Raw genomic sequence first — 57671 nt, forward strand, 5'->3', positions numbered from 1 at the left:
GAACCATGAACACCTCAAACGTGGCGAATGGTGAAGGCGCCTGCAATAACGCGAAAGGCTACGCGAGAAACGGCGCGGAACGACGATGCAAAAGACGCGCAGGGATACTTCGCACAGTCACCCTCAGTGCATGAACGATGGTACACGCGCGGCAGCGCGACCGTCACGCCGCGCTGCACGCTTGCGCTCTGACAAACAGCTTGACGTGGCCATAGAATGAATCCGGCCTCGCGCGCGCGCATTTGACCTGGGTCAAATGGACCGCGCAGGTCCTATCCCATTCCAGAGGAGTCGACATGCATATCGATCTTTCCGGCAAGACCGCGGCAATCAGCGGGTCGACCGCGGGCATCGGCCTCGCGATCGCAACCGGCATTGCAGCGTCCGGCGCCGACACTGTCATCAACGGTCGCAATCAGCGTGCCGTGGATGAAGCCGTCGCAACGATCCGTGCTCGCGCGCCCGGCGCAAAAGTGCGCGGCATTGCCGCGGATCTCGGCACGCGCGCGGGCTGCGATGCATTCCTGAAGGACGTCCCAACCGCGGACATCGTGATCAACAATCTCGGCATGTATGGCCCGAGCGATATCTTCGCGACGAGCGACGACGAGTGGGAGCGCTACTTCCAGATCAACGTGATGTCCGGCGTACGGCTCACGCGCGCATACCTGAAGGGCATGATGGAGCGGCACTGGGGACGCGTCGTATTCGTTTCTTCCGAGTCGGGATTGAACATTCCTTCCGACATGCTCGCGTACGGCTTCACCAAGACAGCGCAACTGTCGATCGCGCGCGGCATCGCGAAGTTCGCCGCGGGCAGCGGCGTGACCGTCAACTCGGTGCTACCCGGTCCGACGATGACCGACGGCGTGCGCGACATGCTTAAAGACACAGCGCAGAAAGAGCACAAGTCGATCGAACAGGCAGCGGACGAGTTCGTCGTTTCGAGCCGCGGCACGTCGATCATTCGCCGCATCACGATGCCCGAGGAAGTAGCGAACATGGTCGTGTACATCTGTTCGCCGCAGGCATCCGCGACGACCGGCGCGGCATTGCGCGTCGATGGCGGCATCGTCGACACGATTGCCTGACGCGCTCGGCCGCACACGAACCGGACGCGGCGCGAAGCCCGCATGGGGTCGCGCGACGCAGGCTGCCGCTGAACCGTCTCACTGTGCGAGCGCTCTGCCGAACGCTGCCCTCCGACTGCACTTCGACGAAATTGACGAGCACGCCCGCGGGCCTCACTCGAAGGCCCGCGGCAAGGCCATCGCCGATCGGCCCGACCCGTACCCTCTGTCATCACGCGCATATCAGCCTTGCATAACTCCAAAAATAGACTAAGATGGAAGTCAAGTTCATTTGAGGACTCATCTCAGGATTCGGAGCTATGTCTTCAGCCGCTCATATTTCAGGCGCCGCGCGACCTTCGCGCCGCAACCAGACTGAACCGACGCTCGCCGGCATGTCGGCGGCGGGCTTGCGCGCGTTCTTCAATATCGCCCGCGACTGGGATCTGAGCACCGACGAGCAGATCGTGCTGCTGGGCTCGCCGGGCCGCTCGACGTTCTTCAAATGGAAGGCGGAGCCGCAAACCGCGCGGCTTGGGCGCGACACGCTCGAACGGCTGTCGCTTCTACTCGGCATCTACAAGTCGCTGCAAATCCTGTTGCCGCAGCCGGCCGCCGCGGACGCCTGGATCAAGCGTCCGAACAGCGCGCCGCCGTTCGGCGGCCGCCGCGCGCTCGACCGGCTGCTGGCCGGCAACATCAGCGATCTGGTCGCCGTGCGCCAGTATCTCGACGCAATGCGAGGCGGCTGGGCGTGACGCTATCGCAATGGCAGGAACGCTGGCCCGCGTCGCCGCTCGCGTGGTTGCCCGCCTGGCGCGTCGTGCCGACGCGATTTCCCGCGGTGAACCTGTTCGAGCGCGTCGCGTCGCCCGAAGACTTCGACGCGCTGTACGCGCTCGAAGCGATGACCAACGACCGTCTGCGCACCGAAGTCGGCGAGCTGGACCTCGTGCCGCGCGACGAGCGCCGCTTCGGTCCGGGCTGGGGACCGATCATGGCGGCGTTCACGCATCTGAATCCGCTCGGCAGCCGTTTCTCCGACGGCACGTACGGCGTGTTCTACTGCGCGGCGTCGCGCGCCACCGCAATCGCGGAAACGCGCTATCACTCGGCGCTCTTTCTGGCGGCAACCGGGCAGCCGCCGCTGCGTCAGCAGATGCGGCTGTACTCGGTACTGGCAGAGGGCGATGTCGTCGATTTGCGCGGCGACGCGAAGGGAGCGCGCCGTGCGGCCGGTCCGAGCGGCGCGAAACGGGCAACGCCAGCGGCCAGCGGAACGCGCACGGCCGATGTGCAAAACGCGTCGAATACGGACACGCCATTCGATGCGCCCGCCGTGCTATCGCCCACCGACTACACCGCCGGCCAGGCGCTCGGCCGCGCCGTGCGTTCCGCGGGCGCGCCCGGCATCGTCTATCCATCGGTGCGCGACGCGAGCGGCGAATGTCTCGCCGCCTTGCGCACCACGCTGCTGCGCGATTGCCATCATGCGGCGTACCTCGAATACAACTGGAACGGCCAGGAGATCGACGTGGTGTTCGAACTGAATCAGGTGGGATAAGCGCGGTCGCGCAAGCAACGCGCGCTCGCCAAACCGGCGTGCGCCGTGCGCCCGCGCCGCACATCGATCAAGGCAACGCGAACGCCGCCGCGCCTTCCGCGCGCGCGATCTCCACGCTGACCGACCAGCGCTGCAAGGTGGTGGCTTCGACAATCGACAGCTTGCCGCCCTGCCCGAACGCGCCCGTGTCGATAAACAGCTGCGCACCACATTGGACCACTTCGCGCACTGGCGTGTGCCCGCAGAAGGTGGGGGACAAACCGCGCACGCGCGCGGGATCGTAGTTGCCCAATGCAAGATCGCGTCCCCATAAAATCCGCTGACGCGTCGCATTGGAGAAGTCGCCGCGATCGAGCTCGGCATCGCTGCCGAAAAACTCGGCATGCAAAATATTGAAGCGTTCGCTGCCGCTGCCAATCACGCGCACGAGCGGCAGCAACCGCAGCCGCTGCGCGTAGTCGCGCAGCCTTTCGTCGGACAAGGATTCGCCCCACCGTCCGCCGATGTCGTACCACCACTTGCGCCGTAAGCGGCCTTCAGCGACGCCGCACAAGGTGTCTTCATGATTGCCGAGCACGGCGTAGAACCACGGCTTGTCGAGAAGGGCGAGCGCTGCTTCGGACTGCATCCCGCGATCGACGAGATCGCCGACCGAAAAAAGACGATCGCGCGCGGGATCGAACACGATCTCGCGCAGCAGATAGCGCAGCGCGTCGACGCAACCATGCAGGTCGCCGATAACGAAGTCGCGACCGACCCGATTCACAGGGTGATGTTGAACGGTAGTGACCAGAGTAGGCTCCATCTCTCGATGATAGTGCGATGAGCATCGCCTGTATGAGCGCTGTCGATCGTTCGAGGCTCTTTGACACTACAACGCAGTGGCGAGTTGCACGTTGACGCGCACCTTCGTCGCGACTGCGCCCGGGAATCGTGCCCGCGTTTCCTTAACGACTTCTTAAGGCGGTCACTGTGATTGACCGCGCGCTTGACCGCCCGACTGGCTGCGCAATCGGGCGACCTGCTTCGCCGTGATCGACGCGTGAGGATTTCCGAATTGCTTCGTCACGTAATCGCCAAGTTCGGCAATCTGATCGTCAGTCAACTGATCGCCAAATGACGGCATCAAGATATCCGCGTTTTGTGTCTTGCGGCTGACACCATGCAGAATCACCAGCACGAGATTCGTGGGATCGGCGGCACCGACCACGCTGTTATGCATCAGTGACGGATAAGCGCCTCGCGCATTCGCGCCGACGCCCGCGCCGGTCCATCGATGGCAGCTCGCGCAGTTCGCGATGAATAGCCGCGCGCCATTGACATGATTGACACCGTTGACGTCTTTGACGCCGCCGCCCGCGTCGCCGCGCAATGCGGTAACGTCCGCAGCGGGCGCGCCGAGCGTATCGCGCGCCTGCGCCTGGTTGTCGCGCACGCCGCCCATGCTGCTTATGCCGCCGCGCACGGGAGGCAGCGCGCGCAGATACACAGCGATCGAGCGCAGGTCTTCGCCGCTCAGATATTGCGTGCTGTCCTCGACGACCTGCGCCATCGGTCCCGCTGCATACGCGCGCCCTTGCGCGACGCCGGTCGCGAGGTAAGCAACGATTTCAGCGGCGCTCCAGTTGCCGATGCCGCCGAGCTTGTCCGGTGTGATGTTGAACGCATGCCAGCCGGCCTGCACGGCACCCGAGAAACGGTCGTCCGACTTCAGGCCTTGCATGAAGTTGCGCGGCGTATGGCACTCGCCGCAATGTGCGAGACCGTCGACGAGATAGGCGCCGCGATTCCATTCGGCGCTCTGTTTCGGATCGGGCACAAAGCGCCCTTCGTCGAAGTTGAACAGATTCCAGAACAGCATGAGCCAGCGTTGATTGAACGGAAAGGTCAACGTGTTGGCCGGCGGCGTGAAGCGAACCGGCGCGACCGTATTCAGATACGCGCGGATCGCCAGCACGTCGCGATCCGCCACCTTCGTGTACGACGGATACGGAAACGCCGGGTAGAGCCGCTCGCCGGCCTTGCCGATGCCTTCGTGCATCGCGCGCAAGAATTCCGCGTCGCTCCATCGGCCGATGCCGGTATCGGGGTCCGGCGTGATGTTCGGCGTGTAGATCGTGCCGAACGGCGTCGACATCGCGACGCCGCCCGCAAACGGCCGGCCTTTATCGGACGTGTGGCACGCCATGCAGTCGCCCGCGCGCGCGAGATACTCGCCGCGTTTCACGAGCTCCGTGCCATTCGCGCCGGCGGCTGCGTCGGGGCCACGCGCGGCCGCGGCGGCGAGCGGCGACTCGTCGCCGCGCGTAGTGGTCGTGCTGTGCACCTCGAGCCATACGACATACAGCGCGAACAATGAGAACGCCGCGGCGAGCGTCGCGATGCTCATGACGCGCTTGCGCCGATAAAGCCGCTGGAACCGCCGTTGCCGAAGCAGCCTTTGTTCGCGCAAAGAATCGCCCTCGCCGGCCGGCCGCGCGCGGGACGTCGGATTCGTCATCGTCGGAATCTCCCCGTCGGTATCGGTGTGAGCACGTTCAGATTTCGCGCTTGAGCATGCCGGCGAGTTTCAATGCCAGCGCGGCCACCGTCAGCGTGCAGTTGACGGAACCTGCGCTCGGCATCACGGCGCTGCCGGCGACAAACAGATTCGGATGATCGTGCGTGCGGCAATCCGCATCGACAACGGAGTCGGCAGCGTCGCTGCCCATGATCGTCGTGCCCATGATGTGATGGTTCGGTGCAAAGGTTTCGTCGAATGCGATCTCGGTGCCGCCGAAAAGCGCGGCGATGCGCGCGTACTGTTCGTGCGTGTGCGCCGCGCTTTTCCTCACGTAGTCGCCAATCGAATAGCGGATTTCAGGGTGCGCGATGCCGAGCGCGTCCCTGTGTTCGGCCGACGGCACGATCCGGTTTTGCGGATCGGGCAAAGGCTCGTGGAAGCTGTTGATCGTCACGAGCCGCGCCGCGCGGTTGCGAATCTGCCGGTCGATCTCCGCGCCCGTCAGGCCGCCGGCCAGCAGTGCCGACGTGACCGCGAGCGTCGGCGTGGCATTCGACACATGCAGCTTCTTCGCCGCAAAGTCGCTGCGAAACGGGCCATCGCGGAAGTCCACGACCGACGTCATTTCCATCGGCCCGCGCCCCGGCCACAGCGATTCGTTCGCAAGAAAACTGACGCCGGTGCCCGGGTGGTCCATCAGGTTGCGGCCGACCTGATCCGAGCGATTGCCGATGCCGCGCGCAAACGCATCGGACGTCGACATCAGCATCAGCTTCGGCGTTTCGATGCCGTTCGCCGCGAGCACGAACAGCTTGCCGGTGACGCGCGTGCTGTTGCCGTGCGGATTCTTGTAGTGGACCGCCGTGACGAGACCCCTGCTGTCGGCCTCGATACGATAGACGACCGCTTGCGCGCGCAGCACGGCGCCCGCCTGCTCCGCCTTCGCGACATGCACGATGCCGTTGTACATCGCGCCGATCGGACAGATCGGCATGCAGTTGTTGTTGCCGCAGCAGGTCGGCCGGCTGTCGTACGGACGGCTGTTGCGCGCCACGGGCTCGGTCACGACCCGAAAGCCGCTTGCGTTGAGCACGTCGGCGAAGCGCTGGTCCATATACGACAGCGGCAGCGCGCGCATCGGGTACGGCGTCGAGCGCGGCGAGCCGAGATCGATCGATGCGTCCGGGCCCGAAACGCCGAGCGCGGCTTCCGCCGCACCGTACCAGGGCTCGAGCGTTTCGTACGGATACGGCCAGTCGCGCCCGACGCCATAACGCGTCTTCAACTCGAAGTCCTGCGGCAACAGGCGCCATGCGGCGGCCGCCCAATGCCAGGTCGTGCCGCCGACCACGCGCAGGTACTGCGCGCGATACGGATACTCGCCCTTCTGCACGAGATAATCGTTCGCCGGCGAGTACTGCGGATGCGGCGCATACGGTGCGGCCGGATACGGCGATGCGTAGTCGGCTTTCGCGGGCGAGTTGCGGAAGTTCTCGACGATCTGCCAGCGCGGCAGGCGCGGCCCCGCCTCGAGCATCAGCACCGATGCGCCGGCTAGCGCTAGCTGATGCGCAACGAGGCTGCCCGCAACGCCCGACCCGACGACCACGATATCGGCCGACTCACGCATTCGTCGGTTTCTGCGACCAGTAAAACGGAACGTCGCGGCAATAGGACGGCACGGTTAGCACGTCGTTGATGGGGTCGAACATCAGTGCGCTTTCATAGGCGATGACCTGCACGTTCGGCATCTCGCCGACGAGGCCGAGATACCACGCTCGCACGATCGCCGCGACCGTATTCGCGAGCGCCGGCGAGTCTGTCTGGAGCGCCGCGATCACCGTATCGGACGGCACGCCGCCGTGCGCGTGCAGCCATGTGTTGAGCGTCGCGACATTCTGCATGAACTGGCTGTCCGCTTTCGACAATGCGTCGTATGCGCGCTTCGCGAGCACCGCGTTGAAGCTGCTATGGCCCGTCAGCTTCTGCGACAGCGCAAGAAAAGCGTCGAGACCGCCGCCGCTGGGCGGCTGCGTGCCAGCGTGCGGGCCGGCGATGCGGGCCGCGGCAGTCGATGCGGTGTCCGCGGCGCCGAGCGCAGCGCGCGGCGAACCGGCATTCGAAGCGCCAACCGAGGCGCCAACCGAAGCGCCAACCGAGGCGGCCGTTGCGGCGAAGCCGGCGGTCGATCCCGCGGCAAGCGCGGCGGCCGACGCGCATACGCGGGCAAGCCATGCGCGGCGGCTTTCGGAGCGCGCCGCACGCGTCTCTCGCGACGGCCGCGTGCGCGCGCGCCGCGTGTCTGCTTTTGTCATAGGGGCTCCAGATCGTGTTCGTATTCGGCCGCGTCGCGCGGCGCACAACCGCACGATTCGAGTCGGTTCAATTCGCGCACGATGGGCCGTCTGCCCCATTCGCCCAAGCGTGGTCTTCGGTGCCGCTCGAAGCGGTCGTCTCGTGTCGCCGTATCGCCGCGACTCCGGCAAGACGGCTTCCGCTGAAAGGCTCCCGCAAGCGGATTGCGTAAAACTGTGTCGCGAAATATAACGTCCACGCGGCCGTTCGACAACGAGCCTATGCGCATTGCAGTTCGCCGTGGTTCGCAACAACCCGCACGACAATTACATAACCCGCCTGTTTCAGCGAAGCCTATGATCAACATCTATCCACAAGTCCTCCGCAACCGGCCGCGCATGGTGATTGGCGCGGTGGCCGGCGCGCTGATTGCGCTGCTGCTGTTGCCGCCGGCAGTCCGGCCGACGGCGCGCGCGTTGATCGGCTGGGACGCGGCCGTCTGGATCTACCTCGCGCTGATCTGGTTTCATATGGCCCGCGCCGGTCACGACGACGTGCGCGAACTCGCCGTGCGCGAAGACGAAAACGCCGGCATGGTGCTGTTCATCGTTTGCATCGCGACGGTCGCAAGCATCGCGGCGATCGTGCTCGAACTCGCCACCGCGAAGGGCAGCGGCGGCCAGAACGTGGCGCCCGGCTTGTCGCATTACGTGCTCACCGCGCTCACGTTGATCGGCGCGTGGTTCCTGATACCGACCATCTTCACGCTGCACTACGCGCGTCTTTACTTCAGCGGGACGACGAAGGAAACCGCATTGCTGTTTCCCGATCACAAGCTCGATCCGAACTATTGGGACTTTCTGTATTACTCGTTCACGATCGCGGTCGCGTCGCAGACCTCCGACGTCGTGCTGAGATCGCGGCCGATCCGCCGCGCGACGCTCGCGCAGTCGGTTCTCTCGTTCTATTTCAACGTCGCGGTGCTCGGTCTGTGCATCAATATGGCGGCAGGGCTGCTCGGCTCATGATCGCCTGATCCCGCCCGGCCTCGCTCGCCGGGGTCGCGGTTCGCTCTGCAGGCGCGCCACGCCGCATCGGACAGCCGGCATGTAAGGTCAGCCGCCCGTTTCTCCGATTTACACGCGGCGCGCGCCCGCATGGCTGTCCTCGCCCAGCGGCGCCTGTCTGCGCGGCTTCGCGGCTTGCCCCGCCCCACCGCGCCTGCGCTCGCTGCGGCGCGCTGCGTCACGCCGCAGCGCACAACACGCGCCTGATTGGCATAACGCTTGCTCCCCATTGGCCTGCCTTTGTCATACGGTTTCCAACGATCGGAACGCTTCACACCGGATGCATGGTGAACCAACCTCGCCCATGGAAATGCCGCACCGCGCTCCGCTGCAAGCGGCGTTGCGAACCGGTGAGGCGGCCTTGCGCTCGATGCACTAAATTGTGACGAGTGGCCGGAATGGTCGGCGGGGCGAAACCCGGACCTGACTCGGACGAGACCGTGTGACATAAGGAACAGGTAGCGGGACAAGACACTACACGCCATGCCAGGCGCAGGCGCCGTCGCACGAGCACCGCGCGGCATCCGGCTCTGACAGCCCAATGAGCGGCCGTGATCGCACAATCGGTGCATCCACGCCGCGGCAGGACGAATCTGGAAACGATCGATGCAAGCTCCCCATGCGTATGCGCCGCGGATCTACTTTATTCATTCCCTGCTCGCCGGCCCGCTCGAAGCGTGGCCCGCTCAGTTCGAGCATGCGGCGTCGCTCGGCTTCGATCATGTCCTGATCGGCGGGCTGTTCAAACCAGGCGCGGCCGGGCATACGCAGATCGTCAGCGACCATGCGCAGTTGCACCCCGTGTTCGGCTCGGGCGAAAACACCGCCGACGCGCTTTCACGCCTTACGCAGTCCGCGCGGCAGTACGGCCTCACCCTGCTCGTCGACCTCGTGATCGACCGCGTCGCGGCCGACGGCACGCTCTTCAACGCGCATCGCGACTGGTTCCATCCGTTCGAGCCCGAAGAGGCGCGGCTCGATCCGCGTCACGCGCGGCACGAAGACAACGTCGCCTACGCGAATTTTCACGGCGAAGCCGCCGACCCTCTGACCGGCTGGTGGACCGAGGCGCTGCGCACGCTCGCGCAGGCAGGCGTCGGCGGCTTTCGCTTCGATTCGCCGCATCGCGTGCCGAACGCCGTGTGGCGGCGGCTGCGCGCGGCCATGCACGAGCAGCATCCGTCGGTGCGCTTTCTCGCCGCGACGCCCGGGCTTTCGCGTGCCGATGTGCTGGCTCTGCAGGGCGCGGGCTTCGACAGCGTGTTCTCGTCGTCGCGCTGGTGGGATTTCCGCGCGCCGTGGATGGTCGACGAACATAAGGCGCTGCAAAGCGTCGGCGCACCGATCGCGTTTCCGGAAGCGCCGTATGGCACGCGCCTGGTCGACGATGTCGCCGACACGCACGATGCGACGATCGTCGAACGCACGTACCGGCGCGCACTGGCCGCGGCGACCGCAATCGGCACCGGCTGGATGATGCCGATGGGCTTCGAGTACGGCGTTGCCGAACCGATGTCGTATCTGCATGGCGACGCGCACGCATTCGCCGAACAATGCCGCGCGCGGCGCTTCGACCTGAGCGGAGCCATCAGACGTGCCAACGCTTTGCAGCGCGACACGTGGACGTTGCAGACCACCGGCGAACTGCGCATGCTGAGCGCGCCGAATGCGCCGCTCGCCGTGCTGCTGCGCGGCGACGCACCGGATCTGCGCGACGCCAAAGAAGCAGTGCTGGCCGTATTCAATCCTGAACTGAGCGTGCCCGTGCGCGCCGATCCTGCGCGTTTCCTCGACGGCGTGCCGGGCAGCTTCACGCGCTTCGTGCCGCTCACGGTGACAGGCGACAGCGGCAACGCCCGCCCCGCGAAGGCCCCTGTGCCGCTCAAACCGTTCGCCATTGCGCCGGCCGGCTTCACGCTGCTCGCCGTGGTGCCGGACAAGCCGATTCTGCTCGCACCGCCGATCGACAAGCGCACGAGCAAAACCTCCGCGCGCAAGACGGTACTCGATGCGATCGCCGCGCCGCGCGTCGCAATCGAAAGCGTATCGCCGTCAGTCGACTATGGACGCTTTCCGGCCAAGCGCGTGGTCGGCGAACGCGTGCCGATCACGGCCGCGATCTTCGCCGAAGGACACGACAAGATCGCGGCCGCGGTGATCTGGCGCGCCGCGGACGAAACCGCGTGGCACGAAGTGCCGATGACGCCCGTGAAGCCGGCCGGCAACGACTTGTGGGAGGCGCATATCCCGCTCGAACGCGTCGGCCGCCACGAATTCACCGTGATCGCGTGGCGCGACGACTTCGCGTCGCTCGTCGACCACATGCAGAAAAAGCTCAACGCGAACCAGACCGTCGAACTCGAGATCGAGGAAGCCAGGCATCTGTTTGCGCTCGCCCTCGCCGAGAGCGAAACGGCCAACGAAACCGAAGGCAAAAACGCCAGCAAAAACCCCGACAAAGGCGCTGACGAAAGCGGCGCCGACCCGAAGCCGCTCAAGCAGATCGTCACGGCATTCGCGAAAGCCGATACGTCGGAACGGCTGCGCCTCGTGCTCGCGCCATCGACGGCGCAGGCTGTCGCTGCCACGCGTCACCGGCCGGGGCTGTCGCGCGACGGCGTGGTCTACAGGATCGATGCCGAGCGTGCCGCCGCGCGCTTCGCGAGCTGGTACGAGATCTTCCCGCGTTCGATGAGCGACGACGAGCGTCGCCACGGCACCTTCGACGACGTGATCGGCAAACTGCCGCGCATTCGCGACATGGGCTTCGACGTGCTGTATTTCCCGCCGATTCATCCGATCGGCATGGCGAACCGCAAAGGCCGCAACAACACGCTGACCCCGGGCCCCGACGATGTGGGCAGCCCGTATGCGATCGGCTCTGAAGCCGGCGGCCATACGGCCGTGCATCCCGAACTCGGCACGCTCGACGATTTCCGCCGCATGCTCGCGGCCGCGCATGAGCACGGCCTCGAAATCGCGCTCGACTTCGCCATCCAGTGCTCGCCCGATCACCCATGGCTGAAAGAACATCCGACATGGTTCGCATGGCGGCCCGACGGTACGCTGCGCTACGCGGAGAACCCGCCGAAGAAGTACCAGGATATCGTGAATCCGGACTTCTACGCGCGCGACGCCAAACCCGACCTGTGGATCGCGCTGCGCGACGTGATCCTGTTCTGGATCGACGCGGGCGTGCGCATTTTCCGTGTCGACAATCCGCATACGAAACCGCTGCCGTTCTGGGAATGGATGATCGCCGACGTACGCGGGCGGCATCCCGACGTGATCTTTCTCTCGGAAGCGTTCACGCGGCCGCGCGTGATGGCGCGTCTCGCGAAGATCGGCTTTTCGCAGTCGTACACGTACTTCACGTGGCGCGAGTCGAAGCGCGACTTCACCGAGTATCTGACCGAGCTCACGCAGACGAACCTGCGCGAATACTTCCGCCCGAACTTCTTCGTGAACACGCCGGACATCAACCCGCGCCATCTGCAATGGTCCGGGCGCGCGGGCTTCGTGATCCGCGCGGCGCTCGCGGCCACGCTATCGGGATTGTGGGGCGTCTATAGCGGCTTCGAGCTCTGCGAGGCCGCCGCCTTGCCGAATAGCGAGGAATATCTCGATTCGGAGAAGTACCAGCTGCGCGCGTGGGACTGGAACCGGCCCGGCAATATCGTCGGCGAGATCAGCGCGTTGAATCGCATTCGCCGGGCGAATCCGGCCTTGCATTCGCATCTCGGCCTCACGTTCCTGCCCGCGCACAACGACCATGTGCTGTTCTTCGAGAAGGCGACCGAGGCGCGCGACAACGTGATCGTCGTCGCGATCAATCTCGATCCGTTCAATGAGCAGGGCGCGGATATGGAACTCTCATGGGCCACGTTCAACCGCTGGCAGCTGCACGACCACGCCGCCGTCGACGTGGTCGATCAGATGAGCGGCGAGCGCTTCCAGTGGCACGGCCGCTGGCAACACGTGCGGCTCGACCCGAACACCCGGCCGTTTGCGATCTGGCGCATCGAACCCGCGGGCGGCCTGCCGCGCGAAGCGATACCAGAAGCGGAAAACGCGGCCGATCAGACCATCACCGGCAGCGGCTTCGCCGACCCATTCTCCGAATGAAGGTGCGACATGAAGCGTGACGATCCTTCTGAAAACGCATTACAGGCAACCATCGCCGATCCAACCGTCGAAGAACCGGTCACGGAGCATCGGCCCGCGCGGCGCCGCAAAGCGTCGACGCTGTCCGACGATCCGCTCTGGTACAAGGACGCGATCATCTATCAGGTTCACATCAAGTCGTTCTTCGATGCGAACAACGACGGCATCGGCGATTTTCCCGGCCTGCTCGCGAAGCTCGACTACATCGCGGAACTCGGCGTCGATGCGATCTGGCTGCTGCCTTTCTATCCGTCGCCGCGCCGCGACGACGGATACGACATCGCCGACTATCGCAACGTGCATCCCGACTACGGCACGCTCGGCGACGTCAAACGCTTCATCCAGGAAGCACACGCGCGCGGCATTCGCGTGATCACCGAGCTCGTGATCAATCACACGTCGGATCAGCACCCGTGGTTCCAGCGCGCGCGCCGCGCGAAACCCGGCTCGAACCACCGCAACTACTACGTGTGGTCCGATACCGACCAGAAATACACGGGCACGCGCATTATCTTCATCGATACCGAGCCGTCGAACTGGACGCACGATCCCGTCGCGGGCGCGTACTACTGGCACCGCTTCTATTCGCACCAGCCCGACCTGAACTTCGACAATCCCGCCGTGCTGCGCGAAGTGCTGCAGGTCATGCGTTTCTGGCTCGATATGGGCATCGACGGGCTGCGCCTCGACGCGGTGCCGTATCTTGTCGAACGCGAAGGCACGAACAACGAGAACCTGCCCGAGACGCACGCCATTCTGAAGAAGATCCGCGCGACGATCGATGCCGAGTATCCGAACCGGATGCTGCTCGCCGAAGCCAATCAGTGGCCGGAAGACGTGCAGGAATATTTCGGCAACGAAGACGAATGCCATATGGCTTTCCACTTCCCGCTGATGCCGCGCATCTATATGGCAATCGCGAGCGAAGACCGCTTTCCGATCACCGACATCATGAAACAGACGCCGGATCTCGCCGACAGTTGCCAGTGGGCGATTTTCCTGCGCAATCACGATGAACTGACGCTCGAGATGGTGACCGACTCCGAGCGCGATTACCTGTGGAACACGTACGCGACCGATCGCCGCGCGCGGCTCAATCTCGGCATTCGGCGGCGCCTTGCGCCGCTGATGGAACGCGACCGGCGCCGCATCGAGCTGATCAATTCGCTGCTGCTGTCGATGCCCGGCACGCCCGTCATCTACTACGGCGACGAGCTCGGCATGGGCGACAACATCCACCTCGGCGACCGCGACGGCGTGCGCACGCCGATGCAATGGTCGTCCGACCGCAACGGCGGCTTCTCGCGCGCGGACCCCGAACAGCTCGTCCTGCCGCCCGTGATGGGCTCGCTTTACGGCTTCGACGCGGTCAACGTCGAAGCGCAAAGCCGCGATCCGCATTCGCTGCTGAACTGGACGCGCCGCATGCTCGCGACGCGCCGCTCGAAGCATGCGTTCGGTCGCGGCACGATCCGCTTCCTGAAGCCGAGCAATCGCAAGATTCTCGCGTATCTGCGCGAAATGCCGGGCGAGCCGGCGATTCTTTGCGTCGCGAATCTGTCGCGCGCGCCGCAGGCGGTCGAACTCGATCTGTCCGAATTCGCCGGCACGGTGCCGGTCGAGATGACGTCCGATTCGGTATTCCCCGCGATCGGCCAGCTCAGTTATCTGCTGACGTTTCCTCCGTACGGCTTCCTGTGGTTTCTGCTGTGCTCGAGCAATCAGCGGCCAACGTGGAGCCAGGCGCCTTCGGAAGCACTGCCCGATTTCGTCACGATCGTGATCCGCGAAGGGCAGGCGGGCCCGACGCCGGAGAATGTGCGCCTGCTCGAATCCGAGGTGCTGCCGTCGTGGCTCGTGCGGCGGCGCTGGTTCGCATCGAAGGACCAGAAGCTGAACGCGGTGCGCCTCGCCGCACTGACGACGATTCCCGAAGCCGGCTTCGCCTTTACCGAAATCGAAGCCGATGTCGGCACCAGCGGCAACGAACATACCGAACGCTATGTGCTGCCGCTCGCCATCACCTGGGGCGCCGACACGACGACGCCGCTTTTCATGCAGCTCGCACTCGCGCGCGTGCGTCGCGCGCGCAATATCGGGCACCTGACCGACGCGTTCGCGCTGCCGCAATTCGCGTACGGCACACTTAAAAAGCTGCGCGAGCGAGCCGCCGTGCCGACCGTGCAGAAGAGCGAAATCCGCTTTATCCCGACCGACCGCTTCGACGAGCTCGAACTCGGCGACGCGCCCGAAATCCGCTGGCTCGCGGCCGAGCAAAGCAACAGCTCGCTCGTGATCGCCGACGCGATCGTGCTCAAGCTCGTGCGGCGCCTGATGAACGGCGTGCATCCGGAAGCGGAAATGACGCGCTATCTGACGCTGCGCGGCTATGCGAATACCGCGCCTTTGTATGGCGAAGTCGTCCGCGTCGACCCGCAAGGCGTACCGCATACGCTGTCGATCCTGCAAGGCTTTGTCGACAACCAGGGCGATGCGTGGAACTGGGCGCTCGATTATCTGCGCCGCACGATCGACGAACTCGCGCTCGCGATCGACGGCGAGCCGACGCAGGACCGCATCAACGAGGAAGAGGCGTTCGACGGATATTCGATGTTTATCGGCATGATCGGCAAACGGCTTGGCGAACTGCACGTCGTGCTTGCCGCGCCATCCGACGATCCGGCCTTCTCGCCCGAGCCTGCTACGGGCGAGCAGGTGCGCGCGTGGATCGACGGCACGCAGTCGATGCTTGCGGCCGCGCTCGACGTGCTCGAAAGGAGCACCGAGCACCTGTCCGAAGACTCGCTGCTGCTCGCGCGCAGCGTGCTCGACCGGCGCGAACTGCTCGTCGAGGCTGTCGAAAATCTCGTGAACGCCGATGCGAACGCGCTGTGCACGCGCATTCACGGCGATTTCCATCTGGGCCAGGTGCTCGTCGCGCAAGGCGACGCATTCCTCATCGACTTCGAGGGCGAGCCGGCGCGCAGCCTCGAGGAACGCCGCGCGAAATCGAGTCCGTTGCGCGACGTCGCGGGCCTCTTGCGTTCGCTGTCGTACGCGAGCGCCGCTGCGCAGTCGACCACCGAAGCCGCGCCGCAACCGACCGCCGATCGCAAGCGCGCGCTGTTCGACCGCTTCCGCACGCACGCGGCCGAGGCCTTCCTCGCCGAATACCGGAAGGCGCTCGAGGCGTCGCCGCAGCGCATCGTCGCACCCGCCGACGAGCAGGCCCTGCTCGACCTGTTCCTGATCGAAAAGGCCGCATACGAAATCCGCTACGAAGCGGCGAACCGCCCGTCGTGGCTCGGTCTGCCGGTACGCGGGCTCGCCGCGCTCACGAGCCGGCTGCTCGGCGACACGGGCACGCCCGCCGGCAGCCCGATACAGCATTCACCGGGCGGCAGCGCGCCGCCGAACGACGCCGCAGAGGGCGATTATGAGTGAGCAAAGCAATGTGCATGACGCCGCGGAACGCGCCATGGCGGGGTTGAATCCGCTCGATCTGAACGCGCTCGTCGACGCGCGCCATCCCGACCCGTTCTCGCAGCTCGGCATGCATCAGACCGATGCGGGTCCCGTGGTTCGCGCGATGCTGCCGAACGCGGCACGCGTGAGCGTCGTCGCCCGCGACGATGGGCGCGTGCTCGGCGAATTGCAGCCGCTGCATGCGGGCGGGCTGTTCGCCGGCCCCGTCAGCGAAGCGGTGCCGTACCGGCTGCGCATCGACTGGCACGGTCCCGTGCAGGAAATCGAAGACACGTACGCCTTCGGGCCGGTGCTCGGGGACGAACCGCTGCAACGCGTCGCGTGGGGCGATCCGTATGCGGTGCTCGAGTGCCTCGGTTCGCGCCCGATCGTACTCGACGGCGTGCCGGGCGTGCGCTTCGCGGTATGGGCGCCGAACGCGCGACGCGTCTCCGTGGTCGGCGACTTCAACTCGTGGGATGGAAGGCGTCATCCGATGCGGATGCGCCATCAGGCCGGCGTCTGGGAGCTGTTCGTGCCGCAGATCGGCGCGGGCACACGCTACAAGTACGAGATGCTCTCGCGCGACGGCCATCCGCTGCCGCTCAAGGCCGACCCGTGCGCGATGCAGACCGAACGGCCGCCCGCGACCGCATCGGTGGTCGCGCACGTCGACGAGATCGAGCAGTTCGCGTGGACCGATCGCGAATGGATGGAATCGCGTGGCAATCTGCAAACGCCGCGTACACCGGTTTCGATCTACGAAGTGCATGCGGAGTCGTGGCTGCGCATCGCCGAAGAAGGCCATCGCGGCCTCGACTGGTCCGAGCTCGCGGACCGGCTCATTCCGTATGCGAAGGAGATGGGCTTCACGCATATCGAGTTCATGCCGATCGCCGAGCACCCGTTCGGCGGCTCGTGGGGCTATCAGCCGCTCTCGCAGTTCGCGCCGTCCGCGCGCTTCGGCAAACCCGAGCAGTTCGCGAGCTTCGTGAACCGCGCGCACGAGGCCGGCCTCGGCGTGATTCTCGACTGGGTGCCCGCGCATTTTCCGAACGATGCGCACGGTCTCGTGCAATTCGACGGCACGCCGCTCTACGAGCACTCGGACCCGCGCGAAGGCTATCACCAGGACTGGAACACGATGATCTACAACCTCGGCCGCAACGAGGTCAGCGCGTTCCTGATTGCCTCCGCGCTTGCATGGCTCATGCGTTATCACGTCGACGGGTTACGCGTCGACGCGGTCGCGTCGATGCTGTACCGCGACTATTCGCGCGCGGCCGGCCAGTGGGTGCCGAATATCTACGGCGGCCGCGAGAATCTCGAATCGATCGCGTTTCTTAAACGCCTCAACCACGAAGTACAGCATATGCCGGGCGTGCGCGGCGCCATCACGATCGCCGAGGAATCGACGGCGTGGCCCGGCGTCACGGCGCCTGTCGACAGCGGCGGCCTCGGCTTCCAGTTCAAATGGAACATGGGCTGGATGCACGACACCTTGCACTATATGCACGAAGACCCCGTCTATCGCCGCTACCACCATCACAACATGACGTTCGGCATGGTGTACGCGTATTCGGAGCGCTTCGTGCTGCCCTTGTCGCACGATGAAGTCGTGCACGGCAAAGGCTCGCTGATCGGCAAGATGCCGGGCGACCGCTGGCAGCGCTTCGCGAATCTGCGCGCGTACTTCGGCTTCATGTGGACGCACCCCGGCAAGAAGTTGATGTTTATGGGCGGCGAGTTCGGCCAGTTCGCCGAATTCGATCACGACGGCTCGCCGCATTGGCATCTGCTCGACGACGAAATGCATCACGGCCTGCAAAAGCTCGTGCGCGACCTGAACCGCACATACCGCGCCGAGTCCGCGCTGTATCAGATGGATAGCGAGCCCGGCGGTTTTGAATGGATTATCGGCGACGACGCGGAAAACAGCGTGTACGCGTACCGGCGCATGGACGGCGAAGGACGCGAGATCGTGGCGGTCTGCAATATGACGCCGGTGCCGCGGCATGGCTACCGCGTCGGCATGGCGCGCCACGGGCGATGGAGCGAGATCCTGAATACCGACGCGGCGATCTACGGCGGATCGAATCTCGGCAACGGTGGTCTCATTTATACCGAGGACGTGCCGAGCCACGGCCGGCCGCATTCGGCGTCGCTGGTTCTGCCGCCGCTAGCGACGATCGTGCTGCGCGCGGATTGATCGGCGGAGTCGCGGCGCGGTTGCAGCGCAACTGCGTCGCGCGAGGTGCCATTGCTGTGAGCCCCGGCATACGCAAAAGCACGCAGGAACACGCACAAGCCGAAACAAGGAACGGGAACCATGTCGCATGTACTGCCCGACCGGCTGTTGCCGGGCTCGCCCTATCCGCTGGGGTCGAGCTGGGACGGATTGGGAGTCAATTTCGCGGTCTTTTCCGCTAACGCACACAGCATCGAGCTGTGCCTGTTCGAACCGGGGGGCCGCAAGGAAATCAGGCGCTATGCGCTGCCCGAATGCACCGACGAGGTGTGGCACGGCTATTTGCCGCACGCGCATCCGGGCACCGTATACGGCTTTCGCGCGCACGGACCGTATCAGCCGCAGCACGGCCATCGCTTCAATCCGCACAAGCTGCTGCTCGACCCCTATGTGCGCAAGCTGCTCGGACATTTCCGCTGGTCCGACGCGCTCTTTGGCTACCGCATGCATTCGAACCGGCTCGACCTCTCGATCGACCGGCGCGACTCGGCGCCCGCCATGCCCAAATGCGTGGTCATCGACGAGGCATTCGACTGGTCGCACGACCGGCGCCCGAATGTGCCGTGGGGCGACACGATCATCTACGAAACGCATGTGCGCGGCGCGTCGATGCTGCGCGGCGATCTGCGGCCGCCCGAACGCGGCACGTTTTCGGCGCTCGCTTCGCCCGAGTTCATCGATCATCTGCTGAAGCTTGGCGTAACGGCCGTCGAGCTGCTGCCCGTGCATGCGTTCCTGAACGACCGTTTTCTCGTCGAGCGCGGACTGCGCAACTACTGGGGCTACAACACAGCGGCATTCTTTGCGCCCGAGCCGTCCTATCTGGCATCGCACCGGCTCGACGAGATGCGCATCGCCGTGCGGCAACTGCACGCGGCGGGGATCGAGGTGATTCTCGACGTCGTCTACAACCACACGTGCGAGGGCAATGAGACGGGGCCGACCGTATCGTGGCGCGGCCTCGACAACGCGAGCTACTACCGCCTCATACCCGGCGACGAGCGCCATCACATCAACGACACGGGCTGCGGCAATACGCTGAACGTCACGCATCCGCGCGTGCTGCAGATGGTGATGGATTCGCTGCGCTACTGGTCGACGGCGTTCAACGTCGATGGCTTCCGCTTCGATCTCGGCGTCACGCTCGGCCGCGAAGCGACGGGCTTCGATCCGGGCTCGGGTTTTTTCGATGCGATTCGTCAGGATCCGGTGCTCTCGCAACGCAAGCTGATCTCCGAGCCATGGGATATCGGGCCCGGCGGTTATCAGCTTGGCGGCCATCCTCCCGGCTTCGCCGAATGGAACGACCGTTTTCGCGATTGCGTGCGGCGTTTCTGGCGCGGCGACGCAGGCTTGCGCCCCGACCTCGCCGCACGTCTGACCGGCTCCGCGGATCTCTTCAACCGGCGCTTTCGCAAGCCGACCGCATCGATCAACTTCGTCGCATCGCACGACGGCTTCACGCTCGCGGATATCGTTTCGTATGAGCGAAAGCACAACGAGATCAACGGCGAGAACAACCACGACGGACACAACGAAAACTACAGTTCGAACTGGGGTGTCGAAGGACCGGTCAGCGCGCTGGCGGCAGGGGGTGAAGCAGGTGGCAAAGCAGGCAGCGAATCGAACGACGGTGCGATGCACGGCGAAGCAGGTGTCGAAGCGTCGAACGACGGACAGCTCGCCGTCGAGGAGCATGTGTCGGCCGAAGCCGCCGCGGCGGCCGCAGCGATCGAAGAAACGCGCGCACGCGTCGCGCGTTCGATCATCGGCACATTGCTCATCGCACTCGGCACGCCGATGCTGCTCGCCGGCGACGAAGCGTGCCGCACCCAGCGCGGCAACAACAACGCGTACTGCCAGGACAACGAGATTTCCTGGATCGACTGGACGCTTGCCAGGTCGCCCGAAGGCCAGCGCATGACCGCGTTCGTCACACGGATGATCGCATTGCGCAAACACCATCCGCTGCTGCGCGAGACGCGCTTTCTGGTCGGCGATCGCGAGGTGCTGCCGGGACTCTACGACGTCGGCTGGTTCGACGAGCGCGGCGAGCCGCTGTCGATCGAAGCGTGGCAGGACCCCGAAGGTCGCGCGTTCACATTGCGGCGCGCGGGTCCGGGACTCGACGGCGAAACGGAAGTATTGTTGATGATGTTGAACGCGTCGGCTGACGCATTGCGCTTCACCCCTCCGCCGCCGCATCTGGAATGGCACGTGCTAGTTGATTCGGCGGACCCCGATGCGCCGCCGCATCCGCTCGCGGCGCTCGATCTCGAAGTGGCTGCGCGTGCGCTCGTGGTGCTTGCAGCGCGACCGGCCGGCGACGCGGACTGGCAGGCCGGCTGGATGGCCGGCAAGCAGCACGGTTCGCGTCTTCTGACCGCGCGGCCACCCGAGCCCGGCGCGTGATGTCGGGCTCGGAGCCGGAGTCAGCACTAGTGGCTCACTTCGGTGGCTCGCTCCGAGTCGGCCCGCCGTATAACCAAAGGTGACGATCATGCATGACAGAGCAGTCGATCCCCACGCGCATGAACACGCGCACTGCCTGCCGTTCGGGGCGCAAGTGCTCGGCGCGCGCGGCACGAAGCCGCGCACGCGCTTTCGCTTCTGGGCGCCGTCATGCAAGAAAGTGGAACTCGTGATCGAAAACGGCAGCGCGTGTGAAGGCGCGCATCAGATGAACGAATCGGGCGGCGGCTGGTTCGACCTCGAAACGGCATGCGGTCCCGGCACGCTGTATCGCTACCGTCTCGACGGCAAGCTGAGCGTGCCCGACCCCGCGTCGCGTTTTCAGCCGCAGGACGTGCATGGCCCGAGCGAAGTCGTCGACCCGCGCGCGTATCAGTGGCAGCACACGCAGTGGCAAGGCAGACCGTGGGAAGAAGCGGTGATCTACGAATTGCATGTCGGCGCGCTCGGCGGCTACGAAGGCGTGAAGCAGAAGCTGCCGTCGCTCGTCGAACTCGGTGTGACCGCCATCGAGCTGATGCCGCTCAACGAGTTCCCCGGCGAGCGCAACTGGGGTTACGACGGCGTGCTGCCGTTCGCGCCCGATTCGGCCTACGGCCGCCCCGACGATCTGAAAGCGCTGGTCGATGCCGCGCATGGGCTCGGGCTGATGGTGATACTCGACGTCGTCTACAACCATTTCGGGCCGGACGGCAATTATCTGCATCAGTACGCGGAACCGTTTTTCCGGGCGAATACGCATACGCCATGGGGCCCGGCCATCGATTTCGAACGCACGGAAGTGCGTGAATTTTTCTGCGACAACACGCTGTACTGGCTCAATGAATACCGCTTCGACGGACTGCGTTTCGATGCGGTTCACGCCATTCGCAACGACGACTGGCTGCGCGAAGTCGCGGACCATATCCACGCGAAAGTGCAGCACGGGCGCCACGCGCATCTGATCCTCGAAAACGAGCGCAACACTGCGAACCTGCTCGATACGCATTTCACCGCGCAATGGAACGACGATGCACACAACGCGCTGCACGTGCTGCTGACCGGTGAGACCGAAGGCTATTACCACGCGTATGCGAAAGAGCCGATTCGCCAGCTTGCGCGTGTGCTGTCGAGCGGTTTCGCGTATCAGGGCGACCCGTCGCCGATCCACGACGACGAGCCGCGCGGCGAACCGAGCGGCCACCTGCCGCCCACTTCGTTCGTGATGTTTCTGCAGAACCACGATCAGATCGGCAATCGCGCGATGGGCGAACGGTTGCGCACGCTGTGCTCCGACGACGCGTTGCGCGCGGCCATCGGACTTCTGCTGCTGTCGCCGCAAATTCCGCTGCTGTTCATGGACGAAGAGTACGGTTCAGAGCAGCCGTTTCTGTTTTTCACCGACTACACGGGCGAACTCGCCGACGCGGTCCGCGAAGGCCGCCGCCGCGAATTCGCGCGCTTCGCTTCGTTCGCCGACGAAAAGCGCCGCGCGCAGATTCCCGATCCGAACGATCCGCAAACATTCGTGAAGTCGTCGCCGCGCGGCGCCGACGACGCATCGGCTGAACGGCTCGAATGGATGCACTTCTACAAATCGGCGCTTGCCGTGCGCGCGAAACTGATCATGCCGCGCCTGAAGCATGCGAAGCCGCTTGGCGCGTCGGTGCTCAAAGCGCGGGACGGCAGCGAAGCCAAGGCGCTCGCCGCGCGCTGGAAGCTCGCGGATGGCGAAACGCTGTCGATCGTGCTGAACCTTGCGGACCAACCCGTGCCTCTGCCTTCGACCGATCGGCCGCCGGGCAAGGTGATCTTCGAAACGCCGCCGCGTGCGCGCGATCGTATCGGAGACAGCGAACTGCCTGCGCATTCGTTCGTCGCGTGGCTGACCGGCGACGTCTGCGAATACGCAACCGGACACGATGCGCGACGGCGCGCCAATGAGGAGTGATGCGCGTGAAAGCAGCCCGCCGCCCCAGCGAATCGATCGCCAGCCTCGCGACACGCGCCGGTTTCGAAATCGAATGGCAAGACGCGCATCAGACGATGCGGCGTGTGCCGGACACCACCCTTGCCGCGCTGCTCGAACGAATGGGATTGCCGTGCGGCAACGCCACGCAGATTCGCCAGAGCGGCGCCGCGCTCGACGCCGAACTGTCGGGCCGCAAGCTGGCGCCGTTGATGACGGCCGAATGCGGACGCGGCATCGCGCTACCCGCGGCTTCGATCAAGTCCGGTAGCCGCTATCGGATCGAGCTCGAGAGCGGCGCGCTGATCGACGGCCGTTTTACCGCGCCCAAAGGCGAAGCCGCCTTGCTCGCGCCGATCGACGAACCCGGCTATCACACGCTCGTCATCAACGATCACCGGATGACACTCGCCGTCGCACCGGCGCGCTGCTATACGCTCGACGATGCATGGCGCACGCTGCATGCGGCCGATGCGGACAAAAAACCGACACCGCCGCTATGGGGCATTGCCGCGCAGATCTATGGGCTGCGGCGCATCGGCGATGGCGGCATCGGCGACTACACGTCGCTTGCGACGCTCGCGATCGAAAGCGCGAAGCGCGGCGCCCACGCGCTGGCCGTGAGCCCGACGCACGCGATGTTCAGCGCGCTGCCCCAGCGTTTCAGCCCGTATGCGCCTTCGTCGCGCTTGTGGTTGAACGTCGCGCATATCGATCCCGCTGCCGTATTCGGCGCGCAAGCCGCGCGTCATGCGATCGAAGCCGCGCAAGCCGGCGACGCGTGGCAACGGCTCGAAACGCTGCCGCTGATCGACTGGCCCGCTGCCGTGCCGCTCAAGCTCAAGGTGCTGCGCACCCTGTTCGAACAATTCTGCGCGCACGACCGCGCGCAGGATCTGCCGCGCGCACTCGAGTTTCACGGCTTCTGCACGCGCGGCGGCCGCGCGCTCGAAGATCACGCGCGCTTCGAAGCGCTGCACGCCTGGCAACTCGCGCGACCCGACGGCGAAGGCTACTGGCGCAAATGGGCAGAGCCGCTGCGCGATCCGCGCAGCCCCGAAGTCGAGGCGTTCGCGAACGAACACCGGCATGAAGTCGAGTTTCATCTGTTCCTGCAATGGCTCGCGGCGAAGGGGCTATCGCATGCGCAGCACGCGGCGCGCGATGCGGGGATGGCGGTCGGTCTGATCGCGGATCTCGCAGTGGGTTGCGACAGCGCGGGCAGTCATGCGTGGTCGTATCGCGACGACATGCTGCATGGCGTGTCGGTCGGCGCACCGCCCGATCTGTTCAATCAGGCGGGTCAGTCGTGGGGGCTGACGACATTCTCGCCGCGCGCGATGCGCACCCAGGGCTTCTCGGCGTTTATCGACATGCTGCGCACGGTGTTCGCGCATGCGGGCGGCGTGCGCATCGACCATATTCTCGGTTTGCGCCGTCTATGGCTCGTGCCCGAGGGCGAGCGCGCGAAGAACGGCGCGTATCTGCGCTATCCGCTCGATGACATGCTGCGCCTGATCGCACTCGAATCGTGGCGTCATCGCGCGATCGTGATCGGCGAGGATCTCGGCACCGTGCCGCCCGGATTTCGCGAGCGGCTCGCCGATCACGGCCTTTCCGGCATTCGTGTGCTGTGGTTCGAGCGCACGCCCGACGGCGACGGATTTCTGCAGCCGTCCGAATGGGATCGCCACGCGGCCGCGACGACGACCACGCACGATCTGCCGACCGTCACGGGCTGGTGGCGCGGCGAAGACATCATGTGGCGCAACCGTATCGGCCAGACGGCGCCGCGCAGCGACGGCCGCGACCCGGTCGAGGCGGCGCAGGCCGAACGCGCGACGGACCGCGCCGCGCTGTGGCGCGCCTTCCAGCAGGCGGGCGTTGCCGCGCGCGATGTCGATGCGCCGCCGGTCGGGCAGGCGCCCGTCGACGAAGCACTCGCGTTTGTCGCCGCGACGCCGTCGCCGCTCGTGACCTACCCGCTCGAAGACCTGCTCGGCCTCGAAGAGCAGCCGAACCTGCCCGGCTCGATCGACGAGCATCCGAACTGGCGCCGCCGCGTGAAGCAGCCGGTCGACGCGTTGTTCGCGGATGCGGCTTTCTGCGATCGCCTGCAAGCGGTCGACGAGGCGCGTGCGGCTGCTTCGGCAGGCATGCCTGCCGGAACGGGCACACCGGGCACGCCAGATGCTGACGGCTCATCCACTGCTGCCGGCACCGCCGCTTCCTCCTTGCCTAACACGCCATGACCGTCCCGCGCTCCACGCTGCGCCTCCAGTTCCATCGGGGCTTCACCTTCGACGATGCGCTCAAGCATCTCGACTACTTCGCCGCGCTCGGCATCAGCCATCTGTATGCGTCGCCGGTGACGACTGCCGTGCCGGGCTCGATGCATGGCTACGACACGGTCGATTACACGCAGGTCAGCGCCGAGTGCGGCGGCGAAACCGCGTTGAAAAGACTTGCCGACAAGCTGCATGAGCGCGGCATGGGATTGATCGTCGACGTCGTGCCGAATCATATGGGCGTCGCGGGATCGGGCGCGCATAACGGATGGTGGCGCGACATTCTCGAATGGGGCAGACACAGCGCATTCGCGCGCCACTTCGACGTGGACTGGCATTCTCCGGACCCCGCGCTGCGCGGCAAGGTGCTGCTGCCGTGCCTGGGTGCGCCGTACGGCGAAGAGCTCGCCGCGGGCCGCATCGCGTTGCGCTTCGCGGCGGACACGGGGCGCTTCAATATCGAGTATGGCGATCATGTGTGCCCCGTGTGCCCCGTCGATTACGCGGCGCTGCTGCAGTCGGCCGATCGCGCCGATCTGAGCGCGATCGCCGCGCAGTTTCGCGGCCTCACGACGCAACCCGCCGATCAGCCGCGCGCGGCGCAAGCGTGCGATGCGCTGCGCGACTTCGCGAGGCAGAACGGCACGACGGCGATCGAGTCCCTCCTCCAGGCGTACGCGCCTGAAGACCCATCGACGCGCGACCATCTGCATCGGCTGCTCGAGCGCCAGCACTACCGGCTTGCGTGGTGGCGCACCGCTGCCGACGAAGTGAACTGGCGGCGCTTTTTCGATATCAGCACGCTCGCGGCGGTGCGCGTCGAGCGGCCCGAAGTGTTCGAGGCGGTGCACGCCCTCGTGTTTCGACTCTATGCCGATGGCGTGATCGACGGCGTGCGCATCGATCATATCGATGGGCTCGCCGAGCCGCGCGAATATTGCCAGCGCTTGCGGCAGCGGCTTTCGGAATTGCGCGAGGGCGCGCCGTATATCGTGGTCGAAAAGATTCTCGCGCGCGGCGAGCCGTTGCGCGACGACTGGCCTGTGGACGGCACGACGGGCTACGACTTCATGAACGACGTCGGCGCCTTGCTGCACGATCCGCGCGGCGCCGAGCCGCTTGCGTCGATGTGGGCAGAAATCAGCGGGCGTAGCGCGGAATTTGCCGACGAAGCGCTAATCGCGCGCCGCAAGATTCTGAACGAGAACCTCGCGGCGGAACTCGACCGCGCCGCGCGCGCGTTGCATCGCATTGCACGCGATAACCTCGCGACGCGCGATTTCACGTACACGTCGATCCGGCGCGTGACCGGCGAGCTGGCCGCGCATTTTCCCGTCTACCGGATCTATCCGCAGAACGGCGTGCGCAGTGCGGCCGACAACGTCTATTTCGACAAGGCGCTCGACGCCGCGCGGCAGGTGCTGTCGCGCGCGGATCGCACGGTGCTCGAGCGTGTCGATATGTGGCTCGGCAGCGGCATCGACGAGCCTGCCGCAGGCACTCACGAGGCTCGCGCCGAGAGCGCGCGCGAACCGGCCAATCTGCGCACGAACGCGCGCGCGAACCAGCTCGCGCAGCCACCGATGCAAGGCGCGGCGGCTGGCGCATTCAATCATGCGGCCGCCGCGCGCCGTACGGTGCAAACGTTGTTCTCGCAACTGACCGCGCCCGTTGCCGCGAAGGCGATCGAAGATACCGCATGCTATCGCTATGGCCGCCTGATTTCGCGCAACGAAGTCGGCGCCGATCCGGGCGAGTTCGCGATATCGGTCGATCAGTTCCATGCGAGCAATCTCGAGCGCGCGCGGCGCTATCCGCATGCGATGCTTGTGACGGCGACGCACGATCACAAGCGCGGCGAAGACGTGCGCGCACGGCTCGCGGTGCTCAGCGAGATCGCCGACGAATGGAGCGCGACGCTGCGCGCGTGGTCGACCTTGAATACGCCGCAGCGGCGCGCACTGTCCGGCGATACGACCGCCGACGTATTGAGCGACGCATTGACGGGCGACTGGGCGCCCGGCCCCGCAGCGGAAGCGATGATCTATCAGACGCTGGTCGGCTGCTGGCCGCCCGATCTCAGCGCCGACGACGAAGACGGTATCGCGGCACTTGCGGAGCGCGTCGCGCAATGGATGCTCAAGGGGCTGCGCGAAGCGAAGCTGCGCACGAACTGGTTCGCGCCCGATGAAGCATTCGAAAACGCGTGCCGCGCATTTCTGTTCGACATTCTTGCGCCGCAACGGCGCGATGGATTTTTGCGCGAGTTGTGCGCATTCGTGGCGCGGATCAGCCGAGCGGGGGTCGTCAACAGTTTGCAGCAAACCATCCTGCGGCTTGCGTCGCCCGGTGTGCCGGATCTCTATCAAGGCACCGAGTTGTGGGACTTCAGCCTTGTCGACCCCGATAACCGGCGGCCTGTCGACTTCGAGAAACGGGCCGCGATGCTCGCGCAACAGCCGCCTTCGGCGTTTCTTGCCGACTGGCACGATGGCCGCGTGAAGCTCGCGATCGTGCAACGGATGCTGGCGCTGCGCACGCATCTGCCGGAGTTGCTCAGTCAGGGCGCGTATTTGCCGCTAGCAGTGGAAGGGGCACATGCAGAGCGCGCGATTGCGTTTGCGCGGCGGCAGGGCAATGCATGGGCCGTCGTGATCGCAACGCGGCTTGCGGCGCCGCTGCTTTTCGAACGCGGTGCCGATGCCAAGGCTGTCGATAACGTAGCGGACGATACTCCGCTTGTCGAGCCCGCTCGCTGGGAAGACACGGCCGTCCGGATGCCGGAAGAACTGTTCGCGCGCGCGATGTTCGATTGGGTCAGTCCGGCCGCGCCGAAAGTCGCAGACAACGGGTTGCTGTACCTGCGCGATGCGTTGACGTCGATGCCCGTCGCGGTGCTTGTCGAGGATGGCGTGCCGCGCGCTTAGGCGGCATTTCGCCTCGTGACTGCGGCTCGACTGCGGGTCGACCGCAATTCAACCGCCTTCGTCGTCGAATACCTTCGGGTACACGCGCACGAGCACGATGCGCGGCCCCGTCATCTTCTTCACGACGATATCGAAGCGGTCGAACTCCACGCGCTGCCCTTCGGCCGGCAAGTCGCGCAGCGCCTGAATCACGAGACCGCCGACCGACTCCGCGCGGCCTTCGTCGATATCGATGCCGAGCGCGCGCTCGAGCGACACCACGGGCAGGCTCCCCTTGCCCATCAGCGTGCCGTCGTCGAGGCGCGTCCAGTCCTGATCGCCCTGGCGGAACTCGTCGTGAATCTGGCCGACCAGCGCGCCGAGCAGATTGTCGAGCGTCAGAAAGCCGATCGGCTTCTCATGCTTGTGGCCAACGAGCGCCAGATGCGGCGCGCCCTTGCGAAAGCGGCGAAACAGCTCGAGTGCCGGCATATCGGGCTTCACGTATTGCACGGGACGCACATACTTCGACAGGTCGTCCAGCGAGTTCGCCGCATGCCGCGCGAGCAGCAGGTCTTTCAGGTGAATCGTGCCGGCGACGCGTTCGCCCGACGCGTCTTCGAATAGCGGATAGCGGCTGAAACGATGGCGCGCGACGATCTGCATGTTGTCGCGCCACGGCAGATCGCGGCGCAAGCTCACCAGTTCGTGCGCGGGCCGCATCAGATCGGAGACGGTCATGCGCGAGAAATCGAGCGAATGCGCAATCGTGTTCCATTCGTCGGGACTGTACGTGCGGCCCGGCAGTTCGATTTCGTCGGCCACGCTCGTGCGACGCGCGCGCAAAATGAGCTTCAGTTCTTCGTTTGAATAGTGCGTGTCGCCGCCGTGATCGGCCGATAGACCCGCGATACGCAGCACCGCATTCGCGCTGTTGTTGAGCAGCCAGATCGCCGGGTACATGGCCCAATAGAACGCGTACAGCGGCAGCGCGACCCACAGCGAAATTTTCTCCGCCTGGCGGATCGCAAGGGACTTCGGCGCGAGCTCGCCGACCACGATATGCAGAAACGAAATGACCGAGAACGCGAAGAACAGCGAGATGCCGTGTATCAACTGCGCGGACTCGACGCCGAGCACGCCGAAGACCGGCGTCAACAGATCCGCAAAGGCCGGTTCGCCGATCCAGCCGAGGCCGAGCGAGGCGAGCGTGATGCCGAGCTGACAAGCCGACAGATACGCGTCGAGCCGTCGATGCACGGTGGCGAGCAGCTTGCCTCGTACGCCGTGTTTTTGCGCGAGCGTCTGCACGCGCGTCTGCCGCAACTTCACGAGACCGAATTCGGCCGCAACAAAAAAGCCGTTGAGGGCAACGAGCAGCAACGCACCAATAAGGGCGACGACCTGAATCAAGGCGACGGGCTCCGGCGACAAAACCGCCAGTATAGAGGGTGAAAGGCCGGCGAAAGTGGTATGTACGCGCAAGCGCCTGGGAAGGGCCAACGAAGCGCTTATAGCAGCGGATACGAGACCCGCTGCCGGGAATGTCGGAATCGAGGTGCCGATCCGGCGGCCGGGCCCGCCTTGCCGCGCGCCTTGCGATTCAACCCGCGTTCAACGGTACACGCAACGACAGCTTCGCTTGCTGCCCCTGGGCGAACTCGCCTTGTTCGAACGCGCCTTCATGCGCTTCGGCAACGCGCTTGCATAGCGCAAGCACCCACGCAATGCGCCCTGCTTCGCGCGGCTCGCAGGCCTGCTTGCGCGCAAAGGTTTCGAGCAGGTGCGGTAGCGCTGCGTCATCGAGCGCATCGGGCGCCGCGGTGTAGGTCGCCGTCGCGTGCCACATCGAGGTGTCGGCATGCGTGTCGAGCGTGACGATCGAATCCGGCGCGCTCGCTTCGGTTGCGAAGGTCAGCATGAGCCAGAGCGCGGCGGCAAGACGCTCGCGGTCGCCATCGAGTTGCTCGGCGGCAAGCGGCGTTTCGAGCATGAGCCTCACGCCGCGCGGTTGCGCGAGCATCTCGCGCACGTCCATCACGGTCGTATCGACGAGCGGTCGCAATTCGATCAGCTCGCGATCGAGTACGAGCGACTTCGTCTCGGCGCGTGTGGTGTCGACGATCGATTCGAGCAACTGCACCTGCTGCTCGACGCCGCTGCGGATACCTGCCAGCGCACGCTGCGCCGTCGCATCGGCGCCATCGATCTTGCGCTCGAGCACGTAGGCCCAGCTGTGGATCGCGTTGAGCGGGCTGCGCAGGTCATGAGAAACGAGCGACAGCACATGGTCCCGCATGAAAAGCGCGGTCTGCGCGCACAAACGGGCAACCCGTTCCGACGCCGCGGCGCCGGGCACGCCCAGTTCATGACTGCTGTTCGCTGGGAAAGGCGTGGTCACGGTCGACATCCTCGTAACAGTTCGTGATTCGCGGTTTGATTCGAATGGGTCTGATTCGAACGGGATTAGTTCGGCGTTTGATTCGGCGTTTGGTTCAGAGCGTGGTTCAATAGCCAGCCAATATTATAGGCAAGCCCATTGCACGGAACTGCGCGCCGCAGTACTGATTCGCTGTATATACGCAACGCGCCTACAATATCGGTTTCAATCGAACTTCAAGGGAGCAACTTATGCCGACCGTGACCACCGAATCGGGCCTGAAATACGAAGATCTGACCGAAGGCGCCGGCGCCGAAGCGCGTTCGGGCCAAACGGTCAGCGTTCACTACACGGGCTGGCTCACCGACGGCCAGAAGTTCGATTCGAGCAAGGACCGCAACGACCCGTTCGCGTTCGTGCTCGGCGGCGGCATGGTCATCAAGGGTTGGGATGAAGGTGTGCAAGGCATGAAGGTCGGCGGCGTGCGGCGTTTGACGATTCCGCCGCAACTGGGCTACGGTCCGCGCGGCGCGGGCGGCGTTATTCCGCCGAATGCGACGCTCGTGTTCGAAGTCGAACTGCTCGACGTCTGAGCTTCACACCGGGCTTCCAGGCCCCGAATCAGGCACTGAGCAAACGGAGAAGGCGCACAGTCTATGGCCAGCGGCATCGTCACCGTTGCGTCGCCGAGCGTTTCGTTGCGGCGCTTTAGCGCAAGCGAAGCGTCGGACGTGCACGAGTTCCATCAGATCGTGCTCGGCCTCGACGGCTCGATGGTGATGGCCGTCGACGGCATCGAGCGGCAGATCGATCGGCGTTCGGCATGGCTCGTGCCGGCCGGTTCGCGGCACGACTATGCAGGGATAGGCGACAACCGGCAGCTCGTGCTCGATTTGCCGGCCGCGTCGCTTGCGGTGCCCGAGCGACTCTTCGAACGTGCGCGGACAATGGATGTCGATAGCGCGTTGACGCAGTTAGTGGGGCAGATCGCCGCGCGCGCAACGAACGGCGTCGGCTTCGCCGAGGCAAACGATAGTCCCGCCGCGTTGCGCCATTTCAACTGGAATGCGGCTACGCAGCTATGTGCGGCGCTTGTGCAAGGCGCCCGTGGTTTCGCAAACTCTCCTGGCACATCGGATGCGCAGCGTGCCGCCGCGGGACTCGACTTCGCGCGCATCGACCGCTGGTTGCGCGTGCATCTTTCGGAGCCGCTGCGGATTGCCGATCTCGCCACGCATTGCGGCTTCGGCTTGCGGCGGTTCCATCAGCTTTTCATCGAAGCGTTCGGCGAGACGCCGCATCGTTATCTGCAGCGCTTGCGGCTCGATACGTCGATTACGCTGCTTGCGGATCCGCGCCGCTCGTTGACCGACGTCGCGCTCGATGTCGGGTTCGGCGATCAGAGCGCGTACACGCATGCGTTCACGCGCCGCTTTGGCATTGCGCCGGGGCAGTGGCGCGCGTTGCGGCACTGAACCCCGCCTCCTTCGTTATGACACAGGCGCGCGGCAACTGCGCCATGCCGCCGCTTACGCGCCGTTCAGACCACGCTCGAGATCCGCGCGAACATCGGCCGCGTCTTCGAGCCCCACCGCGAGCCGGATTAGTCCTTCGGTAATACCCGCCGCCGCGCGTGCTTCGGGCGTGATGCGCGCGTGCGTCGTCGTGGCCGGATGCGTGATCGTCGTGCGCGTATCGCCGAGATTGCCGGTGATCGAGCAGATCTTCGTGCTGTCGATAACACGCCATGCGTTTGCGCGCTGCGCTTCCGGCGTATCGCCCTTCAGTTCGAACGACAGGATCGCGCCGCCCGCCTTCTGCTGACGCTTTGCGATCGCGTATTGCGGATGCGATTCGAGACCAGGATAGAACACGCGCTTCACTGCCGGATGCGTTTCGAGCCAGCTTGCGATTGCAAGCGCATTCGACGACTGACGCTCGACGCGCAGCGACAGCGTTTCCATGCCCTTCAACAGCACCCACGCGTTGAACGCCGAGAGCGTCGGACCCGCGCTGCGTACGAACGGAAACACTTTTTCCATGATGAACTGCCGCGAGCCGACCAGCGCGCCGCCGAGCACTCGACCCTGACCGTCGAGAAACTTCGTAGCCGAATGCATGACGACATCGGCGCCAAGCTTCAGCGGCTGCTGCAGCGCGGGGCTGCAAAAACAGTTGTCGACCACGAAAAGCGCGTTCGCCGCCTTTGCGATTTTGCCGATCGCATCGATATCGGCAATTTCAGTCAGCGGGTTCGACGGCGTTTCGAGGAAAAACATTTTCGTTTCCGGGCGCACGGCGTTTTTCCATGCGTCGAGATCGGTCGGGTCGACGAATGTCGTCGTGATGCCGAACTTGCTGAAGATCTGCGAGAACATGCCGAGCGTCGAACCGAACAGGCTCTGCGAACTCACGAGGTGATCGCCCGCCTGCATCGCCGACATCACGACCGACAGAATCGCGCTCATTCCCGATGCGGTCGCCATGCACGCTTCGCCGCCTTCGAGCGCAGCGAGCCGGTCCTGGAACATCGTCACGGTCGGGTTCGTGAAGCGTGAATAGGTGTACGAGTCTTCCGAGTTCTTGAAGCGCTCGGCCGCTTCGGCCGCATTCGCGAAGACGAAGCTCGAAGTGAGGAACAACGCTTCGGAATGCTCGCCGAAGTCGCTGCGCAGCGTGCCCGAACGGACCGCGAGGGTATCGAAGTTGAAGGTATCGTCCATAGTCGTTCTTTCCGTTCTCTTCCGGTTGTTCCGTTGTCTCGCACCGGCACACGCCGGCAACAAAAAAGCCCGCATTGCGTCGGCAATCAGCGGGCTTTGTGTGCGGAGTAGCTTGAGCGCGAGCGGCGCGCTTGCGCGGCCACCGTTCGCTTTAGCTGTTTCGGGCGGCCTTTGTCAGGCTGCCCTGCGTCCGCAAGCTGAATTCAAATCGACGCAAGAGGCGATTCTAACACCGTCGCTATCGCGCGGCGTCATTCGACCGACAGCTGCAAATGCAATTGCGAACGCGCTGTGCCACCGTCGATCGCGTCGCTCGCCGCATCGCGGTCCGATTGCGCGGCCGGCGCAAGACGCGCGAGTTCGACGCCGTCGAGGTATTCGCTCGTCACGTCGCCGGTGATGTAGTTGCCATCGAAGCACGATGCATCGAAGTCTTTCAGCGCCGGATTGATGTCGCGCACCGCGTTCTTCAGCGCGTCGACGTCCTGATACACGAGGAAATCGGCGCCGATCATGCGCGCGACTTCGTCATCCGTGCGGCCGTGTGCGACGAGTTCGCCGCGCGTCGGCATATCGATGCCGTATACGTTCGGGAATTTCACCGGCGGCGCCGCCGACGCGAAGATCACCTTGTTCGCGCCCGCGTGGCGTGCCATCTGCACGATTTCATGCGACGTCGTGCCGCGCACGATCGAATCGTCGACGATCAGCACGTTCCTGCCCTTGAACTCGATGCCCATCGCGTTGAGCTTCTGGCGCACCGACTTCTTGCGCACGGCCTGGCCCGGCATGATGAAGGTGCGGCCCACGTAGCGGTTCTTGAAGAAGCCTTCGCGATACTCGACGCCGAGCTTGGCGGCAACCTGCATCGCTGCAGGGCGCGACGAATCGGGAATCGGCATCACGACGTCGATCTTCAGGTCGGCCGGCAAGACGCGCCTGATCTTCTCGGCCAGATAGTCGCCCATGCGCAGACGCGCGTTATATACGGGCACGCCGTCGAGCACCGAGTCCGGACGCGCGAGATAGACGAGTTCGAAAATGCAGGGGTTCAGGCTTGCGTTCGTCGCGCACTGCTGCGCGTGGAAGTTACCGTCGAGATCGATAAACACCGCCTCGCCCGGCTGCACGTCGCGCACGAATTCGAAGCCGATGCCCTCGAGCGCCACCGATTCCGATGCGAGCATCCATTCGGTGCCGTGTTCCGTCTCGAGCTTGCCGATGCACAGAGGGCGAATCCCGAACGGGTCGCGGAAACCGACGAGGCCGTATCCCGCGATCAGCGACACGATCGCGTACGAACCGCGCACGCGGCGATGAACGCCCGACACGGCCTTGAACAGCGCCGCTGGATCGAGTTCGAGGCCCGAGCTCGCGAGCTGCAGTTCGTGCGCGAACACGTTGAGCAGCACTTCGGTGTCGGAGTTCGTGTTGATGTGACGGCGATCGACGCGGAACATCTCGTCTTTCAGCTGCGGCCAGTTGGTCAGATTGCCGTTGTGCGCGAGGATGATGCCGAACGGCGCGTTCACGTAGAACGGCTGCGCTTCCTCTTCGCTCGACGCGGAACCCGCAGTCGGGTAGCGCACCTGGCCGATACCGACGTTGCCCGGCAAGCTGCGCATGTTGCGCGTGCGGAACACGTCGCGCACCATGCCGTTCGCCTTGTGCATGTGGAAGTTGCTGCCGTTCGCCGTCGCGATGCCCGCGGCGTCCTGACCGCGGTGCTGCAGCAGCAGCAGGCTGTCATAGATCAGCTGGTTGACCGGGGATTGGGAAACTACGCCTACGATGCCGCACATGGCATGTCCTTCAAAGGTACGAAATTCGTTACGGCGGCCGGCTTGCTTGCGCCGGCGTGCCGCCGCGCTTCACGGGCCGGAGGAGGCCGCGGTGTTGCCGTCCGCCCCGGCGCTCACGTCGTCTACATGCACGTACGCCGCAATTGCATCCGGAAGCAACGGCTTCAACTCTCGCACGCCCTGCTCCGCATACGGCCGCAGCAACGCGTTACGCCAGAATGCCTGCTGGGGCAGTTCGGTCAGTCCTGCGAGCGCGACCAGAACCAGCACCAGAATGACCCCGCGCACGAGGCCAAACATCAATCCAAGCGAGCGGTCCACGCCGCTCAACCCCGATACCTGCACCAACCGGCTGAGCAAGGCGTTTGCCACCCCCGCCACCAGCATCACCGCGATCACGATGACCGCAAACGCAAGCAGCCATTGTGTCAGCGCACCGCCTGGCCAATGCTCGGGCATGTACGGCACGACGAGCCCGACAAACCGGCATGCGACCAGAAACGCCACGATCCAGCCGATCAGCCCGAAAATTTCGGACAGGAAGCCGCGCCACGTGCCGCGCAGCGCCGACAGGCCGATCACCGCCATAACAGCGTAGTCGAACGCAGTGAACATCGCCGGCTTATTGCGCCGAACCGTTGTTCGGGCCCGACGTCAAGCCGGCTTCACGAACCTTCGCTATCGCCGCCGACGCTGCCGCGCGGTCCGCAAACGGCCCTGCGCGCAGCAATGTTCGCATCGAACCGTCGGCTTGCTTCCGCTTTTCGAGATATGCGGGCACGCCGGCCGCTTTCAACTTGCTGGCCCAGCTACGCGCGCTCGCGTCATCGGAAAACGAGCCCAGTTGCACCGCGAAGCGGTTGCCCGGCGGCGACGTCGGCGTGCCGGATTCGGCAAGCGCGGCTGTCGCGCTCTGCGCGGTGGATTCTGGCCGTGTGCCTGTCTGGGTTGCCGATTGCGTCGATCTGGCTGCCGGTTTCGCCGCAGCCGCGTTGTTCGCAGCTGTTACGGGCGCCTGCTGAACCTTGCCGGCAGACTGCGTTTGCTGTTGCGCCTGCTTCCCCGGTTCTTCACCCTGCGTGTGTGTCTGTGTCGCGCCGTCACGGCTCGACGACCCGTTCGCGGCGGTCGCCGACGGCGCCGGCACGCTTTGCACGCCCGCCGCGGCACCCTGGGCACCTTCGGGTGCGACCGGGTTATCGGGCGCAACGCCCGCCTGGGTATCTTGCGGATCCTGCACGCGTGCCCGCGATACGGGGCGACTCGGAATATCGATTGAAATATCGTCGGTGACGGGCTTCGGGTGCGAATCGAGCACCATCGGCAGGATAACGACCGCCGCGACCACCAGTGCGATCGCGCCGACCAGACGCCGCCGCGCGCGCTGCTTTTCCGGCAAGGTGGGATCGAGAAGCATCGCGTCTGCATCGCCGGCCCGTTCGGTGCGCCGGGTTCGCCTTTCGACGCGCTCGCTACGATCGGCCGCGCTTGAACTCCGGTTTGAGCCCCGTCTGGAACTGGAATTTGCGCCGCGCCGGCCGGACGCGTCGTCTTTCTTGCCGAACGAGAAAATTGCCATGAATGCCTTGGTTCGAGGCTGCCCGCGTTCAGTGTTGCTGCGATTTCCGCCAGGCCATCACGCCCGCAACGGTAAAGAAACTTCCGAAAACCACGATTCTATCATTGTCGGAGGCCCGTTTTAACGCATCCTGAAATGCTGCCGAAGGCGAAGCGAAGCGCGTCACGCTGTGGTCCGCACTATCGGCAACACCGGCGGCAACACCGGCGTCGCGCAGTGCGGCCTCGAGTTGCTCCGCGGACGCGCCGCGCGGCGTCGGCAGGTCGGTCACGCACCAATGGTCAATTTCGCCCTTCAGATGGCCAAGCACGCCTGCAATGTCTTTATCGCGCATTGAGCCGAACACCGCGTAAGTGTACGGAAAATAGCCCATATTGCCGAGATTTTGCGCGAGCACCGCTGCCGCGTGCGGATTGTGCCCAACGTCGAGCACGACTGACGGCTTGCCCGGCAACACCTGGAATCGGCCCGGCAATTCCACGTTTGCGAGGCCGAGGCGAATGTCTTGCGCAGAAACCGGCAGCCGGTCGCGCAACGCTTCGAGACCCGCGAGCGCAGCCGACGTATTGATCAGCTGGTTGGCGCCGCGCAACGCCGGATAAGCGAGCGCCGAACGGCGCAGCGAACGGCCGACGTAATTCCACTGCTGGCGCTCGCTGCCCGCCTGCCCCTCGTAGCGAAAATCCTTGCCGAACATCCATAGATCGGCGCCGATCTTGTGCGCATGATCGATCAACGTCTGCGGCGGCAGCGGGTCGGCGCAAATCGCCGGCTTGCCCGCGCGGAAAATGCCGGCCTTCTCGAACGCGATCTTGTCGCGCGTATCGCCGAGGTACTCGGTGTGATCGATGTCGATGCTCGTGATGATCGCGCAATCGGCATCGAGAATATTGACTGCGTCGAGGCGTCCGCCAAGGCCCACTTCCATGACGACTGCGTCGAGGCCGCGCGACGCGAACAGATGCATGATCGCGAGCGTCGTGAATTCGAAGTACGTCAACGACGGCTGCCCGGCGAGGCTCAGGCGCGCTTTTTCGACCGCTTCGAAGTGCGGCAGCAGATCGGCGTCGCTCGCGTTCTGCCCGTTCACGCGTGCACGTTCGTTGAACGACAGCAGATGCGGCGATGTGTGACAGCCGACCGTATAGCCGGCGCGCAGCAGGATCGACTCGAGAATCGCGCAGGTCGACCCCTTGCCGTTGGTGCCGCCGACCGTGATCACCGGACATGCGAACGACAATTGCAATGCGTCGCGAACCCGGCTGATTCGCGCGAGGCCCATATCGATACCGACCGGATGCGCAGTTTCGAGATGCGTGAGCCACGCATCGAGGGTGGGGAATGTGCTCATCGAATGAAACGGAAGTGCGGTCCGCAATTATCGCGGAAACGACAACGCGCCGCTTGCTGTCGCTCGCGGCGCGTTGTCTGTGCATCACGGCGTACGAGGCGCGCAAGCGCCGTCAGTGGGTTTGGCCTGGCCCTCGGCGGCCTGAACGCCTCCCTGCCGAATCGTTGGATCAGGCGACCGCGTCGGCCGGCTGACGCGTGAGCAACGCCATCAGTTGTGCGATTTCCTCGCGCAGCTTGCGACGGTCCACGATCATGTCGATCGCGCCCTTCTGCAGCAGGAATTCGGCGCGCTGGAAGCCTTCCGGCAGCTTTTCGCGCACGGTCTGTTCGATCACGCGAGGGCCCGCGAAGCCAATCAGCGCCTTCGGTTCGGCGATCACGACATCGCCGAGGAAGGCAAAGCTCGCCGACACGCCGCCCATGGTCGGATCGGTCAACACCGAGATAAACGGCAGCTTCGCTTCAGCGAGGCGCGTCAGCATCGCGGTGGTCTTCGCCATCTGCATCAGCGAAAGCAGGCTTTCCTGCATTCGCGCGCCGCCTGAAGCGGTGAAACAGATAAACGGCACCTGCTGTTCAAGCGCGTTTTGCGCACCGCGTGCGAAACGCTCGCCGACCACCGAGCCCATCGAGCCGCCCATGAACGAAAACTCGAAACACGCCACGACCACGGGCAGCGTGTGGATCGCGCCGCCCATCACGACCATCGCGTCGGTTTCGTCGGTTTCGTCGATCGCTTCTTTCAGACGGTCCGGATACTTGCGGCTGTCCTTGAATTTGAGCGCGTCGACCGGCAGGATTTCCTGGCCGATCTCGTAGCGGCCTTCCGCATCGAGCAACCCATCGAGCCGCTCGCGCGCGCCGATCCGCATATGGTGATCGCACTTCGGGCAGACGTGCAGATTCGCCTCGACGTCGTTGCGGTAAAGCACCGCTTCGCACGAAGGACATTTGATCCACAGGCCTTCCGGAATGCCTTTGCGGCTTTTCGGATCGGTTTGCTTGATTTTGGGCGGCAGCAATTTGTCGAGCCAGCTCATATTGATTTTCTCCGGGCCTCCGGTACGCGTCACTTCACGCGCAATGCGCGCAACGCGTACCGACGACCTTGTTTCTGATGTTGATCGATTGGCTGATCAGGCTGTGCGGGCGCCCGCACCAATCGAATCGATTGCCTGACGGATTTCCCTGATAAACCGGGTCAGCGATTCGGCGGCGGCTTCGGGAGCCGCGTCTTCGAGCAGATTGACGATCCGGCTGCCGATCACGACTGCATCGGAGACTTCCGCCACTGCCCGCGCCGACTGCGCATCGCGAATGCCGAATCCGACCCCAACCGGAAGCGGCACCCGCGACTTGATGGCCGGGATTTTACCTGCAATATCAAGAACGTCCAGATGCGCCGCACCGGTCACACCTTTCAGCGACACGTAATAGACGTAACCGCTCGCCACGCGGCCGACCGCCGCGATGCGTTCGTCGGTCGAGGTCGGCGCGAGCAGGAAGATCGGATCGATGCCGGCGGTCTTCATTTTCTCGGCGAACGGCCCGCATTCCTCAGGCGGGTAATCGACGACCAGCACGCCGTCCACGCCCGCTTCGTTCGCGGCTTTCGCGAATGCGTCGGCGCCGATCCGCTCGATCGGGTTCGCGTAGCCCATCAGCACGATCGGCGTTTTGTCGTCTTTCTCGCGGAAGCGCTTCACATCCGCGAGCACATCGTTCAGCGTGACGCCTTTCGCGAGCGCGCGCTCCGACGAGCGTTGAATGACCGGGCCGTCTGCCATCGGGTCTGAAAACGGTACACCGAGCTCGATGACGTCCGCGCCGCCTGCGACGAGCGCGTGCATGAATTCGACGGTGCGCTTCGGATCAGGGTCGCCCGCGGTGATGAACGGGATCAGGCCTTTGCGTTTTTGTGCGGCAAGGGCCGCGAATACCTGGTTGATTCGTGACATGTTGATTTTCTCGAAGTCGATTGACTGCGCGCTGGTCTGGCTGACCTGTCGGCGTAACGCGGGCTCGGCGACTACGCCGAGGCCACCGACGTTGCCGAAGCCGCCGCCAAACTGACGCGTTCTCGCGCTATCGCGCAGTAACTTTCATTGATTTCATAGCCGACGAACTGGCGCTGCTGACGCGCGCAAGCCACTGCAGTGGTGCCGCTTCCCATGAACGGATCGAGCACGCGACCGCCCGGGGGGCAGCTTGCGAGCACCATCCGCTCGACGATTTCCAGCGGCTTTTGCGTCGGATGGTCGACACGCTCGGCATGTTGCCGATGCAAACGCGACACGGACCAGACGTCTTTCGGGTTGTAGCCCATCTCCAGCCACTTGCTGCCTTCGAACAACTTGCGCGAACGCGCCTTCTTCGTAGCCGCATCGTACGGGATACGGACGGGATCGAGATCGAAGTAGTAATCCTTCGAAACCGCGAACAGACCGATGTTGTCGTGCACGGACGTGAAGCGCCGTGTGGTGCCGCCCATGCTCGGCACGCGCCGATCCCAGATGATCTCGTTGACCATCGTGAGTTTTGTCTTCAGAAAGCAGAAGATCTCAGGCGCGTATTGCCACGTGCAAAAGATATACAACGAACCGGCCGGCTTGAGCTTGGGGATTGCGAGCTCGAGCCATTCGCGCGTCCAGGCGAGAAAAGTGTCGCCCGAACGCATGTCGGAGTCGTTGCCGTAGTCCTTGCCGAGCCCGTACGGCGGATCGGCGAGGATCAGGTCGATCGACTGGTCCGGCAGGTTCGCCGCATCGGTCAGGAAATCGCGGTTGCGAAGTTCGATCGTAGCCGACACCGGCAACAGGAGCGCGGGCGCGGCAGGCGGTGTCGGCGGTGGCGCGACTGGTGCGCCGGTCTGAGTCTGAGTGCCCACTTGATCGGTTAACTCGTCGGTCAACTGAGTGGGCACCCGAGGGGGCAACTGGGCAACCGGTTGTCCCGCAGCCGGTTGCACGGCTTGCCCCGCCTCCACCGCTGCGGTGTCGAGCGCCGGTTGCGGTTCCTCGAACTCGTCGCGCATCGCCGCGGCGCTCAGAACTTGATGCCCGATCGCTCGGCGACCGTATGCATGTCCTTGTCGCCACGGCCCGACAGGTTGACCAGCAGAACCTTGTCTTTCGGCAGCGTCGGTGCGAGCTTCGTCGCGTACGCGAGGGCGTGGCTCGACTCCAGCGCGGGAATGATCCCTTCGATCCGGCAGCAGTCGTGGAACGCCTTCAGCGCTTCTTCGTCGGTGATCGCAACGTATTGTGCACGACCGCTGTCCTTGAGCCAGGCATGCTCGGGACCCACGCCCGGGTAGTCGAGACCGGCCGAAATCGAATGCGTTTCGATAATTTGACCGTTCTCGTCCTGCAGCAGGTACGTGCGGTTGCCGTGCAATACGCCCGGCGTGCCACCCGTCAGCGACGCGGCATGGCGTCCGGTGTCGATGCCGTCGCCGGCTGCTTCGACGCCGATCAATTGCACCGATTTGTCCTCGATATACGGGTAAAAGATGCCCATCGCGTTCGAACCGCCGCCAATGCACGCGATTACGGCATCGGGCTGACGACCAACGAGCTCGGGCATCTGCACCTTGCACTCGTCGCCGATCACGCGCTGGAAATCGCGCACCATCATCGGATAAGGATGGGGACCCGCCACCGTGCCGATAATGTAGAACGTGTTCTCGACGTTGGTCACCCAGTCGCGCATCGCCTCGTTGAGCGCATCTTTCAGCGTGCGCGAGCCCGATTCCACGGGCACGACGGTCGCACCAAGCAGCTTCATGCGGTAAACGTTCGCAGCCTGCCGGCGCACATCCTCGACACCCATGTAGACCACGCATTCCATACCGAAGCGCGCAGCGATCGTCGCAGTGGCGACACCGTGCTGGCCCGCGCCCGTTTCGGCGATCACGCGCGGCTTGCCCATACGCTTCGCGAGCAGCGCCTGGCCGATCACGTTGTTCACCTTATGAGCGCCGGTGTGGTTCAGGTCTTCGCGCTTCAGATAAATCTGCGCGCCGCCGAGCAATTCGCTCCAGCGTTGTGCGTGATAAACGGGGGAGGGGCGACCGACGAAATGCTTCAGTTCGCGCTGATACTCAGCGATGAAGTCGGCGTCTTTCTGGGATTTTTCGTATGCAATGCGCAGCTCTTCGAGCGCATGCATAAGGGTTTCAGCGACGAACACGCCGCCATATTGGCCAAAATGGCCTCGTTCATCAGGTAAGTTATACATATCGTCACTCTTCAGTATGCCGGGCCGGCGTTTGATCAACACCTGCGCGGCCTGAATCATCCAGCGTCCGCCTGTCTGACTGCGTGTACGAACGCCGCCATGCGGGCGTGATCTTTCACGCCCTTCGCGCCCGGTACTTCGATGCCGCTCGAGACATCGACCGCGTACGGGCGCACGCGACGTATCGCTTCACCGACGTTTTGCGCGTTCAACCCACCACTCAAAACGGCCCGACGCGCGAGTTCTGCTGGAATAAGTGACCAATCGAAAACCTTCCCGCCGCCGCCATAGCCTTCGACATGCGTGTCGAACAGAAGACCGCTGGCGGCTGAATAGTTAAGCGCCGATTTTACCAAATCGTCCGGCCGAGTATCAGGCTCAATGCGCAATGCGCGCAACCATGGCAAACCCGCGACGCTCGCGAGCGCCTCGCATTGGTCGGGCGTCTCGTCGCCGTGGAACTGCAGCAGCGACAGCGGCACGTCGCAGACGACATCGCGCACCCAGTCCGGCGTCGCGTTGACGAAGAGTCCGACCACCGACAGAAACGGCGGCACGTTGCGCGTCAATTCGACGGCCTGCGCGACGCTCAGCGCACGCGGACTCGGCGGGTAGAACACGAGGCCAATCGCGTCCGCGCCGAGGTCGACCGCGCAATCCACGTCCGATGGCTTCGACAGGCCGCATAGCTTGATGCGCGTGCGGTGCGGGACGGTGGCCGCCGCGCCTGTCGCGGAGGGGGTCTCTGCGGTGCCGGCTTGCGCCGGCGGGCTCGAAGGAGTTGCGTTCATGATGGCGATTCGTCGCTCCAGACATGGGCCCACGGCACGCTGCCGACCGGCGCGGACGGCACGGCGAATTCGTCGGGATACCCGACTTCTGCGAGATATAGCCCGTCGGGCATGAAGGTCGGCGCCGCGTTATTGCGATCGCGGCTAGCCAATACCCCGGCGAGCCAGTCGACAGGATACCGCCCGCGCCCGATTGCGACGAGGCACCCCATCAGGTTACGCACCATGTGATGCAGGAAGGCGTTCGCGCGAAACCGGAAGTGGATGAAGTCGCCGGCGCGGCGGATGTCGATCTGGTACAGGTGTTTGACCGGCGTCTTCGCCTGGCATTCCGACGAGCGGAACGCCGAGAAATCGTGCTCGCCGAGCAGGCACGCGGCGGCGGCGCGCATCGCCTCGATATCGAGCGGCGTATGGATCCAGCCCGCGCGGCCCGCGAGCATCGGCGAGCGCACCGGGTTCACGTAGAGCATGTAGTAATAGGTGCGCTCGAAGGCCGAAAAACGCGCATGGAACGTGTCCGGCATCGGCTTCGCCCACTGGACCGCCACCGTCGACGGCAGGAACGCATTGGTGCCGCGCACCCACGAAAAATCGGCGCGGTCGAGTTCGGTGTCGAAATGAACCACCTGTCCAAGCCCATGCACGCCCGTGTCCGTGCGGCCCGCGACAATCGTATGCAGCGGGGTCTGCGCGAATTCGCGCAGCGCGCGCTCGAGTTCGTCCTGGACCGTCTTGCCGTGCGGCTGCGATTGCCAGCCGCAAAACGCCGCGCCGTCGTACTGGATGCCGAGTGCTATACGCATCGCGACATCGCGCCTCAGGACAGCGGCGCGAGCGTCGACAGCATCGCGCGCGCTTCGTTGCGCGTCGCGGCGTCGTTGGACTCGATCACTTCGTTGATCAGCGTCCGTGCGCCCGCGACGTCGCCGAGTTCGATGTATTCGGCGGCCAGTTCGAGCTTGTTGCGCGCGATGCGGGCAAGCTCTTCGGGCGTGAAGGTCGGCAGCGGCTGGGCGGGACCCGGCGGCAACTCGAGGTCGAAGTCGAGCGCGAGCGGGCCGTATTTGGCCGCGCCCATGCCGGCGATCGCGCCGTGACCCGCTGTGCCCGCCTCGATCTGCTCTCCGACTCGCGGCGGCTCGGGCTCGTGCGGGGGTACCGCCTGCTGCGCGGTCACTTCGGGTTCGACGACCGGTTGCGTGGTCAACGATGCGGGTGGCGTGACCGGCTCGGCAGGTTCGGCAGCACGCGGGGGCAAGGACATGTCGAGGCTGCCCAGCGCGGCCAGCGCGGCGCGCGGGAATTGCGGTGCGGCCGCGTGCGTTTCGTCGGATTCTGCCGCGGAGGGTTCTGCTGCTGATTCGGGGGCCGCTGCGGGTTCTTCGGCTACGGGTTCTTCGGCTGTCGGTTGTTCAGCTACGGGCTCTGGAGCGGGTTGGTCAGCCGACGGCTGCCGTGCTTCGCTAAAAGGCTCTGCATGCACGACCGCTTCGGTATCGGCTGTTGCCGCGGCCGGTTCCGTGGACATCGGCTCCGAAAGTGTCGGAATGCTGTCGATGTCCGCGGTCGCGGCGGCGTGTTCGGCGCTCGTGGCCGGCGTCGCGACATCGGGCGGCAGTTCGGCAGCGGGCCCGGTCGGCTCGGTATGCTCCGTCGGCGTGTCCGGCTCGATTTCGGGTGCTTCGGCATCGGTTTCGTCGATCGGTGGCGCTTCGTGTGCCGACGCATCAGCTCGAGCCGCCGGGGGCTCGAAAAGCGATTCCCGATTACTACTGTGATCGTCTGGCTGATCGAACGCCTGCGGTTCGCGCGACGGATCGGCGCGCTGGTCGCGCGTCGCAGCCGCATCGAGCGCGGCGGCCCCGGTCACGCCGGTTGTCGCCGCGGCCGCGCCCGATGCCGTCGTCGAATGCGCGGCCGATGCGCCGTACTGCGCGGACGTCACGCCGCTGCCGGCAGGCGGTGAAACGCGCTCGGTCAACGGCGGGACGTCATCGACATCGTCCGATGGTAACGGCGGCTCATGCGTTGCGGCGGACACGCCGCTCTTCGCCATCGCGTCGTAAGCGTTGGCGGCGCCGCGTGCTGCGCTGTTCGCAGCGGCGGATTCCACGGCTTGCACGCCGCCGTCCGGGGCGCTCAATCCCGCGCCACTGCGCGCGCGCGCGGCCGACGCGCCATCGCGCTTGCGCCGGCGCATCGCGAGTCCCGCGACTACCGCGGCTAGCAGCGCGCCGATCAGCGCGGCCGCGCCGACATATTCCTGCTTCGACGTCGACGTAGCAGCCGCCGGCTGCTGCGGCGATGCAGATGCGGCCGGCGGACGCGCGGCCATCGCCGGCGCACTCGTCGCTCCAGCCGCTCCCGACGCGCCGACGCCCGGCGCCGGCTGACCATTCGCCGCCGCGACGCCGCTTGCCGTCTGCGATTTCCCTATACCGTGCTTCTGGAGCTCCATGAGCACACGGTTCTTCAGCGCGAGCAACTGCTGAAGGCTTGAAACCTGAGTCCGCGCTTGCGACGCCCCTTGCGGCGCCCCGGCCGATGCCGCCTGGGCACCGCTGGCGCCCGCGGCGGGCTGAACCGGCGCGGACTGGATCGAACCCGACCACACGTTGCCGCTGCTCGCCGCGGCAGCCTGCGAACTGCTGGCGCCGGTGGCCGGCGCAGACGCCGATGGTGCCGATGGTGCCGATGCCGGCGCGACTGCCGCAGTCGCGTTTGCCGGCGCCGATGCCGCAGCCGACGCCGACGCGTCGGCGACAGGCGCGCTCGCCGGATTCGTCGGATTCCCCGCGGTCGGCGAAGATGCCGTCGCTGCGGCAGCCGTCGCCGAACCCGCCGCAGCCGCCTGCCCGCCTGCTGCCTGCGCAGCGCTGGCATTCGCACCGGCGGCCACTGCTGCCGCCGAACCCGCGGCGGCCGAACTCGCTGCGTTGCCTGCCATTGCAGCGGCCGGCCCCGCAACCGCGCCACCGGGCACCGCGGCCGCCATAGCGCCCGATGCCGTCGTCGCAGCAGAAGCCCCTGCCGCCGCTGCGCCTTCCACCGCAGCGCCCGTCGCATCGAGCGCCGGCACGTTCAACAGCGCGCCGATCTTCATCCGGCTCGGGTCGTTCTTCATGAACGCGCTGGGATTGGCGTCGAAGATCGCTTTCGTGGCGCGCGCGAGCACCGCCCGGTCATGCGACTGCGTGGCCGCGACTGCGATGTCGTGCAGCGACTGCCCGGCCTGCACCGTCACCTGGCTCGCCCCTGCGGGCACCGCGGGCGTACTCGCGGCGGCGGACATACTCGCCGCGGCCGGCGCGCTCGCGGCCGCGGCACCGCCGGGTGCCGCCTGGGCAGCACACGTTTGCGCCGCGGCCAGCAAAACAGCGGCCGTTACCGTGCGCAAGCGTGCGCCGTCGAACATCGCCGCGGCGTGCAGGAAAGGAAATCGAGCGATCATCGGTGCGCTGTGCGCGTGCGCGCGCAGCCCAGTTTGGCGAAGTGTGCTTGCGCGGTTTGCGATGAACAAAGACAAGATGTAGAAGCGCCAAATGTAAAAAAGCGCCGCGAAAATCGCGACGCTTTTGTTGTTGCTGTAAGTGTTATACGCGTCTTGAGCGCGTAGTTTACTTTACTTGTCGAGCAGAATGCGAAGCATGCGACGCAGCGGCTCGGCCGCGCCCCACAGCAACTGGTCGCCCACCGTAAATGCAGACAGATATTCGCCGCCCATCGCGAGCTTGCGCAGACGCCCGACCGGCACCGTCAGCGTGCCCGTGACAACCGCCGGCGAAAGATCGCGCATCGACGCTTCACGCTCGTTCGGCACGACCTTCACCCAGTCGTTCGCCGACGCGAGAATGCTGTTCACTTCGTTGAGCGGCACGTCCTTCTTCAGCTTGATCGTCAATGCCTGCGAGTGGCAGCGCATTGCGCCGATCCGCACGCACAGGCCATCGACCGGGACCGAACCGGGCTCGCCCATGGCCGGCTTGCCGAGAATCTTGTTGGTTTCGGCGCCGCCCTTCCACTCTTCCTTCGACATGCCGTTGCCGAGATCCTTGTCGATCCACGGAATCAGCGAGCCCGCGAGCGGCACGCCGAAATGTTCAGTCGGCATGCTGTCGCTGTTCATGGCGGCGAGCACCTTGCGGTCGATGTCGAGAATCGCCGACGCCGGATTCGCGAGATCCGCTTGCGCCGCGCTGTGCAGCGTGCCCATCTGCGCGAGCAGTTCGCGCATGTTCTGCGCGCCCGCGCCCGATGCGGCCTGATACGTCATCGCCGTCATCCAGTCGATCAGGTTTTCGCGGAACAGGCCGCCCAACGCCATCAGCATCAGGCTCACCGTGCAGTTACCGCCGATGAAATTCTTCTGGCCCTTGACCAGCGCGTTCTTGATGACGTCGAGATTGACCGGGTCGAGGATGATGACCGCGTCGTCCTTCATACGCAGCGCCGATGCCGCGTCGATCCAGTAACCGTTCCAGCCGGCCGCGCGCAGCTTCGGGAATACGTCGTTCGTGTAGTCGCCGCCCTGGCAGGAGATGATCGCATCGCACTTCCTGAGGTCGTCGATGCTGTTGGCGTCTTTGAGTTTGGTCTCGTTTTTCGCGAACGACGGCGCATTGCCGCCCGCGTTGCTGGTGCTGAAAAACACCGGTTCGATCAGATCGAAATCGCCTTCCTGCTGCATGCGTTGCATCAGGACGCTGCCGACCATGCCGCGCCAACCTACGAGACCTACGTTCATGACTTCATACCCTTGGAGTGGACGCTTCCCCGCAACTTTGCCCGGCGTGACCGCGCGGGGAAGACGGGCGGGCACGACGGACGATTAACGTTTCGTAATCGTTTTCGGGGTGATCGTGCTAATGCGCGCCGTAACGAGTGCTTCAATGCTGATGGCGAGTTCGATCGCACGGGCCGTTTTGCCGTGCTTGCTCGAGACCGAAGTGATTGGGGGAATCAGCGCCATTGCGTGAGTCTACACGAAAACCTTTAATTTAGCGGCGTTTTGGCTAGTTTTGGGCACGAACGATGCTAAACGACACGCGCGTTCGTGCTCCCGGCGAATGCGTTTGAAAGCTACGGCCGGCGCGTCTGGCGAACCGGGCGCCGGCCGGCCCTTCCACTTCTTCTTGGCAATCTCGCTTACAGGGCAGCGACGACTGCATCGCCCATCGCCGCGGTGCCGACCTGCTGGCAGCCCGGCGTGGCGATGTCGACGGTCCGCAAACCCTGTTCGAGCACTTTCTTCACGGCATCTTCGATGCGATCGGCCTGCTCCGTCCTGTTCAGCGAATAGCGCAGCATCATCGCGGCTGACAGAATCGTGGCAAGCGGATTTGCCACGCCCTTGCCCGCGATATCGGGTGCCGAACCGTGCGAAGGCTCATATAGGCCCTTGTTGTTTTTGTCGAGCGACGCGGACGGCAGCATGCCGATCGAACCCGTCAGCATCGCCGCTTCGTCGGACAGAATATCGCCGAACATATTGCCGGTGACGATCACGTCGAACGACTTCGGCGCCTTCACGAGCTGCATCGCCGCGTTGTCGACATACATATGCGACAGCTCGACGTCCGCGTATTCCTTCGCGACGTCGATCACCACGTCCTTCCACAGCTGCGACGTCTCGAGCACATTCGACTTATCGACCGAACAGAGCTTCTTGCCGCGCTTTAGCGCAGCCTGAAACGCGACGTGCGCGATGCGGCGCACTTCGGGCTCCGAATAGCGCATCGTGTCGAACCCTTCCTTCGCGCCGGCGAACGGACCGTCCGGCGCCTCGCGCACGCCGCGCGGCGAACCGAAATAGATGTCGCCGTTCAATTCGCGCACGATCAGGATATCGAGTCCCGAAACGATTTCCGGCTTCAGCGACGATGCGCCCGTCAATTGCGCATAGCAGATCGCCGGACGGAAGTTCGCAAACAGCTGCAGATGCTTGCGCAAGCCCAGAATGGCCTGCTCCGGACGCAGCGCGCGCTCGAGCTTGTCGTACTTCCAGTCGCCGACCGCGCCGAACAGGATCGCGTCGGCTTCCTTTGCGAGCTTCAACGTCGCGTCGGGCAGCGGGTGGCCAGCCGCTTCGTAACCGGCGCCGCCGACCGGCGCTTCTTCGAGCTCGAATTTTTCGCCGAGCTTGTTCAACACCTTCACGGCTTCCTTCACGATTTCCGGACCGATGCCGTCGCCGGGCAATACTGCAATCTTCATGCGTGTTCCTTATTCGTATAGGGCGAAACGAAACGCGGCTTAGCCGACGATCCGATGACCGAGCCAGGGCTGCTTCGCGAGCCGTTCCGCTTCGAACTGGCGGATCTTGTCCGACTGGCGCAGCGTGAGGCCGATATCGTCGAAGCCGTTCAGCAGGCAATACTTGCGGAACGCGTCGACGTCGAACTTGTATTCGGCGCTGCCGTCGGTCTTGCGCACGACCTGCGCCTCGAGATCGATCGTCAGCTGGAAGCCGTTGAACGCGCTGGTTTCGTTAAACAGATGATCGACCTGCTGCCCGCTCAGCACGATCGGCAGCAGACCGTTCTTGAAGCAGTTGTTATAGAAAATGTCGGCGAAGCTCGGCGCGATCAGCGCACGAAAGCCGTACTGCTGCAACGCCCACGGCGCATGCTCGCGCGAGCTGCCGCAGCCGAAGTTCTGGCGCGCGAGCAGCACCGAGGCGCCCTGATAGCGCGGCTGGTTCAACACGAAGTCCGGGTTCAGCGGGCGCTTCGAGTTGTCCATGCCGGGTTCGCCGTGGTCGAGATAACGCCATTCGTCGAACGCGTTCGGGCCGAAACCCGAGCGCTTGATCGACTTGAGAAACTGCTTCGGAATGATCGCGTCCGTATCGACGTTCTCGCGATCGAGCGGCGCGACGAGGCCGGTGTGTACGGTGAATTTGTCCATGACGCTTGTGCCTCTCAACCCAGTTTGCGAATATCGACGAAATGGCCTTCGATCGCTGCCGCAGCCGCCATCGCCGGGCTCACGAGGTGCGTGCGTCCGCCCGCGCCCTGACGTCCTTCGAAGTTGCGGTTCGACGTCGATGCGCAACGCTCGCCCGGCTCCAGACGGTCCGAGTTCATCGCGAGACACATCGAGCAGCCCGGCTCGCGCCATTCGAAGCCCGCATCGGTGAATACCTTGTCGAGCCCTTCGCGCTCCGCCTGCGCCTTCACGAGACCCGAGCCCGCCACGACCATCGCGAGGCGGATGTTCGGCGCAACGCGGCGGCCGAGCTTCTTCACCACCCACGCGGCCGCGCGCAGGTCTTCGATGCGCGCATTCGTGCACGAGCCGATAAAGATCTTGTCCGGCTTGATCGATTCGATCGGCAGGTTGGGCTCGAGCGCCATGTACTTCAGCGCGCGCTCGATGGCGTCGCGTTTGACCGGATCCTTCTCGCGCTCGGGATCGGGCACGCGACCGTCGACCGACGTGACCATTTCCGGCGACGTGCCCCACGTGACCTGCGGCACGATTTCCGCGGCATTCAGTTCGACCACGCGATCGAAGTGCGCATCGGGATCGGATTTGAACTGCTTCCAGTACGTGACGGCCTGATCCCATTCCGCGCCGGTCGGCGAGAATGGACGGCCTTTCAGATACTCGACGGTGGTATCGTCGACGGCGACCATGCCCGCGCGCGCACCTGCTTCGATCGCCATGTTGCACACCGTCATGCGCCCTTCCATCGAAAGCGCGCGAATCGTCGAGCCGCCGAATTCGATTGCGTAGCCGGTGCCGCCCGCGGTGCCGATCCTGCCGATGATCGCGAGCACGACGTCTTTCGCGGTACAGCCGCGCGGCAACGTGCCTTCGACCTTCACGAGCATGTTCTTGCTCTTCTTTTGCAGCAGCGTCTGCGTAGCCAGCACGTGTTCGACTTCCGACGTGCCGATGCCATGCGCGAGCGCGCCGAACGCGCCGTGCGTCGACGTATGCGAATCGCCGCAGACGATCGTCATGCCCGGCAGCGTCGCGCCCTGCTCGGGTCCGATGATGTGCACGATGCCCTGCCGCATGTCGTTCATCTTGAACTGCGTGATACCAAACGAATCGCAGTTCGCATCGAGCGTATCGACCTGCAGCTTCGAAACGGGATCGGCGATGCCGTGACTGCGGTCGGTGGTGGGCACGTTGTGGTCGGACACGGCGAGGTTCGCGCTGATGCGCCACACGGGGCGCTGGTTCAGCTTCAGGCCTTCGAACGCCTGCGGGCTCGTGACTTCATGCAGCAGGTGACGGTCGATATAAAGAAGCGTCGTGCCGTCGTCTTCGGTGTGGACCACATGCGTGTTCCACAATTTGTCGTAGAGAGTCTGTGCCATGGTATGCGGGGTAGTTGTGACTACGTTGCAATGCTGTCCGGGAATTATGCCACGCAGCACCCATCGCCTGCGTACAAAACCCGAAAAAACCAATAGAAAACAGCAGCTTGGCTAGTAGTGACGATACCTGTATTACAAGCACCCCTTAAACCTGGTCGGCAACCTCGAATGCGTGCGATATAAAAAAACCCTGCCGCGCGACACGCATGCAGGGTAAAGGGGCCGATATGTCGCCGATGTCGCTGCCCCTCGCGATCGAGGTTCGGCGACGCGGCGAAGAAAAGCCCAGTGCTCAGGGGTTCCGGAAGCTTTGCAGCACGGTGAGCAGGCTCGTCAGATTGTCGGCGATGCCGGCCTGCGAAACCTTTTCGGTGGCGGCGGCGCCCGCCATCGTATTCATGCTGTAGATCTGCATCACGCCCTGATTGGCCGCGGCCTGCGCAAGCGTGTTTTGTTGCTGCTGCGCCGACACCGCATTCTGGAACAGAATGCCGGTGGAATGCGCCATCGTCTGATAGATCGAGCCCATCGCCATCGCCGGGGCTTCGCCGAGCACCTTCACGTTCGATTGCGTGACGGCGTCGGTGATCTGGTTGTTGACGGACGTTGGAAAAGTCATCGTGTATCTCCTAAGGCTAAGCGTTTAGCGCGTGCGGCGCGTCAGGGGTTGCGGAACGCTTGCAGCGTCGTGAGCATGCTGGTCAGGTTGTCGGATACTCCCGCCTGGCTGACCTTCTCGGTGCTCGCGGCATCGGCCATCGTATCCACGCTGTAGATCTGCATGACGCCCATATTCGCAGCGGCTTGCGACAGCGTGTTCTGCTGCTGTTGAGCCGACACTGCGTTTTCGAACAGAACACCCGACGAATGCGCCATCGTCTGAAACAGCGAACTGAGCGCCACGGCCGGCGATTGCGCCAGCACATTGACGTTGGCTTGCGTGACGGCGTCGGTGATCTGGCTATTGACATAGGTGTTGTAGGCCATTGTTCAGCTCCCGTGTCGTAAGCGGAAATCAGCGGCGGAACGACTGCAGGACCGTGAGCAGGCTCGTCAGGTTGTCGGCGACGCCCGCCTGCGAGACCTTCTCGGTGCCCGCGGCGCCGGCCATCGTGTCCATGCTGTAGATCTGCATCACGCCCATGTTCGAAGCGGCCTGCGTCAGCGTGTTCTGCTGCTGTTGGGACGACACGGCGTTTTCGAACAGGATGCCCGTCGAATGGGCCATCGTCTGATACAGCGAACCGATCGCCATGGCCGGCGATTCGCCGAGCACCTTGACGTTCGATTGCGTAACAGCGTCGGTGATCTGATCGTTGACAGAAGTCGGGAAAGACATGGTTTGCTCCTTTGCTGGTTGAAGAGTGGGCGCACGCGGCAAGCCGATGCCGATGTGTGGCGGCGTCCCGCTGTGCTACTGCATGGACGCCTGTCCGCTCGCGTCGTGAACATCGGGTGCCTGCGCCGATGCGGCCGGCGTGGCGGCTGTGGCTTGCGCTGGCGTAGCGGCTTGTGCCGGCGCAACTGCCTGCGCCGGCGTAGCTTCCTGCGCGGGTGCGGCGACCTGCGTGGCGGCTCGCGCGGCATCTTCCGCAACCTTCGCTGCGTCCTCGTCGTTCAGGCGCTGGATCAGTTCCTTCAGTTGCGTGATCAGGGGTCCAAACTGCTGGTTGAAGCAGTTCTCCACTTCCTGCTTCGCGAGGTTCGCGAGGTGCCCGGCGATCTGGGTCAGCGCCAGCTGGTTGCCGGGCTGCAAGCCTGAAAGGCCCGGGTTCAGGCTCGCGGGGCGCAGGTCGGACAGCGTCTTGCAGCTCTCGAGCAACTGGACGATGGCCTGTTCCTCCTTCTCCTGAACCTCGAGCGCCTGCGTCGAACTGGCCTGGATCGATTCGAGAATGCCGCGCATACCGGACGTGGCCTGCGCTTGCCCCTGCGTCATCGCGAGCTGCGCCTGGCGCCGCGCATCGTCGACGACGTTCCGTGCGCCGCCGGCCGGCGAGCGGCCCTGGAAGCCTTGCTGCAACTTCAGCAACTGCGCTTCCTCCTCGGCTTCGAGCGGACGGTTCAGGTATTGCTCGGCGATCTGGCGCAGCGCGGGATTCAGCGCGTCGTCAGCCATGGCTCGCGTCCCGCTCGTTGCCGATGAAAGGCGAGAGCGCGCTGCGGACAGACAGCAGCGCATGCAGCTCGCCGAGGAAAGCGTTGTCGTCGTGGCCGGCCGGCGCGTGCATCAGCGACTGGGCCCACGTGCTCAGATGGCTGCCGAGCAGCTTCGACGCGGCGTCGTGCAGCTGTTTCAGATCGTCTTGCATGGCGTGTTCTCCTGAGAAGGAAGCAGAGCGGTGAAAGATGCAAAAACAGCCCGGCCGAAATTGCGGCCGGGCTGTTTGCAAGAACGTCGCAGGCAGGACTCTTGTGAAGGTCAGCTGTACGCCGGCGTCTCGAAGAGCGACTGCTCCGCCTGCCTGCGTTTGAGCAGGCCAGGCAGATGCTGTCCGCCGGCCATGTCCCAGCGCGGAAACTGCTGAGCGGCGCCGTTGTAGTCGCCTTCGTTGAGGAGCCGAAGCAGCGTCGAGTTTTGCAGGCTGCCGAGGCCCAGGTTATAGCTGAAACTGACGAGCGCCGAGTATTGATTGCCGTTGACCGGCGCCGTCACGAGCCTGTCGACACCGCTTTCGAAGCGGCTCAGATCGTCGCCAAGCAACTGGTCAGCCTGGGCCTGTGTAATGACAAGCCCCGGCTTCACATCCGGGCCCGTATGGCCGTACCCGATGGTCAGTACGCCCACTACGTCGGTGTAAGCGATAAGGCGCAAGCCTTCGAATTGCCTGATCAGATTGAAGCCGGCCTGATTCGTTTTCATGTCGCTTCTCCTCATCAAGTCGTTTATTCCGGATTCCCAGGCGTCGTGTCGCCGGAGGCGCGCGACGCGCCGCTTGTCTCGGGGCTCGCGGCAAGCCACTGCTGCAGGCATTGCAGAAACGCCGGCGAGATGCCGCTCGCCCATTGCGACAGCGCGCCCGTCTGATCGTCCCATTGCTTTCGCGCTGCCTGCTGCGCCGCGCCGGACACGAGCGCCATGTCGCCTTGCCCGCGCGTATTCAGCATTTGCGGCAGTAGCGCAAAGGCCTGTTGCTGCCATTGCGCGGCCGACTGCATCTGCCAGTCGAGGAACCGCCTGCTCAACTCCTGCGCGGTTTCGCCGCATTGACGCCAATACTCGATAAAGCCCGCGAAATCGCTGTGCTGCTGCCACGCGGACGACCATTGTCGCGACGCTTCCTGCATGCGCTCGCTGAAGTTGTCGCCGCTCGCGAGGCTGGCCTTGAGCGCGTCCTTCCAGTCCGCGGCCGACGGAACGCGAGCGAGCGCGAGCCTGCCGGCGAGCAGGAGCCAGTCCGGCGAACCGTTGCTGTCATTGCCGCGCCCGGTTGCGAGGTTCGGTGTGTTCATCGTTGGTCCTTTTGTGTTGGTCCTTTTGTTTGGTCTTTCGTCAAAGCGGCCTGCGTGCGCTTCTTATCGGCGCGGACTTGTGAGGCGCTTCACCATCGCATCGATAGCCGCCATCTGCGGCGCACTCTTCTTATAGAAATCGGGATGAGCCGGGTCTTTGCTCGTGTAGCCCCAGAAGTCCCAGCAGCCCAACGGATTGCGCACCGGGTCGGTACGGATCTGCGGATACAACACGATGATGCGGTTGCTGTCCGCGAGTTCGTTGTAACCGGTCGTCCTGTAGAAACGGTCGTTGATACGGCTGTCTTCCTGCGTGCAGCCGTGGAACACGACATGCACGCGACAGCTTTCGGTGCGGCACGCCGCCGGAATGTAGACGTGCCCGACCCTTGACATACCCGTGTAGCCGTTTTTCGCGAACTCGGTCTGATCGAAGTCCGCCAGGTCACCGCCGGGCTTTGCAACCGGCGCGTTCAGATTGCCGTACATCTGGCGCAGGATGTCTTGCGATTGCACGAAGCCGCAGTTGTTCAGATTGGGCGGCGCATTGGCCGCACACGCAAGATCCTGGCGGTTCGCGGTGATCATCGCGTGGCCCGCGTTGATCGTGTCGATGTACTGGATCTGCTGTCTTGGCACGCCCGCGCTCAGGTAGAACGCTTCGGTCTGCTTCACGACCTTCGGCAACACGATGCTGTCCGACGCGCCCGTGAAAATGTAGAGCCGCTGCCGCTTGATGTTTTGCACCGGGTCGATCGCGCCTTCAGCGGCGAATCGCTGCGCTGCCTTGAAGGCCTCGGCGCCGGACGGGCCGGGACCCGCCGGCGTCATGCACAGCGTGACCGCCGTGCTCAGGAAGCGTTCAGGGCCGTTCAACCGGCCGAGCCCTGCGCAATAGAACGGCCCGCCGGCGACGATGCCCGCACCCGCGACGCTCGCGGAATACGCGACGCTGAACTGCGCGGACATGAAGGCGCCCGACGAGAGGCCCGATACCGTCGTTTGCGCGGGGTCGGCGGCGAGTGCCGGCAACGGTGGTGCGTCGGCGGCGCAGACAGCGCCTGCGGTCAAGGCCGCCAGCAGGATTGCGGCGAGCCCTCGAAACCAAGCGGATATCGATCGCATGATGGGTCCTATGAAGTAGTGGTGGAACGTTGCGGTCCTTGCTCATGATCCTGCTGCTTCTGCCGCGCTTCCTTCTGCTGTTTCTGCAACTCGTTGATGCCGGACCAGCCGATAAAGAACAGCCCCATTTCGGTCGAACTGAACGAGTACGGCAACCCCGCGAGCACACCGAGCGCCAGCCCTTTGGCGAAAGCGATGCCCAGCGTGTCGTTATCGACCATGTACTGCGTGAGCGTGATGCTGAGCATCGTCGCAATCAATAACAGCAGGCCGACGTACAGGAGGAAGCGCTCCTTGTCCTGCAGCGGCATCGTCTTCACCATGTCGAGCAGCATCCTTTCCCAAAGCTTGTCCACGGAGACAGTGACGAGCGCGGACAGCAGATGGATCGGGCTCCTGCTCATCGGTGGCAGCGCGGCCGGCGTGCGTGTTTGCGGCACGTCGTCGAGCCGGGGATCCGGTACGGGCAAGGGCATGGAAAACGATCCTGTCGATGAGCTGCAATTCCGGTTACGCGGCGCCCGGCCGAACGGGTCGGCGCCGGGCTTCGTCACGCCCGCGCGGTCGCGTCACGAAAGCGCGACGGGTTTCGTGTCCCTGAACGCCGCGCGCCTCAGTCGATAGGCCGGTTCGGGCGTGTTGATCACGTAGAAGTTGAGGGATTGATCAACGCGCGCCGTCACATAGATTTCGCGGCGATTGAAATCATGGACGACAATCTGGCCCGGCTCGGTGGACGCGTGGATGAAATAGCCGTCGCTTTTCAGCTTCACATGCTGGTCTTGCCGCACGACGTAATCGGAGGCGACGATATGAAAGTCGACCGCGGCGGTGTTCGGAAAGGCTGTGAGCGATCCCATGGCGTGCTCGAAACATATTTCGAGCCCAAATGCCCTGCCCGCGATATCCGCAACGAAACTCTCGTCGGTCCGATTAATAGACAGAATGTGTTCTGGCGCGTCCTTGTTTTCGTGGAAACCCAGCGTCTTTCTATGCTTCCAGATATTTCCGTTAAAGAAGGCGAACATGGAATTCGAATAGATATAAAAAGCGGCAGCGGGATCGCTGAGCTTCAGTCTCCAGAATTCCTTGTACTCCGCATAGCTCCCGATGCCGCTGGGAAGAGTGAGTGCCAGGCCCTGCCCGGTTTCCGCGGCAAGCCTGTCGAGCGCCTTGACCGCCCTGAGCGGGGTGACCTCCTTCAGGTACCCGACCGTTCCGGGAATGATGACCACATTCTTGTATTGCTCGCTGATCTTTGCGATTTCCTCGCGAACCGCAAGCATCTCGTTCCGGTGGATGAAGAGCGCTTCCCTGCCGAGGCTCGCAATATAATTTTTCGACAGGAAATATTCAGGCGCTATCACGACGGCCCGGATATCCGACGGGTTGATATTCTGGTTTCTGTTCTTGATGAAATACTCGGTTTCGGCGCAGGCATCCCTGATGATGTCGACGCGCTCCGGCAACGACTTGCGGACATAGTCGTTAGCCGGGTTCCTCTTGATGATGGTGACAACAGTCTGCTTCTTCATGATGTTCTCCTGGCTTTGAATGGGCGGTTCAGCCGTCTCATGCCGCTTTCGATTTCCTGTCCAGCAGCGCCTGATACTTGTTCAGGCTCTGGTCGATCTTGTCCAACGCGAAATGCGCGGCTTCGCCTTCGATGGCGCCGGCCGCCGCCGCGACCGCTGCAGCCGTGCCGACGAGCAGATCCGTGATCAGCACGCCAAGCGCGTCTTCGGCCGCGCCCTTGATGTCCTCGGCGACGAGCTTCTCGGTCATGTTCTTGAGCAGCACGCCCTTGCTCGCGAGCGCAAGCTTGCTCGCGCCGTCGAAGTAGTTCGCGGCGGACTGCGCGACGAGGCCGCTCGCCTGCGTGATCATCATGTTCGGTGCGACG

Annotated in this window: 47 protein-coding genes (2 of these 47 only partly in view); 13 read left to right on the forward strand and 34 right to left on the reverse strand. The window is 64.4% G+C overall.

Translation table 11 applies throughout. From position 1 onward, the window contains the following. Positions 1 to 7, reverse strand: the 5' portion of a protein-coding gene (locus BTO02_RS20335) for a CHAD domain-containing protein (protein WP_075159083.1). It extends 1844 nt beyond the left edge of the window; 7 of the gene's 1851 nt are visible here — the first part of the coding sequence; the start codon lies at positions 5 to 7; its stop codon lies off the left edge, out of view. A gap of 289 nt (positions 8 to 296) precedes the next feature. On the opposite strand from BTO02_RS20335, the gene BTO02_RS20340 reads away from it, so the two are divergent. From BTO02_RS20340 to BTO02_RS20350, 3 genes are all read left to right on the forward strand, one after another. Further along, positions 297 to 1091, forward strand: a complete 795-nt coding sequence (locus BTO02_RS20340; protein ID WP_075159084.1) for an SDR family NAD(P)-dependent oxidoreductase — start codon at positions 297 to 299, stop codon at positions 1089 to 1091. Positions 1092 to 1465: 374 nt separating this feature from the next. Next, positions 1466 to 1828 carry an MbcA/ParS/Xre antitoxin family protein gene (locus BTO02_RS20345; RefSeq protein ID WP_374992504.1) on the forward strand — a complete coding sequence of 121 codons (363 nt, stop codon included), beginning with the start codon at positions 1466 to 1468 and terminating at the stop codon, positions 1826 to 1828. Continuing rightward, entirely contained in the window at positions 1825 to 2634 is an 810-nt protein-coding gene (locus tag BTO02_RS20350; RefSeq protein WP_075159086.1) for an RES family NAD+ phosphorylase, read from the forward strand. The genes BTO02_RS20345 and BTO02_RS20350 overlap by 4 nt, the downstream gene beginning before the upstream one ends. 67 nt (positions 2635 to 2701) lie before the next feature. Here the strand turns inward: BTO02_RS20350 and BTO02_RS20355 are convergent, their stop codons facing one another. The 4 genes from BTO02_RS20355 to BTO02_RS20370 all read right to left on the reverse strand — a co-directional run bounded on the left by BTO02_RS20355 (position 2702) and on the right by BTO02_RS20370 (position 7452). Then, entirely contained in the window at positions 2702 to 3439 is a 738-nt protein-coding gene (locus tag BTO02_RS20355; RefSeq protein WP_075159087.1) for a metallophosphoesterase, read from the reverse strand. 162 nt (positions 3440 to 3601) lie between these two features. Then, positions 3602 to 5023, reverse strand: coding sequence for a c-type cytochrome (locus tag BTO02_RS20360; protein ID WP_156883927.1), 1422 nt, complete (start codon positions 5021 to 5023; stop codon positions 3602 to 3604). 148 nt (positions 5024 to 5171) lie between these two features. Beyond that, positions 5172 to 6767 carry a GMC family oxidoreductase gene (locus BTO02_RS20365; protein WP_075159088.1) on the reverse strand — a complete coding sequence of 532 codons (1596 nt, stop codon included), beginning with the start codon at positions 6765 to 6767 and terminating at the stop codon, positions 5172 to 5174. Further along, positions 6760 to 7452 (reverse strand): sugar dehydrogenase complex small subunit, encoded by a 693-nt coding sequence (locus tag BTO02_RS20370; RefSeq protein WP_075159089.1) that lies wholly within the window; start codon positions 7450 to 7452, stop codon positions 6760 to 6762. The genes BTO02_RS20365 and BTO02_RS20370 overlap by 8 nt, the downstream gene beginning before the upstream one ends. 339 nt (positions 7453 to 7791) lie before the next feature. Here BTO02_RS20370 and BTO02_RS20380 point away from each other — a divergent pair, with 339 nt between their 5' ends. The 8 genes from BTO02_RS20380 to treY all read left to right on the forward strand — a co-directional run bounded on the left by BTO02_RS20380 (position 7792) and on the right by treY (position 28011). Further along, entirely contained in the window at positions 7792 to 8460 is a 669-nt protein-coding gene (locus BTO02_RS20380) for a DUF1345 domain-containing protein (protein ID WP_156884065.1), read from the forward strand. 645 nt (positions 8461 to 9105) lie between these two features. Further along, a complete protein-coding gene (locus BTO02_RS20385) occupies positions 9106 to 12624 on the forward strand; it encodes a maltotransferase domain-containing protein (protein ID WP_075159092.1) in 3519 nt (1172 codons plus the stop codon). A gap of 9 nt (positions 12625 to 12633) precedes the next feature. Continuing rightward, positions 12634 to 16107, forward strand: a complete 3474-nt coding sequence (gene treS / locus BTO02_RS20390; protein WP_075159093.1) for a maltose alpha-D-glucosyltransferase — start codon at positions 12634 to 12636, stop codon at positions 16105 to 16107. Continuing rightward, the gene (gene glgB, locus BTO02_RS20395) at positions 16100 to 18337 is read left to right on the forward strand and encodes a 1,4-alpha-glucan branching protein GlgB (protein ID WP_075159094.1); all 2238 of its coding nucleotides are present in this window, start codon (positions 16100 to 16102) and stop codon (positions 18335 to 18337) included. The genes treS and glgB overlap by 8 nt, the downstream gene beginning before the upstream one ends. A gap of 120 nt (positions 18338 to 18457) precedes the next feature. Next, positions 18458 to 20788: a glycogen debranching protein GlgX gene (glgX, locus tag BTO02_RS35190; RefSeq protein ID WP_232243619.1), complete on the forward strand. Its 2331-nt coding sequence runs from the start codon at positions 18458 to 18460 to the stop codon at positions 20786 to 20788. An 88-nt stretch (positions 20789 to 20876) separates the two neighbouring features. Then, complete coding sequence (gene treZ, locus BTO02_RS20410) at positions 20877 to 22778, forward strand: malto-oligosyltrehalose trehalohydrolase (RefSeq protein WP_075161227.1); 1902 nt, start codon at positions 20877 to 20879, stop codon at positions 22776 to 22778. Beyond that, positions 22778 to 25048 carry a 4-alpha-glucanotransferase gene (gene malQ, locus BTO02_RS20415; protein WP_075159095.1) on the forward strand — a complete coding sequence of 757 codons (2271 nt, stop codon included), beginning with the start codon at positions 22778 to 22780 and terminating at the stop codon, positions 25046 to 25048. Before treZ ends, malQ begins: the two co-directional genes overlap by 1 nt. Then, the gene (gene treY / locus BTO02_RS20420; RefSeq protein WP_075159096.1) at positions 25045 to 28011 is read left to right on the forward strand and encodes a malto-oligosyltrehalose synthase; all 2967 of its coding nucleotides are present in this window, start codon (positions 25045 to 25047) and stop codon (positions 28009 to 28011) included. Before malQ ends, treY begins: the two co-directional genes overlap by 4 nt. Before the next feature lie 48 nt (positions 28012 to 28059). Here treY and BTO02_RS20425 read toward each other — a convergent pair whose 3' ends face one another. Further along, complete coding sequence (locus BTO02_RS20425; protein WP_075161228.1) at positions 28060 to 29403, reverse strand: hemolysin family protein; 1344 nt, start codon at positions 29401 to 29403, stop codon at positions 28060 to 28062. Positions 29404 to 29593: 190 nt separating this feature from the next. Continuing rightward, a complete protein-coding gene (locus tag BTO02_RS20430) occupies positions 29594 to 30400 on the reverse strand; it encodes a sensor histidine kinase (RefSeq protein WP_075159097.1) in 807 nt (268 codons plus the stop codon). 221 nt (positions 30401 to 30621) lie between these two features. On the opposite strand from BTO02_RS20430, the gene BTO02_RS20435 reads away from it, so the two are divergent. Together BTO02_RS20435 and BTO02_RS20440 are read left to right on the forward strand one after the other, a co-directional pair. Beyond that, positions 30622 to 30963: an FKBP-type peptidyl-prolyl cis-trans isomerase gene (locus tag BTO02_RS20435; RefSeq protein ID WP_075159098.1), complete on the forward strand. Its 342-nt coding sequence runs from the start codon at positions 30622 to 30624 to the stop codon at positions 30961 to 30963. A 63-nt stretch (positions 30964 to 31026) separates the two neighbouring features. Then, a complete protein-coding gene (locus BTO02_RS20440; protein WP_075159099.1) occupies positions 31027 to 31845 on the forward strand; it encodes a helix-turn-helix domain-containing protein in 819 nt (272 codons plus the stop codon). 54 nt (positions 31846 to 31899) lie between these two features. On the opposite strand, the gene BTO02_RS20445 is transcribed toward BTO02_RS20440, so the two are convergent. The 27 genes from BTO02_RS20445 to BTO02_RS20580 form a co-directional block, all read right to left on the reverse strand. Beyond that, positions 31900 to 33093, reverse strand: coding sequence for an O-succinylhomoserine sulfhydrylase (locus BTO02_RS20445; protein ID WP_075159100.1), 1194 nt, complete (start codon positions 33091 to 33093; stop codon positions 31900 to 31902). A gap of 251 nt (positions 33094 to 33344) precedes the next feature. Beyond that, a complete protein-coding gene (gene purF, locus BTO02_RS20450; protein ID WP_075159101.1) occupies positions 33345 to 34895 on the reverse strand; it encodes an amidophosphoribosyltransferase in 1551 nt (516 codons plus the stop codon). A 69-nt stretch (positions 34896 to 34964) separates the two neighbouring features. After that, complete coding sequence (locus BTO02_RS20455) at positions 34965 to 35510, reverse strand: CvpA family protein (protein WP_075159102.1); 546 nt, start codon at positions 35508 to 35510, stop codon at positions 34965 to 34967. Positions 35511 to 35517: 7 nt separating this feature from the next. After that, entirely contained in the window at positions 35518 to 36474 is a 957-nt protein-coding gene (locus BTO02_RS20460) for an SPOR domain-containing protein (protein ID WP_075159103.1), read from the reverse strand. 28 nt (positions 36475 to 36502) lie between these two features. Next, the gene (gene folC / locus BTO02_RS20465; RefSeq protein WP_075159104.1) at positions 36503 to 37825 is read right to left on the reverse strand and encodes a bifunctional tetrahydrofolate synthase/dihydrofolate synthase; all 1323 of its coding nucleotides are present in this window, start codon (positions 37823 to 37825) and stop codon (positions 36503 to 36505) included. Positions 37826 to 37994: 169 nt separating this feature from the next. Continuing rightward, entirely contained in the window at positions 37995 to 38867 is an 873-nt protein-coding gene (gene accD, locus BTO02_RS20475; RefSeq protein WP_075159106.1) for an acetyl-CoA carboxylase, carboxyltransferase subunit beta, read from the reverse strand. A gap of 96 nt (positions 38868 to 38963) precedes the next feature. After that, complete coding sequence (gene trpA / locus BTO02_RS20480) at positions 38964 to 39785, reverse strand: tryptophan synthase subunit alpha (RefSeq protein ID WP_075159107.1); 822 nt, start codon at positions 39783 to 39785, stop codon at positions 38964 to 38966. A gap of 71 nt (positions 39786 to 39856) precedes the next feature. Next, positions 39857 to 40861: a site-specific DNA-methyltransferase gene (locus BTO02_RS20485; protein WP_156883929.1), complete on the reverse strand. Its 1005-nt coding sequence runs from the start codon at positions 40859 to 40861 to the stop codon at positions 39857 to 39859. 11 nt (positions 40862 to 40872) lie between these two features. Then, positions 40873 to 42066 carry a tryptophan synthase subunit beta gene (trpB, locus tag BTO02_RS20490; protein ID WP_075161230.1) on the reverse strand — a complete coding sequence of 398 codons (1194 nt, stop codon included), beginning with the start codon at positions 42064 to 42066 and terminating at the stop codon, positions 40873 to 40875. Between the two features lie 56 nt (positions 42067 to 42122). Continuing rightward, positions 42123 to 42857, reverse strand: a complete 735-nt coding sequence (locus tag BTO02_RS20495) for a phosphoribosylanthranilate isomerase (RefSeq protein ID WP_075159108.1) — start codon at positions 42855 to 42857, stop codon at positions 42123 to 42125. Beyond that, the gene (gene truA, locus BTO02_RS20500) at positions 42854 to 43663 is read right to left on the reverse strand and encodes a tRNA pseudouridine(38-40) synthase TruA (RefSeq protein ID WP_075159109.1); all 810 of its coding nucleotides are present in this window, start codon (positions 43661 to 43663) and stop codon (positions 42854 to 42856) included. Before truA ends, BTO02_RS20495 begins: the two co-directional genes overlap by 4 nt. Before the next feature lie 14 nt (positions 43664 to 43677). After that, positions 43678 to 46311, reverse strand: a complete 2634-nt coding sequence (locus tag BTO02_RS20505) for a FimV/HubP family polar landmark protein (RefSeq protein WP_075161231.1) — start codon at positions 46309 to 46311, stop codon at positions 43678 to 43680. Between the two features lie 171 nt (positions 46312 to 46482). Beyond that, positions 46483 to 47604 carry an aspartate-semialdehyde dehydrogenase gene (gene asd, locus BTO02_RS20510; RefSeq protein ID WP_075159110.1) on the reverse strand — a complete coding sequence of 374 codons (1122 nt, stop codon included), beginning with the start codon at positions 47602 to 47604 and terminating at the stop codon, positions 46483 to 46485. Positions 47605 to 48005: 401 nt separating this feature from the next. Beyond that, positions 48006 to 49073 carry a 3-isopropylmalate dehydrogenase gene (gene leuB / locus BTO02_RS20515; RefSeq protein ID WP_075159111.1) on the reverse strand — a complete coding sequence of 356 codons (1068 nt, stop codon included), beginning with the start codon at positions 49071 to 49073 and terminating at the stop codon, positions 48006 to 48008. Positions 49074 to 49112: 39 nt separating this feature from the next. After that, positions 49113 to 49766 carry a 3-isopropylmalate dehydratase small subunit gene (gene leuD, locus BTO02_RS20520; protein WP_075159112.1) on the reverse strand — a complete coding sequence of 218 codons (654 nt, stop codon included), beginning with the start codon at positions 49764 to 49766 and terminating at the stop codon, positions 49113 to 49115. 14 nt (positions 49767 to 49780) lie between these two features. After that, on the reverse strand, positions 49781 to 51190 hold the full coding sequence (gene leuC, locus BTO02_RS20525; protein ID WP_075159113.1) for a 3-isopropylmalate dehydratase large subunit: 1410 nt from the start codon (positions 51188 to 51190) through the stop codon (positions 49781 to 49783). A 292-nt stretch (positions 51191 to 51482) separates the two neighbouring features. After that, positions 51483 to 51809 (reverse strand): RebB family R body protein, encoded by a 327-nt coding sequence (locus BTO02_RS20530; RefSeq protein WP_075159114.1) that lies wholly within the window; start codon positions 51807 to 51809, stop codon positions 51483 to 51485. Between the two features lie 41 nt (positions 51810 to 51850). Next, positions 51851 to 52177, reverse strand: a complete 327-nt coding sequence (locus tag BTO02_RS20535) for a RebB family R body protein (RefSeq protein WP_075159115.1) — start codon at positions 52175 to 52177, stop codon at positions 51851 to 51853. Positions 52178 to 52205: 28 nt separating this feature from the next. Further along, complete coding sequence (locus BTO02_RS20540; protein ID WP_075159116.1) at positions 52206 to 52529, reverse strand: RebB family R body protein; 324 nt, start codon at positions 52527 to 52529, stop codon at positions 52206 to 52208. A gap of 75 nt (positions 52530 to 52604) precedes the next feature. Then, a complete protein-coding gene (locus BTO02_RS20545; protein ID WP_075159117.1) occupies positions 52605 to 53309 on the reverse strand; it encodes a hypothetical protein in 705 nt (234 codons plus the stop codon). Further along, a complete protein-coding gene (locus BTO02_RS20550; RefSeq protein ID WP_075159118.1) occupies positions 53302 to 53502 on the reverse strand; it encodes a hypothetical protein in 201 nt (66 codons plus the stop codon). Before BTO02_RS20550 ends, BTO02_RS20545 begins: the two co-directional genes overlap by 8 nt. A 110-nt stretch (positions 53503 to 53612) precedes the next feature. After that, positions 53613 to 54053 (reverse strand): lysozyme, encoded by a 441-nt coding sequence (locus BTO02_RS20555; protein WP_075159119.1) that lies wholly within the window; start codon positions 54051 to 54053, stop codon positions 53613 to 53615. Between the two features lie 23 nt (positions 54054 to 54076). Then, on the reverse strand, positions 54077 to 54643 hold the full coding sequence (locus tag BTO02_RS20560; protein WP_075159120.1) for a hypothetical protein: 567 nt from the start codon (positions 54641 to 54643) through the stop codon (positions 54077 to 54079). 63 nt (positions 54644 to 54706) lie between these two features. Continuing rightward, positions 54707 to 55768: an extracellular catalytic domain type 2 short-chain-length polyhydroxyalkanoate depolymerase gene (locus BTO02_RS20565; protein WP_083615284.1), complete on the reverse strand. Its 1062-nt coding sequence runs from the start codon at positions 55766 to 55768 to the stop codon at positions 54707 to 54709. A gap of 8 nt (positions 55769 to 55776) precedes the next feature. Then, complete coding sequence (locus BTO02_RS20570) at positions 55777 to 56244, reverse strand: hypothetical protein (protein ID WP_075159121.1); 468 nt, start codon at positions 56242 to 56244, stop codon at positions 55777 to 55779. Positions 56245 to 56337: 93 nt separating this feature from the next. After that, on the reverse strand, positions 56338 to 57303 hold the full coding sequence (locus BTO02_RS20575) for a hypothetical protein (protein ID WP_075159122.1): 966 nt from the start codon (positions 57301 to 57303) through the stop codon (positions 56338 to 56340). A 37-nt stretch (positions 57304 to 57340) separates the two neighbouring features. Beyond that, positions 57341 to 57671 carry the final stretch of a hypothetical protein gene (locus BTO02_RS20580; protein WP_232243620.1) on the reverse strand. The gene runs 407 nt beyond the window's last position, so 331 of the gene's 738 nt are visible here — the last part of the coding sequence; the start codon falls outside the window, past its right edge; it ends in the stop codon at positions 57341 to 57343.

Origin of the sequence: Paraburkholderia sp. SOS3 (assembly GCF_001922345.1) — a bacterium.
Lineage (GTDB): Bacteria > Pseudomonadota > Gammaproteobacteria > Burkholderiales > Burkholderiaceae > Paraburkholderia.

Excerpts from the sequence above, each read along its gene's own strand:
- BTO02_RS20540 (WP_075159116.1), bottom strand. The coding sequence starts at position 52,529 with ATGTCTTTCCCGACTTCTGTCAACGATCAGATCACCGACGCTGTTACG.
- BTO02_RS20545 (WP_075159117.1), bottom strand. The coding sequence starts at position 53,309 with ATGGCTGACGACGCGCTGAATCCCGCGCTGCGCCAGATCGCCGAGCAA.
- BTO02_RS20530 (WP_075159114.1), bottom strand. The coding sequence starts at position 51,809 with ATGACTTTTCCAACGTCCGTCAACAACCAGATCACCGACGCCGTCACG.
- BTO02_RS20345 (WP_374992504.1), top strand. The coding sequence starts at position 1,466 with ATGTCGGCGGCGGGCTTGCGCGCGTTCTTCAATATCGCCCGCGACTGG.
- purF (WP_075159101.1), bottom strand. The coding sequence starts at position 34,895 with ATGTGCGGCATCGTAGGCGTAGTTTCCCAATCCCCGGTCAACCAGCTG.
- leuC (WP_075159113.1), bottom strand. The coding sequence starts at position 51,190 with ATGGCACAGACTCTCTACGACAAATTGTGGAACACGCATGTGGTCCAC.
- BTO02_RS20565 (WP_083615284.1), bottom strand. The coding sequence starts at position 55,768 with ATGCGATCGATATCCGCTTGGTTTCGAGGGCTCGCCGCAATCCTGCTG.
- BTO02_RS20360 (WP_156883927.1), bottom strand. The coding sequence starts at position 5,023 with ATGAGCATCGCGACGCTCGCCGCGGCGTTCTCATTGTTCGCGCTGTAT.
- BTO02_RS20485 (WP_156883929.1), bottom strand. The coding sequence starts at position 40,861 with ATGCGCGACGAGTTCGAGGAACCGCAACCGGCGCTCGACACCGCAGCG.
- BTO02_RS20370 (WP_075159089.1), bottom strand. The coding sequence starts at position 7,452 with ATGACAAAAGCAGACACGCGGCGCGCGCGCACGCGGCCGTCGCGAGAG.
- truA (WP_075159109.1), bottom strand. The coding sequence starts at position 43,663 with ATGCGTATAGCACTCGGCATCCAGTACGACGGCGCGGCGTTTTGCGGC.
- BTO02_RS20555 (WP_075159119.1), bottom strand. The coding sequence starts at position 54,053 with ATGAAAACGAATCAGGCCGGCTTCAATCTGATCAGGCAATTCGAAGGC.
- BTO02_RS20460 (WP_075159103.1), bottom strand. The coding sequence starts at position 36,474 with ATGGCAATTTTCTCGTTCGGCAAGAAAGACGACGCGTCCGGCCGGCGC.
- BTO02_RS20365 (WP_075159088.1), bottom strand. The coding sequence starts at position 6,767 with ATGCGTGAGTCGGCCGATATCGTGGTCGTCGGGTCGGGCGTTGCGGGC.
- BTO02_RS20355 (WP_075159087.1), bottom strand. The coding sequence starts at position 3,439 with ATGGAGCCTACTCTGGTCACTACCGTTCAACATCACCCTGTGAATCGG.
- leuD (WP_075159112.1), bottom strand. The coding sequence starts at position 49,766 with ATGGACAAATTCACCGTACACACCGGCCTCGTCGCGCCGCTCGATCGC.
- trpA (WP_075159107.1), bottom strand. The coding sequence starts at position 39,785 with ATGTCACGAATCAACCAGGTATTCGCGGCCCTTGCCGCACAAAAACGC.
- BTO02_RS20340 (WP_075159084.1), top strand. The coding sequence starts at position 297 with ATGCATATCGATCTTTCCGGCAAGACCGCGGCAATCAGCGGGTCGACC.
- treS (WP_075159093.1), top strand. The coding sequence starts at position 12,634 with ATGAAGCGTGACGATCCTTCTGAAAACGCATTACAGGCAACCATCGCC.
- BTO02_RS20430 (WP_075159097.1), bottom strand. The coding sequence starts at position 30,400 with ATGTCGACCGTGACCACGCCTTTCCCAGCGAACAGCAGTCATGAACTG.
- glgX (WP_232243619.1), top strand. The coding sequence starts at position 18,458 with ATGTCGCATGTACTGCCCGACCGGCTGTTGCCGGGCTCGCCCTATCCG.
- BTO02_RS20570 (WP_075159121.1), bottom strand. The coding sequence starts at position 56,244 with ATGCCCTTGCCCGTACCGGATCCCCGGCTCGACGACGTGCCGCAAACA.
- BTO02_RS20455 (WP_075159102.1), bottom strand. The coding sequence starts at position 35,510 with ATGTTCACTGCGTTCGACTACGCTGTTATGGCGGTGATCGGCCTGTCG.
- BTO02_RS20575 (WP_075159122.1), bottom strand. The coding sequence starts at position 57,303 with ATGAAGAAGCAGACTGTTGTCACCATCATCAAGAGGAACCCGGCTAAC.
- BTO02_RS20535 (WP_075159115.1), bottom strand. The coding sequence starts at position 52,177 with ATGGCCTACAACACCTATGTCAATAGCCAGATCACCGACGCCGTCACG.
- asd (WP_075159110.1), bottom strand. The coding sequence starts at position 47,604 with ATGAACGTAGGTCTCGTAGGTTGGCGCGGCATGGTCGGCAGCGTCCTG.
- BTO02_RS20445 (WP_075159100.1), bottom strand. The coding sequence starts at position 33,093 with ATGGACGATACCTTCAACTTCGATACCCTCGCGGTCCGTTCGGGCACG.
- glgB (WP_075159094.1), top strand. The coding sequence starts at position 16,100 with ATGAGTGAGCAAAGCAATGTGCATGACGCCGCGGAACGCGCCATGGCG.
- malQ (WP_075159095.1), top strand. The coding sequence starts at position 22,778 with ATGCGCGTGAAAGCAGCCCGCCGCCCCAGCGAATCGATCGCCAGCCTC.
- BTO02_RS20495 (WP_075159108.1), bottom strand. The coding sequence starts at position 42,857 with ATGAACGCAACTCCTTCGAGCCCGCCGGCGCAAGCCGGCACCGCAGAG.
- treZ (WP_075161227.1), top strand. The coding sequence starts at position 20,877 with ATGCATGACAGAGCAGTCGATCCCCACGCGCATGAACACGCGCACTGC.
- BTO02_RS20440 (WP_075159099.1), top strand. The coding sequence starts at position 31,027 with ATGGCCAGCGGCATCGTCACCGTTGCGTCGCCGAGCGTTTCGTTGCGG.
- BTO02_RS20505 (WP_075161231.1), bottom strand. The coding sequence starts at position 46,311 with ATGATCGCTCGATTTCCTTTCCTGCACGCCGCGGCGATGTTCGACGGC.
- folC (WP_075159104.1), bottom strand. The coding sequence starts at position 37,825 with ATGAGCACATTCCCCACCCTCGATGCGTGGCTCACGCATCTCGAAACT.
- BTO02_RS20550 (WP_075159118.1), bottom strand. The coding sequence starts at position 53,502 with ATGCAAGACGATCTGAAACAGCTGCACGACGCCGCGTCGAAGCTGCTC.
- accD (WP_075159106.1), bottom strand. The coding sequence starts at position 38,867 with ATGAGCTGGCTCGACAAATTGCTGCCGCCCAAAATCAAGCAAACCGAT.
- treY (WP_075159096.1), top strand. The coding sequence starts at position 25,045 with ATGACCGTCCCGCGCTCCACGCTGCGCCTCCAGTTCCATCGGGGCTTC.
- BTO02_RS20560 (WP_075159120.1), bottom strand. The coding sequence starts at position 54,643 with ATGAACACACCGAACCTCGCAACCGGGCGCGGCAATGACAGCAACGGT.
- leuB (WP_075159111.1), bottom strand. The coding sequence starts at position 49,073 with ATGAAGATTGCAGTATTGCCCGGCGACGGCATCGGTCCGGAAATCGTG.
- BTO02_RS20435 (WP_075159098.1), top strand. The coding sequence starts at position 30,622 with ATGCCGACCGTGACCACCGAATCGGGCCTGAAATACGAAGATCTGACC.
- BTO02_RS20385 (WP_075159092.1), top strand. The coding sequence starts at position 9,106 with ATGCAAGCTCCCCATGCGTATGCGCCGCGGATCTACTTTATTCATTCC.
- trpB (WP_075161230.1), bottom strand. The coding sequence starts at position 42,066 with ATGTATAACTTACCTGATGAACGAGGCCATTTTGGCCAATATGGCGGC.